At 49.4% G+C, this 57671-nt stretch carries 46 protein-coding genes and 1 pseudogene (1 of these 47 running past the window's edge); 20 read left to right on the top strand and 27 right to left on the bottom strand.

Annotated features, from left to right (window positions below; genetic code table 11):
• The 6 genes from IQ260_RS01385 to IQ260_RS01360 all read right to left on the bottom strand — a co-directional run.
• A protein-coding gene (locus IQ260_RS01385; protein ID WP_193990138.1) for a diguanylate cyclase domain-containing protein crosses the window boundary here: on the bottom strand, positions 1-969 show its 5' portion. Its footprint begins 711 nt before the window's first position; only the first 969 of its 1680 coding nucleotides appear in the window; the start codon lies at positions 967-969; its stop codon lies off the left edge, out of view.
• Between the two features lie 153 nt (positions 970-1122).
• A complete protein-coding gene (locus tag IQ260_RS01380) occupies positions 1123-2385 on the bottom strand; it encodes a cysteine desulfurase (RefSeq protein ID WP_193990128.1) in 1263 nt (420 codons plus the stop codon).
• A gap of 3 nt (positions 2386-2388) precedes the next feature.
• Positions 2389-3690 (bottom strand): Fe-S cluster assembly protein SufD, encoded by a 1302-nt coding sequence (gene sufD, locus IQ260_RS01375; protein WP_228015346.1) that lies wholly within the window; start codon positions 3688-3690, stop codon positions 2389-2391.
• A complete protein-coding gene (gene sufC / locus IQ260_RS01370) occupies positions 3657-4439 on the bottom strand; it encodes a Fe-S cluster assembly ATPase SufC (RefSeq protein ID WP_193990124.1) in 783 nt (260 codons plus the stop codon). The genes sufD and sufC overlap by 34 nt, the downstream gene beginning before the upstream one ends.
• 25 nt (positions 4440-4464) lie before the next feature.
• Positions 4465-5901, bottom strand: a complete 1437-nt coding sequence (gene sufB / locus IQ260_RS01365) for a Fe-S cluster assembly protein SufB (protein ID WP_193990122.1) — start codon at positions 5899-5901, stop codon at positions 4465-4467.
• A 117-nt stretch (positions 5902-6018) separates the two neighbouring features.
• Complete coding sequence (locus IQ260_RS01360; RefSeq protein ID WP_193990120.1) at positions 6019-6378, bottom strand: ferredoxin-thioredoxin reductase catalytic domain-containing protein; 360 nt, start codon at positions 6376-6378, stop codon at positions 6019-6021.
• Between the two features lie 179 nt (positions 6379-6557).
• Here IQ260_RS01360 and sufR point away from each other — a divergent pair, with 179 nt between their 5' ends.
• A complete protein-coding gene (gene sufR / locus IQ260_RS01355) occupies positions 6558-7193 on the top strand; it encodes an iron-sulfur cluster biosynthesis transcriptional regulator SufR (RefSeq protein ID WP_193990118.1) in 636 nt (211 codons plus the stop codon).
• 44 nt (positions 7194-7237) lie between these two features.
• Positions 7238-7516 (top strand): hypothetical protein, encoded by a 279-nt coding sequence (locus tag IQ260_RS01350; RefSeq protein WP_193990116.1) that lies wholly within the window; start codon positions 7238-7240, stop codon positions 7514-7516.
• A gap of 53 nt (positions 7517-7569) precedes the next feature.
• Here the strand turns inward: IQ260_RS01350 and IQ260_RS01345 are convergent, their stop codons facing one another.
• The 9 genes from IQ260_RS01345 to IQ260_RS01310 all read right to left on the bottom strand — a co-directional run bounded on the left by IQ260_RS01345 (position 7570) and on the right by IQ260_RS01310 (position 20343).
• Entirely contained in the window at positions 7570-8739 is a 1170-nt protein-coding gene (locus IQ260_RS01345; protein ID WP_193990114.1) for a pentapeptide repeat-containing protein, read from the bottom strand.
• Positions 8740-9014: 275 nt separating this feature from the next.
• A complete protein-coding gene (locus tag IQ260_RS01340; protein WP_193990112.1) occupies positions 9015-10784 on the bottom strand; it encodes an ABC transporter substrate-binding protein in 1770 nt (589 codons plus the stop codon).
• Positions 10785-10846: 62 nt separating this feature from the next.
• Entirely contained in the window at positions 10847-12334 is a 1488-nt protein-coding gene (locus IQ260_RS01335) for a DUF2330 domain-containing protein (RefSeq protein WP_193990111.1), read from the bottom strand.
• A gap of 192 nt (positions 12335-12526) precedes the next feature.
• Positions 12527-13402: an RnfABCDGE type electron transport complex subunit D gene (locus tag IQ260_RS01330; RefSeq protein WP_193990108.1), complete on the bottom strand. Its 876-nt coding sequence runs from the start codon at positions 13400-13402 to the stop codon at positions 12527-12529.
• A gap of 184 nt (positions 13403-13586) precedes the next feature.
• Positions 13587-14417: a formylglycine-generating enzyme family protein gene (locus IQ260_RS01325; RefSeq protein ID WP_193990106.1), complete on the bottom strand. Its 831-nt coding sequence runs from the start codon at positions 14415-14417 to the stop codon at positions 13587-13589.
• Between the two features lie 60 nt (positions 14418-14477).
• Positions 14478-17174, bottom strand: coding sequence for a formylglycine-generating enzyme family protein (locus IQ260_RS01320; protein WP_193990104.1), 2697 nt, complete (start codon positions 17172-17174; stop codon positions 14478-14480).
• A complete protein-coding gene (locus IQ260_RS30790) occupies positions 17171-17893 on the bottom strand; it encodes a MoxR family ATPase (RefSeq protein WP_228015345.1) in 723 nt (240 codons plus the stop codon). Before IQ260_RS30790 ends, IQ260_RS01320 begins: the two co-directional genes overlap by 4 nt.
• Before the next feature lie 58 nt (positions 17894-17951).
• On the bottom strand, positions 17952-18374 hold the full coding sequence (locus IQ260_RS30785) for an ATP-binding protein (protein ID WP_228015344.1): 423 nt from the start codon (positions 18372-18374) through the stop codon (positions 17952-17954).
• Positions 18375-18378: 4 nt separating this feature from the next.
• Positions 18379-20343 carry a phosphorylase family protein gene (locus IQ260_RS01310; protein WP_193990102.1) on the bottom strand — a complete coding sequence of 655 codons (1965 nt, stop codon included), beginning with the start codon at positions 20341-20343 and terminating at the stop codon, positions 18379-18381.
• Positions 20344-20487: 144 nt separating this feature from the next.
• Here IQ260_RS01310 and IQ260_RS01305 point away from each other — a divergent pair, with 144 nt between their 5' ends.
• Positions 20488-21042 (top strand): hypothetical protein, encoded by a 555-nt coding sequence (locus IQ260_RS01305; protein WP_193990100.1) that lies wholly within the window; start codon positions 20488-20490, stop codon positions 21040-21042.
• A 111-nt stretch (positions 21043-21153) separates the two neighbouring features.
• Here the strand turns inward: IQ260_RS01305 and IQ260_RS01300 are convergent, their stop codons facing one another.
• Together IQ260_RS01300 and IQ260_RS01295 are read right to left on the bottom strand one after the other, a co-directional pair.
• On the bottom strand, positions 21154-21948 hold the full coding sequence (locus tag IQ260_RS01300) for a formylglycine-generating enzyme family protein (RefSeq protein WP_193990098.1): 795 nt from the start codon (positions 21946-21948) through the stop codon (positions 21154-21156).
• A gap of 191 nt (positions 21949-22139) precedes the next feature.
• Positions 22140-23222, bottom strand: coding sequence for a taurine ABC transporter substrate-binding protein (locus IQ260_RS01295; protein WP_193990096.1), 1083 nt, complete (start codon positions 23220-23222; stop codon positions 22140-22142).
• Between the two features lie 402 nt (positions 23223-23624).
• On the opposite strand from IQ260_RS01295, the gene IQ260_RS01290 reads away from it, so the two are divergent.
• The 4 genes from IQ260_RS01290 to IQ260_RS01275 all read left to right on the top strand — a co-directional run bounded on the left by IQ260_RS01290 (position 23625) and on the right by IQ260_RS01275 (position 30141).
• The gene (locus tag IQ260_RS01290; protein WP_193990094.1) at positions 23625-23990 is read left to right on the top strand and encodes a response regulator; all 366 of its coding nucleotides are present in this window, start codon (positions 23625-23627) and stop codon (positions 23988-23990) included.
• A gap of 30 nt (positions 23991-24020) precedes the next feature.
• Entirely contained in the window at positions 24021-24548 is a 528-nt protein-coding gene (locus IQ260_RS01285; RefSeq protein WP_193990092.1) for a chemotaxis protein CheW, read from the top strand.
• Positions 24549-24643: 95 nt separating this feature from the next.
• A complete protein-coding gene (locus tag IQ260_RS01280) occupies positions 24644-27085 on the top strand; it encodes a methyl-accepting chemotaxis protein (protein ID WP_193990090.1) in 2442 nt (813 codons plus the stop codon).
• Between the two features lie 62 nt (positions 27086-27147).
• Entirely contained in the window at positions 27148-30141 is a 2994-nt protein-coding gene (locus tag IQ260_RS01275; RefSeq protein WP_193990088.1) for a hybrid sensor histidine kinase/response regulator, read from the top strand.
• A 213-nt stretch (positions 30142-30354) separates the two neighbouring features.
• On the opposite strand, the gene IQ260_RS01270 is transcribed toward IQ260_RS01275, so the two are convergent.
• From IQ260_RS01270 to atzF, 3 genes and pseudogenes are all read right to left on the bottom strand, one after another.
• The gene (locus IQ260_RS01270; RefSeq protein ID WP_193990086.1) at positions 30355-31044 is read right to left on the bottom strand and encodes a response regulator; all 690 of its coding nucleotides are present in this window, start codon (positions 31042-31044) and stop codon (positions 30355-30357) included.
• A 27-nt stretch (positions 31045-31071) separates the two neighbouring features.
• Positions 31072-31530 (bottom strand): annotated as a pseudogene (locus IQ260_RS31810) (DUF4388 domain-containing protein); the annotation flags it as partial.
• 171 nt (positions 31531-31701) lie between these two features.
• A complete protein-coding gene (atzF, locus tag IQ260_RS01265; RefSeq protein WP_193990084.1) occupies positions 31702-33120 on the bottom strand; it encodes an allophanate hydrolase in 1419 nt (472 codons plus the stop codon).
• A gap of 282 nt (positions 33121-33402) precedes the next feature.
• Between atzF and IQ260_RS01260 the strand changes: the two genes are divergently transcribed.
• From IQ260_RS01260 to IQ260_RS01240, 5 genes are all read left to right on the top strand, one after another.
• On the top strand, positions 33403-34503 hold the full coding sequence (locus tag IQ260_RS01260; RefSeq protein WP_193990082.1) for a taurine ABC transporter substrate-binding protein: 1101 nt from the start codon (positions 33403-33405) through the stop codon (positions 34501-34503).
• Between the two features lie 53 nt (positions 34504-34556).
• Entirely contained in the window at positions 34557-35378 is an 822-nt protein-coding gene (locus IQ260_RS01255; protein WP_193990080.1) for an ABC transporter ATP-binding protein, read from the top strand.
• Between the two features lie 82 nt (positions 35379-35460).
• Positions 35461-36297 carry an ABC transporter permease gene (locus tag IQ260_RS01250; RefSeq protein ID WP_193990078.1) on the top strand — a complete coding sequence of 279 codons (837 nt, stop codon included), beginning with the start codon at positions 35461-35463 and terminating at the stop codon, positions 36295-36297.
• Positions 36298-36370: 73 nt separating this feature from the next.
• A complete protein-coding gene (locus tag IQ260_RS01245; protein ID WP_193990076.1) occupies positions 36371-37675 on the top strand; it encodes a M20 family metallopeptidase in 1305 nt (434 codons plus the stop codon).
• A 90-nt stretch (positions 37676-37765) separates the two neighbouring features.
• Complete coding sequence (locus IQ260_RS01240; RefSeq protein WP_193990075.1) at positions 37766-38449, top strand: cysteine hydrolase family protein; 684 nt, start codon at positions 37766-37768, stop codon at positions 38447-38449.
• A gap of 33 nt (positions 38450-38482) precedes the next feature.
• Here IQ260_RS01240 and IQ260_RS01235 read toward each other — a convergent pair whose 3' ends face one another.
• The 4 genes from IQ260_RS01235 to IQ260_RS01220 all read right to left on the bottom strand — a co-directional run bounded on the left by IQ260_RS01235 (position 38483) and on the right by IQ260_RS01220 (position 43081).
• On the bottom strand, positions 38483-39586 hold the full coding sequence (locus IQ260_RS01235; RefSeq protein ID WP_193990073.1) for a sensor histidine kinase: 1104 nt from the start codon (positions 39584-39586) through the stop codon (positions 38483-38485).
• 130 nt (positions 39587-39716) lie between these two features.
• Positions 39717-40955 carry an ATP-binding response regulator gene (locus IQ260_RS01230; protein WP_193990071.1) on the bottom strand — a complete coding sequence of 413 codons (1239 nt, stop codon included), beginning with the start codon at positions 40953-40955 and terminating at the stop codon, positions 39717-39719.
• A 1-nt stretch (position 40956) separates the two neighbouring features.
• Positions 40957-41379, bottom strand: a complete 423-nt coding sequence (locus IQ260_RS01225; protein WP_193990069.1) for a response regulator — start codon at positions 41377-41379, stop codon at positions 40957-40959.
• A 193-nt stretch (positions 41380-41572) separates the two neighbouring features.
• Positions 41573-43081, bottom strand: a complete 1509-nt coding sequence (locus tag IQ260_RS01220; RefSeq protein WP_193990067.1) for a PAS domain-containing sensor histidine kinase — start codon at positions 43079-43081, stop codon at positions 41573-41575.
• Between the two features lie 323 nt (positions 43082-43404).
• Here IQ260_RS01220 and IQ260_RS01215 point away from each other — a divergent pair, with 323 nt between their 5' ends.
• From IQ260_RS01215 to IQ260_RS01205, 3 genes are read left to right on the top strand one after another with little or no spacing between them, the layout of a single operon-like run.
• Complete coding sequence (locus IQ260_RS01215) at positions 43405-44109, top strand: response regulator (RefSeq protein ID WP_193990065.1); 705 nt, start codon at positions 43405-43407, stop codon at positions 44107-44109.
• Positions 44110-44126: 17 nt separating this feature from the next.
• On the top strand, positions 44127-45020 hold the full coding sequence (locus IQ260_RS01210) for a YihY/virulence factor BrkB family protein (protein WP_193990063.1): 894 nt from the start codon (positions 44127-44129) through the stop codon (positions 45018-45020).
• Positions 44995-47334: an alkaline phosphatase D family protein gene (locus IQ260_RS01205; protein WP_228015343.1), complete on the top strand. Its 2340-nt coding sequence runs from the start codon at positions 44995-44997 to the stop codon at positions 47332-47334. The genes IQ260_RS01210 and IQ260_RS01205 overlap by 26 nt, the downstream gene beginning before the upstream one ends.
• A 42-nt stretch (positions 47335-47376) precedes the next feature.
• On the opposite strand, the gene ilvE is transcribed toward IQ260_RS01205, so the two are convergent.
• Together ilvE and dapD are read right to left on the bottom strand one after the other, a co-directional pair.
• Complete coding sequence (gene ilvE, locus IQ260_RS01200) at positions 47377-48264, bottom strand: branched-chain-amino-acid transaminase (RefSeq protein ID WP_193990061.1); 888 nt, start codon at positions 48262-48264, stop codon at positions 47377-47379.
• A 220-nt stretch (positions 48265-48484) separates the two neighbouring features.
• Positions 48485-49342, bottom strand: coding sequence for a 2,3,4,5-tetrahydropyridine-2,6-dicarboxylate N-succinyltransferase (gene dapD, locus IQ260_RS01195; protein ID WP_193990059.1), 858 nt, complete (start codon positions 49340-49342; stop codon positions 48485-48487).
• Positions 49343-49715: 373 nt separating this feature from the next.
• Between dapD and IQ260_RS01190 the strand changes: the two genes are divergently transcribed.
• Positions 49716-51779: a protein kinase domain-containing protein gene (locus IQ260_RS01190; protein WP_193990058.1), complete on the top strand. Its 2064-nt coding sequence runs from the start codon at positions 49716-49718 to the stop codon at positions 51777-51779.
• 59 nt (positions 51780-51838) lie between these two features.
• On the opposite strand, the gene IQ260_RS01185 is transcribed toward IQ260_RS01190, so the two are convergent.
• Positions 51839-52771, bottom strand: coding sequence for a c-type heme family protein (locus tag IQ260_RS01185; RefSeq protein WP_193990057.1), 933 nt, complete (start codon positions 52769-52771; stop codon positions 51839-51841).
• Between the two features lie 375 nt (positions 52772-53146).
• Here IQ260_RS01185 and IQ260_RS01180 point away from each other — a divergent pair, with 375 nt between their 5' ends.
• The 4 genes from IQ260_RS01180 to IQ260_RS01165 all read left to right on the top strand — a co-directional run.
• Positions 53147-54721 (top strand): ABC transporter substrate-binding protein, encoded by a 1575-nt coding sequence (locus IQ260_RS01180; protein WP_193990056.1) that lies wholly within the window; start codon positions 53147-53149, stop codon positions 54719-54721.
• 40 nt (positions 54722-54761) lie between these two features.
• Positions 54762-55622 carry an ABC transporter permease gene (locus IQ260_RS01175; RefSeq protein WP_193990055.1) on the top strand — a complete coding sequence of 287 codons (861 nt, stop codon included), beginning with the start codon at positions 54762-54764 and terminating at the stop codon, positions 55620-55622.
• A 38-nt stretch (positions 55623-55660) separates the two neighbouring features.
• Complete coding sequence (locus IQ260_RS01170) at positions 55661-56482, top strand: ABC transporter ATP-binding protein (protein ID WP_193990054.1); 822 nt, start codon at positions 55661-55663, stop codon at positions 56480-56482.
• Positions 56483-56569: 87 nt separating this feature from the next.
• Positions 56570-57671: YeiH family protein (locus IQ260_RS01165; protein ID WP_322744869.1), on the top strand; the 1102-nt coding region annotated here is incomplete at its 3' end.

Genomic DNA, 57671 nt, shown 5'->3' with positions numbered 1-57671 from the left:
ATGTCGTAGGCGGTATTCAGTTTCTATGATATCGCTACAGCTGGATTGGGCAAGTTTTTGGCGAGCTTGGTGAATGGCTGTAATGTCGTCGGGATGGGCTAGTTTTTCTAAAAACTGAGCCCCCAGCTGCTGCACCTCGCTGGGGGCATAGCCGAGGATATCTTCCATGTAGCCATTGACATAGTAATTAATCCCAGTGGCAAAATCATTGACATAAAGAATATTGGTGCTGGCATCCAGGATACCTTGGATAAAGCGTTGGCTCTCCTGCCAGGCTTGTTCTGCTTGCTGTCGCTCAATAATGGCCAGGGACAGCTGACGTTTTTGCTGATTTAAAGACTGGGTTTGCTGCTGCTGACGATTATGGCTGATGGCTAGGGCAATGAGACAGGCCGCTGTCACCATAAATGACTGTTCTGCTCCTTGCCATACCCGTGGAGACTGTCGTTGAGCACAGCAGAGGACACCCGCTAGCTGGCCTTGGTGATAAATAGGGATCTCAACTAGGGCGGTGATGGTGTGTTTTTGGTCAGCTAGGTAGGGAGGAAAAATGACCGAGCGCTCATGAGGGGATTCATGCTGGGGTGGCTCGGTCATGGATGCCCCTGCTATGGGGGCTCCTGTATTGATAATCAGCCGATCACGCCGGGTCAGACTGTCAAAATAATCGGGATGATCGGCTACGTTGATGGCCAGGTTTCGGTGATCGGCTGCCAATGCGCCATACTGGGCAACTAGCTTGAATCGGCTACGGTCGTCTGTACATAACCAAACCTGACAGCTGGTGGTACCTAAATTTTTGACAACGGCATAGGCAACAGCTGCTGCTGCATCATCCACATCACCACTGTAGAGGGCCTTGCATTGGCGCAGCTCTAGGATGGCCTGGGTTAAGGCCGCATAGGATGAACGACTATCTAAAAAAACAGAGGTGGTTAATTGACTAGATTGCTCAGATGCAAGCGACATCCCGATTGATTAAGAATGGACCAATCTGATGTGGGTTGGCTTGGGGCCGACAACATCAGGCTTATTCCATAAGGATGCCTCAGACGCGCTCTATCTTAACTAGGACGGTTCTGAAAATAAAAAATTGGTCAATATAAGAAGCTAAGGATAAGCTTAATCAAAAATATTGCCAAAGAACTTGATGGTGTCCTTAAGGGCAGCAATAAAGCTGTCGATTTCGTCGTAGGTGTTGTAGAAATAGAGACTGGCCCGAGCAGTGGAGTCTGTGCCTAGAAATCGATGTAATGGCTGGGTGCAATGGTGTCCCGAGCGAATGGCAATACCGGCCTGGTCTAGAAAGGTGGAGAGGTCTTGGGGGTGGAGATTTTCCACCGTAAATGTAGCGATCGCAGCCCGACCGCTGCCGTCGGCGTTAGGCTTCGGGCCGTATAGCGTCAGGTTAGGCACATCGGCTAGGCGGTCATATAGATATCGAGTCAGCTCATGTTCATACTGGGCGATACGATCCATGCCGATATTGGTCAGGTAGTCCACCGCTGCACCGAGCATGATCACCTCAGCAATGGCGGGGGTGCCAGCTTCAAACTTATGGGGCAGTTCGGCGTAGGTGGAATGGTCCAAAAATACATCCTGGATCATTTCGCCGCCGCCCAGGAAGGGGGGCATGGCCTCAAGGATATCTAGCTTGCCATAGAGAAAACCAGCGCCCGTTGGTCCGCACATCTTGTGGCCGGAGGCGACTAGCCAATCACAGTCAAGGGATTGCACATCTACGGGCATGTGGGGAATGCTTTGGCAGGCGTCGATTAGCACCTTTGCGCCTTGTCCGTGGGCTAGCTTGATTACGTCTGCGACCGGGTTAATGCAGCCCAGGGTATTAGAGACATGGTTGATGGCGACGAGGCGGGTGCGATCGCAAACCAGCTCCTTAAAATTCTCCAGATCAAACTCTTGAGTATCCGTCAGCTGCACATGCTTTAGCACAGCCCCTGTCCGCTGGGCCACCAGCTGCCAGGGCACCAGATTACTATGGTGCTCCATCACCGACAGAATCACCTCATCCCCTGCCTTGAGGTTACTTAAACCCCAAGCATAGGCCACCAGATTGATCGCCTCACTAGCATTGCGGGTAAAAACAATCTCGTTGCGGCTGGCAGCGTTAATAAATGTGGCGACCTTATCACGGGTACCTTCATAGGCCGCTGTGGCTCTGGCACTGAGGGCATGGACACCGCGATGCACATTGGCATTGTCCTGATTGTAATAATCCACCAGGGCATCTAGCACGACTTTTGGCTTTTGGGATGTGGCCGCATTGTCAAAGTACACCAGCGGCTTACCATTCACCGTCTGGTCTAAAATCGGGAAATCTGCCCGCACATCATGGGCCAGGGGTTTAGCCGTTGTCAAAGTCATTGCCTACACTGTCCATTGCTGAATGTACTGGGTCATACGCTCTCGCAGAGGAGCCACAGTCATCGGCTCAATAATTTCCATAGCAAAGGCGTAAATGAGAAGCCGCTGGGCCTGGTCGCGATTGATACCCCGGCTCTGCAGATAAAAAAGTTCGTCCGGTGCTAACTGAGCAATGGTCGCCCCGTGGGCACATTTGACATCGTCTGCCACAATGTCCAACTCCGGCTTGGTATCTATCCGGGATTTGGGGGATAGCAGCAAATTGCGATTGAGCTGGGAGGCATTGGTTAGCTGCGCCTTTTGGGGTACATAGACCTTGCCATTAAACACCCCGTGGGCGCGCTCATCCATAATATTTTTCTGCAGCTGATTGGCGGTGCCGTGGGGATGGCCCAGGGCAATCAGACTGTGGGTATCCGCCAGCTGTTTTGCTCGGATGGCGGTCAGACCGTTGAGGGTGGTCTCTGTTTGGGGGCCGGTCTGGTAAACCTCCAGGTTATGGCGAGAAATGCTGGCTCCCAGGTTAATCGCTGTGGTCCGGTACCGGCTATCCCGCCCTTGGGAAACGGCGGTTTTGCCAATGTGGACGGTCTCAGCAGACTCTTGCTGTAGCCGCAGATGAGTCACCTCAGCATTGTCGTGAACCCAAATCTCAGTGACGCTATTGGTAAAGCTGGAGCCATTGCCATGGAATTCTTCCACTAGCATGACTGCACTGCTGGCTGCGGCCACCACCAGGCAGCGAGGCTGGACAAATAAAGCATCCCCGATGGTTAGATAGATAATCTGAACCGGCTGCTCAAGGACCGTGTTCTTAGCAATGTGAACTACCGCTGCGTCAGCAAAGCCAGCGGTGTTTAGGGCGGTAAAGACTTCGTTGCTACCCGGTACCTGGGCTAATCCTGCAGGAGCAGCGGCTAGCTGGCTGAGAACATTAACACCGTCCCCCAGGTTGGAAAGACTGTCTACAAAAGTGCCATTGACAAAGACGACTTGGCGACCGTCGGTCAGCCTGACGTCTGCCAGCAGCTTTTTGGCCTGTTTCAAAACGGTATCAGTGAGCGTCCCCGGTACCTGAAACGCCGTTGCCAACATGGAGGACAGATCGGTAAAGCGCCAATCCTCATCGCGATTGGACGGAAAGGCTCGCTCTTGCACCTGGGCTCGGGCGGCGGCTCGCAATGTGTCTAGTGCTAAGGGAGCATTCTCGGCAGCTAATGTAGCTTGGGTCAGCAGCAACTCTAAGTAGCGATCGCGAACGGCTACAGCACTCATGAGGCCACCGCCTGCTCTTCCAAGAGCCATTCATACCCTTTAGCTTCAAGGGCCAGGGCTAGTTCTCTAGTACCGGTTTTAATGATTTGCCCGCCACACATGACATGGACATAGTCCGGCACGATGTAGTTAAGCAACCGTTGGTAGTGGGTAATCACCAAGTTGGCACTGTCCGGTGTGGCCAGCTTGTTAACGCCCTCTGCCACAGTCTTGAGAGCATCAATATCCAAACCAGAATCGGTTTCATCCAAAATCGCTAGCTTGGGCTCTAGGAGCGCCATCTGCAGGATCTCGTTGCGCTTTTTCTCACCACCGGAGAAGCCTTCGTTAACGCTACGGTCGAGAAAGCTTGTGTCCATCTTGACGATCTCAGTCTTCTCTTCGATCAAATCGTCAAAGTCAAACACATCGACTTCATCTTCACCCCGAGCTTTGCGATGGGAGTTATAGGCCACGCGCAAAAACTCACGGTTGCTCACCCCAGGAATCTCTAGGGGATACTGAAACGCTAAAAAGATACCGGCTGTGGCCCGCTCATGGGGCTCTAGCTCAGATAAGTCTTTACCATTAAACTCGATTGTACCTGAGGTAATTTGATAGTCAGGATGACCCGCCAGCACCTTAGAAAAGGTACTCTTGCCAGAACCGTTGAGACCCATGATGGCATGGATTTCACCAGCTTTGACCTCAAGGTTAAACCCTTTGAGGATTTCGGTGCCGTCTACGCTGGCCCGCAGGTCTTTAACAGAGAGAATTGTCTTTGCGTCTGGGTTAATCATTGCAAATGTGTCTTAGGATGGAGCGCTAACCAACAGAGTTTTCTAACTTCAGGGCCAGCAGCTTATCGGCTTCAGCGGCAAACTCCATGGGGAGCTTGTTAAATACATCGCGACAGAAGCCGCTGATGAGCATAGAGATGGCATCTTCAGGAGAGATACCACGCTGGGCAAAGTAAAATAGCTGGTCTTCGCCAATTTTTGAGGTGGAGGCTTCATGCTCTACCTGCCCCGTATTGTTCTGGACCTGGATATAGGGAAACGTATTGGCGTTGGAGGTATCACCAATCAGCATGGAATCGCACTGGGAGTAGTTGCGGGCGTTCTCGGCTTTGGGATTGACTTTAACCAAACCACGATAGCTGTTTTTAGAGTTACCTGCAGAAATGCCCTTGGAGATAATCGTGCTGCGGGTGTTTTTGCCCACATGGATCATCTTGGTGCCCGTATCGGCCTGCTGCATGTTGTTGGTCAGGGCTACTGAGTAAAACTCTCCAACCGAGTTGTCACCCACCAGCACACAGCTAGGATATTTCCAGGTAATGGCAGAACCTGTTTCTACCTGGGTCCAAGAAATTTTAGAATTCTTGCCTGAGCACAGACCGCGCTTGGTGACAAAGTTATAGATACCGCCCTTACCATCCTTGTCGCCAGCAAACCAGTTCTGTACCGTGGAGTAATCGATCTTGGCATCGTCTAGGGCCACTAGCTCCACCACGGCAGCATGCAGCTGATTGCTGTCGTACATGGGAGCGGTACAGCCCTCTAAGTAAGTTACCGAGCTACCCTTATCAGCAATCACCAAGGTGCGCTCAAACTGTCCCGAGTCTCCGTTATTGATGCGGAAATAGGTGGACAGATCCATCGGACACTGGGTGTTTTCAGGGATGTAAACAAAAGACCCATCGCTAAAAACGGCTGAGTTTAGAGCCGTAAAGTAGTTATCAGCCGACGGCACAACGCTGCCCAGATACTTCTTAATCAGGTCTGGATGATCTTTAACAGCCTCTGAAATCGAGCAAAAAATGATGCCGTGCTCAGCTAGCTCTTCTTTAAACGTGGTGGCGATGGAAACACTGTCAAAAACAGCATCAACTGCCACATTAGAAAGACGCTTTTGTTCCGATAGCGGCAGTCCCAGCTTTTCAAAGGTGGCTAGGATCTCTGGGTCTACCTCATCCAGGCTCTTAAGCTTTTCGTTTTGCTTGGGAGCGGAGTAGTAGATGATGTCCTGATAGTTGATGGGCTCATAGTTGACATTGGGCCACGTGGGCTCGGTCATCTTGAGCCACTGTCGATAGGCTTTGAGTCGGAACTCTAGCATGAAGTCCGGCTCGTTCTTTTTCTGAGAAATCAGACGAATGATGTCTTCACTCAGCCCACGAGGGATGACATCGGATTCTACGTCTGTGACAAATCCGTACTTGTAGGGCTGACTAACAACAGATTGAACGCTAGTGCTCATGGTTAACCAAGAAGGCTGAGGAGAGGGGGTGAACGGGGAGTTAGATGTATTGAGCTAATCTGCTAGATGTGCCGGACTACAGGGAACGACTAAACCTCAAGCTCATCGCCGAGATATCTAGTATTTATTAGTTTCAGTGCGAATACGCTCAAACGAGATTTCCTGGTCTTTGCCAGCAAACGCATTGTCCTCTGTTAAGAACAACATGCAGTGACATTCCTGTCGTTCCTGCATGGGTACACAAGGGCAATTCCAATAGGTACTTTTGACTTCAGCTTCCTTGTCTTCGTAGTGACGACAGGGGCATAAGGGTGCGCCAAAGTCATCCTTATGTTTTGCTAACCCCTCTAGCACCACTGAGGTCACACCGAGGTCAGCACAAAAATAAGTGCCCGTGCGCTTCGCATAGCTTTGGGCAAAATTCCGCATCAGCTCAAGGCTTTTGTCTGTGGCCTGTGTTGGTTTACTTATGCTCATGGGTGAATGGGATGCTGAGACAACCAGATGATTCTATAATTAAACAACACGCAGGTTGCTTAACTCTTTTTAAAGAGTAATCGAGCTGGCAGACTTTAGCAACATGTATGTTGTTAAAGTAGGGACAGTTAGTTTTACCATTTACAGTCTGTAATATTGCGATCGCAACTTCAGGGCCGATGATGTCATTGCAGCAGCCATCCACAAAGGACGATATCCTCCAGTTCTTACTGAAATCAGGTCAGGCGACAGCACAGACCCTGGCGGAAAGTTTGGGGGTCAGTCCCCAGGCGATTCGTCGGCATCTCAAAGATTTGCAGGCTGAGGAACTGGTGGAGCACCAGGCCATGCAATCGGGCATGGGCCGTCCCAACTATATTTACCAGCTCAGCTCAAAAGGTCGAGCCCAGTTTCCATCCCAGTACGATCAGTTTGCCGTATCACTGCTGGACACCCTGACAGAAACCGTCGGGGCTGAGCAGGTGGGCATTATCCTCCGGCAGCAGTGGCAGCGCAAGGCCCAGCATTACTGTGAAACCTTAGGCAACGGTTCGCTACCCGAGCGGGTCCAGCACTTAGTAGAACTACGCCAGGCTGAAGGCTACATGGCCGAACTCCATGCTGGTGATGATGAAGATACCTACATCATTACTGAGTACAACTGTGCCATTTCCGAGGTGGCCGCATCCTACCCGGCTGTCTGTGGTCACGAGTTAGCCATGTTCGCCGTAGCTCTGCCTGACTGCCAGGTAGAACGGACGCATTGGCTGGTGCGGGGGGAAAATCTTTGTGGCTACCGAATTCAGAAAAAATAATTTTGCCAACGGTATGCCATGGTGCTCAATGTCATTAAATCCTTATGTTTGACCAAACCCTACAGTTTTTATCTCCGGAAGAGTCTGCAGACGTGGATAAAGCTCTGCTAACGACGCCGGAAAAATTTCTGACCCGGTTAACCCTATCGACGGCAAAGCTACTGGCCTTTATTGCCAAGGATCTTGACGTCTCGGTCGATCAGCTAACCACAGCACAGATTATTGGTTGGTTTGAGGCTGACTCTAAACGGAAACAGGAGCAAGGGGTCAATGCCTCAGTCCTTAAGTGGGATGCAACCAACCTAGAGGATATGCCAGGTTAAGCCGGGCGGCAGTCCAGATATCCATTGATTCAGGTCTATCTATTCAGGTTCATTTATTCATGAATATTGCCGTTGGGCATAATCGTTCCCGTTAGCCTGGCCGCCGTGAGTTTGACCATAATCTTGTCGCCATAGCCGACAATAGCTCCGCTGAGATCGGCTCCACTCAGGTCCGAGCCGCTAAGATCAGCACCAATTAGGTTCGCTTCCCGCAGGTTGGCATGGCTTAGATTTGCCTGCAACAGGTTGGCCCGAAACAGCTTAGCCTTGTGGAGATTGGCCTGATTAAGGTTGACCTTATGTAAAAACGCATCGCTGAGGTCTGCCCCCTCTAGATTAGATTTACTCAGGTTTCGCCCTGAAAAGTCCTTTTCCTTAAGGTTGGCCCCCTTAAAATCAGACCCTTCCAAATCAGGATTTCTGCGAGCCGGGGATTTTGGGGGTGGCGTGTAGGGAGTGGGCTGGGGAACCTGGTAGATGTAGTCGGCATAGCCGTCGGTGACAGGGCGAGGCATGGGGCTATGGGCAGCGGCATCACGCTCAATGCTGCGGCGCGTCCTGCTGCCATTTGTACCGGTCGTCGGCCTGTTGCCATTACCCTGACCGCTAGTCGTTGGGCTATGGCCATTAGCGGTGCTGTTACTATTCGTGACACTATGGCGGTTAGTTGAGCTATAGTCAGACCCGTTTTTAGCACCATTGCCGTTAGATGCTGCAGACCCATTGGACGCTGCGGTGCTGTTTTGGGCAGCGGCAGATCCGTTGGATGGAGCTGCGCCGTTGCCGTTGCTATAACCAGATCGTCCGTTATTAGCCCGGCCGTTATCAGCGCGATAGGTGTCGGTCGGTCGGCTGTTGCCATTCTGAGCAGCGGTGGTGGTAGACCCTGACGCGCTGCTGCTGCTGCCGTAGCCATAGGGACGAGTGTAGCGGCTGTAGGAGCGATAGCGGCTACTACCATAGCGCTCAGGATTGTAGTTGCTCGTCTTTTTAGATTTTTCCGCTGTCGATGGGCCGTCACGCAGGTATTGCTTTAGGCGACTGCGGGCGTTATTCAGACGTTTGAGCTTATCTTGGGCCTTATCGCGTAGCCGTGCGTTATCCGCTGGAATCCGATCCGGATGCCAGATAAATACCAGGTCTTTGTAAGCCTGATTGACGTCTGAGAGTGAAGCACCGGGCTCTAACTCCAGTACGGTATAGGCTTTCGCGATATCGTCCATAGGTAGAGTTATAAAAGCGGTGACGGAGCGGTTAGTCGATACAAACAGTCCTGGGATCGATCCAGAAGGTGCTGCCGTACAGTTGCCAGTTTAAGGGTGAATGCTAGGCGTATCAATTGAATGGATATCTCAATAAGGTCAATAAAGTGGAAGTTGGATAAACGTCTATTCTGTACGCAGATTATGACCACTGTAGAAGCTGCTTGCCCTATAACCTCCAATTCCCTTAAGGGTCCATTGCGATTCTGTATCAAAGTGGACCATTTATTTACAAACTAGTCTTGGGATAGATTAATTTCGTAAATGTTCCACAGTGCTCCCAGTGGGGAGTATTTGATGTTCTCGACTTTATTCCGAATAGCGGCCATCGAGTACTGGTTAATCAAATAGATAAATGGCAGGTTCTCCTGGGCAATGCGCTGGGCTTCTACGTAGATCTCACGTCGCTTCGCTTCATCGAGTTCTTGTGCCCCCTGGAGATACAGCTGACCGATTCTGGCTTCCCAGTCGGCAACGACTCGGCCTTCAAGCGGGTCTTGACCCGGTAGCGGTTTTTGGTTGAACGCATGCAGACCTCCGTCCGGGTTCCACACATTGGAGCCACCGTTGGGTTCTAGGCCACCTCCAAAGCTAATCAAATGGCAGTCCCACTCCAGACTGTCACCTAGTTTTTCCACTAGGGAGCCCCAGCTGATGGGGGTAAAGTCTACTGTGATCCCGATTTTGCTCAGATCCTGCTTAATTTGGGCACCCAGGGCTTCACGGACCTTATTGCCTGCGTTGGTAATCAGGGTAAATCGCACTGGGTTGCCGTCCGCATCGACTAGCTGGTTACTGTCGTTGTAGTCAAAACCAGCCGATAGAAGTAGCTCTTTAGCTTTTTCGAGATTGTATTCATAGGCACGAATACCGTCTTCTTCTGGGCTAGCGGAGTAGGGGCTGAGGGGAAAAATCGGAGAATCCTGTAGCACTCCTAGGCCCTGATAGATGTTGTTAAGCATCGTGGGCCGGTCGATGGCATGGGCTACCGCCTGGCGAAACTCCAGGGTGTTAAACCAGCGAGACTTGATCGGGTCAACCAAAGGCTTACCATTGCGGGACCCTTGGTTAAGATTAAAAGAAATAAACAGACTACCGGCAGCGGGTCCACCGTTATAAATGGTGAAGTTGCCTCGCTCTTCCTCGCGTTTAAGCAGGGAGAAGTTGTCGGGCTTAACGGTGGTCAGGTCCAGACCGCCGGAGCGAAACTGTACAAACTCGCCATCTTGAGATTCGACTACCTGCCAGACAATTTCTTCGATGTAGGGCTGAGGATTGCCAGCGGTATCAGTACGCCAATAGTAAGGATTGCGCTCAAAGACGACTCGTTCACCGGGGGTAAACGCCTTGAGACGGTAAGGTCCGTTGACCACAATTTCTTGAGGCGGTGTGCTGGTACCCCAGGTGGATAAAAACAATGGATTACCATTGGAATCGGTTTGAGTGAGGCTATCGGCCAGGACATGCTTCGGCATGATCTTGACCCCGGTATTTCGCAAAAATGGAGCGAAGGGTTCAGGGACCTCAAATTTGATCTGGCGTTCGCTAAGTTTCGTTACCGTAGGAAGCAGACCGGCCTCACCAATACGTAAGATGTCGCGAATTTGGGTGGGGATTTTGTCGTTTAAGAAGATGTCGTTATAGGTAAACAGAACATCTTCAGCCGTCAGGGGTTCGCCGTCAGACCATTTAAGGTTGTCTCTCAGGGTATAGGTGATAGCCAGGCCATCCTCTGAAAACTGCCAAGATTCGGCCAGTTCTGGTTCAATTTCACCCGTTTCGTAGTTTTCCATAATTAGCCCCTTGTAGGTAAGCCCAAAAATATTGGGTCGCTCGCTGCTGAGAGGATAATTAAAGGTTTTGGGATCGCTGAGGATACTGTAAACCAGCCGCGATGATTCGGTATCGCTGGCTTTAAAGTTGTCTAAAGAGCAGCTTGCGATCGCAACCACCATCACCAAGCCCATTAGCCAGTAAGACCACCTGCGAAACATACGAAAGCCCATAGAAAAGTCGCTAGAACAGCCAGACACAATTTCTAGCTATTCTAGCGGTTTGACAGGCGAACCTAGCTTTTGGGATACCGAATTAGCCAGGGAGACGGCGTCGGCTGGGGTACCTCATCACTAATGCGCTGACGAATCGATTGAATATCGCGCCCCGTCAAGCGGGCCAGGTTTTGAGACTCCCGTTCAAAACGGGCCATTAAGCTACGTAAATAGTCCCGTCCTCGATCGTGAGCATTGTTGACAATGTCACGATAGGGTTGGCCGGTCCAATCCTCGAGCTGACTGCGTGCTTCAGGGGTGGGATAGTCCTCCCGCAGGCGTGCCGGACAGTCAAGGCTACCGGTAAAGGCATGGCGCGTGACATAGCGTCCCTGGAAAAACTGACGGTTAGACGTCGTTTGAAATATCAGATCCTCAGGAAACTTGTCGCGGCTGTAGCGCACATGGAGTCGAGAGATAAATATAGACGTTGGCCGAGGCGGGACGGGAGGAGCAATAACGGATCCCGGATTAGGCCGTCGCTGCTGGGGCGGAGAATTCAGCCAGCCAACACCCGCTGCTTCTAACTCAGCCGGACTCAACACTGGAGCGGAGCAAGGGTCACAGCCGCGCATATCCCAGGCATATTCTAAAAATGCCACTTTCTTATTTTCTTGCTCATAGCGCCGCTGGAACATTTCTGGATAGACGCTGCCAAAGTCATCCTGGACAAACAGGGGGAGATCAATGTCTGTGGGAATATTCACCGTGCGGTAGTTGGTCAGCTCAATGCGTCCCTCCGGCGACAGTAAATAGACAATTAAGTCCTGATCGCCATCGGCGTTGAGCATACCCAGCCGAATTGGCAGCATAAACTTGGGTGAGTCATAGGTAATCTGTAGCGGCCGCAGGGCCTGATAGCCGCTGCTGTCAAACTCCTCTAGATTGACCCTGGCCACAAAGAACTTCATGCCCTGACGAATATAGGGGGCTAGTACCTGACTAGCGCCGTCGGGCAGCTGATACTGATTTTGTCGCAGCCAGGTTTCTAACCCGTCTGACTCGCGAGCGCTGAGGATCAGAATGTCGTATTCTCCTGCCGAGAATTGTTCTTCGATGGTCACTCCCAGAGATTCTGATGACTCAGGTGCAGGGGACGCTGAAGCCGGAACGCGATTGCGGGCAACCCCTGCGAGATCGTTTTCTGCGAACCCGTACATAATCTCACAGGGGTCATTATCAAAATATTCCACTAGACGCGGGGCGCTAAAGGCATCCAGACGATCTAGAACCACTGACTCAGCCACGTCAACCTGGTCTTCGCCGATGATGGTGGGTACCGGCACCACCAGGGCAAAGTCGCTGACATCCCCCTGGTAGTCATTACCCATGGTGAGGACGGTGTGGTTACCATCGCGGGCAATGGCGACTTGGGACGCTTTGTTATACAGCTCGGTGTCGGCCTTAGCGACATAGAAGCCGCAAAAGGCATGGGCAGGTTGGGGGTGGATAAACAAAGTGGCAATGGTAATGATTGCGACCACTCCCATTCGCAACAGATTCAACATGAGTAATTCTCCGAAATTAACAGGTATAAGAGCTGGCTGAGCGGAGTCGAAGCCAGCTATATTCAGACGTGAGGGCTGAGCGAAGTTGTATAGCCCTATGGGCATGGGCAGGCCGCGAAGCGTTTCCTACGGAAATAGTCCGGTCTACATCGGCCAGCTGCTGAATCCAAAACTCAACAGACAGAAACTCTTTTAGGCACCCAAAACGGGTAATTCTTTTTTCCCAAACTGTCTCCATTCAAACCTGGGAGACTCCCATAGCTTATCTAATACAACAGTCAACGGAGCTAGGACAAACAGCGCCCAAAAAACAGCCGTCGATAGATAAAACTGATTGCGCAAAACAAACGTCAGTACCGCAATCGCCAACGCCCAAATCAGCCTTGCCGGTCGTGCATTGGGAATCGACCTTGGATCGGTCACCATAAATAGGGCAAACAACAACAATGAACCGCTCATCATCCGGTGTGCCCATACATCCCAGGTCCAGCCAAGATAGACGTTACGGATGGCCTCCAGCAGTGCGTAGCTGGCTAAAAACATACCGGTGGTGTCCCAGCGACCTACCCGCTTGAGCACCATGCCGCCAGCACCTAAAAAGATTAAACCGTACCAAATCTCGTCGCCCCACTGTCCCGGTGATACCCAGGCATCGTTGGTGAGGGTAAGGGCGGCGATAATGCCCAGATTGGCTGGGTTAAAGAAGTGCTTGTCGTTGGTTTTGAAGAGGAATTTGCTTGCGATCGCAACCCCAGCCGCCAGCATCATCGTAGCCATATGGTCGGTGCGCAGCAGCAAACTTAGTCCCAGTGCCGTAATCAATGGACTACGCCAGTTAAAGTCAGTTATTTGTAGCGGTTCTGTTGATAATGACGTTTGCGACATCAGCCACGTCAGCACGCCCTGGCTCATCAAAGCTGTGAAGACTGCCGTAGCCACAATGGCTGGCTGTAGCGACCAGTCGCGCATCGCGACACCCATCGCCAAAAATAAGCTCAAACACACAATCTGATAGTCTCGTGCGTCTTTCAAAAAGTAAAAACGGTGTCGAATCCTAGCGATATTCATAGGCTGCTTTCCATACGGGTATGGCTGCTAGTATGGCTGAAGCAGACCCTCAATGACTCCTGAGTTACAGAAAATGCAACGATGCTATTTAGCATTTTCGTGAAACCCTAAAAGGTCTCAAATGGGCTCTATAAATCAAGGTGTTACTCACCAAAGAGGATAAAAGAGTAAAAGAAAAAGAGTGTTACTGAAGAGCCCTCGGGGCATGACATACTACGCGAAATCCGATATCGTTGAAGCGGAGGTCGGGCGCATCAAGGTTGCGAGAAGCGGAGCGACAATTCCTCGGAGTGTCGTTCCAGGAGCCGCCGCGTACTACACGACTAGAACTAATCTCACTAGTTAACCAAACACTGCCATCAGTCGGGGCTCTTTTGTAATTGTCATGCCAATGGTCTTGGCACCACTCCCACACATTCCCATGCATATCACACAGACCAAAGGCATTCGCTATACCAAAGTGATCAACAGGGGTAGTTTTTTCCCTGAATTCACCTTCTGGTCCACCTGCGTAGGAAGCGCCAGCGTAGTTAACCACTTGGGTCGTGATCATTTGCCCAAAATGAAATGGGGTGGTGGTGCCTGCTCGACAAGCGTACTCCCACTCTGCTTCTGTGGGTAGCCCATACTCACGTCCCATATGGGCTGACAGCCGCCTACAGAACTCTACAGCGTCATACCAGGACACCTGCTCCACTGGCAGGTTATCCCCCTTGAAGTTAGAAGGATCGATCTCCAGAGTTTGCTCAATCTGGGGCAACCCGGCCACGAACCGCCATTGAGCTTTGGTGACAGGATATTGTCCCATAAAGAATTCCTTAACCGTCACATTATGCTGTGGCCCTTCGCTGTTGAATCGCTCTAGTTCATCCTCTGGAGAACCCATCGTAAATGTGCCTGCTGGAATCTGCACCATCTCTATGTTCAGGTTTTCATCTAGGACTTCGGCAAAGAACTGGATCGTTTCTCGGCGTCGGTCATAAGAAATTTTGGGTTGTTCTGACAATGTGGCCATAACTCAAAAAACGAGGCGCTCCGCACCGTAGAAAGTAAGAGGGTAAAAAGAGAAAAAGGATTACAAAAGAGTCCTCGGAGCATGACATACTACTCGAAAACCAACAGGGTTATACCGGTCGTCGGTCGTTCTGGCGTTGCGAGATGCAGAGCGACAAAACCGCGGATCGTTAAACCAGGAGCCGCCGCGTACTATACACTTAGATTTTTTGTTGTTGGTTAACCAAGCACTGCCATCAGTCGGGGCTCCTTCGTAATTGGTATGCCAATGGTCCTGGCACCACTCCCATACATTCCCATGCATATCGTACAGGCCAAAGGCATTAGCCACCTTAAACTGCTGGACATGGGTGGTTTGTGCTCGATATCGCCCCTGAAGGCCATCGTTATAGACACGATTCCCATTGTAGTTAGCAATATCGGTGGTAATCATGTCTCCAAAATGAAATGGTGTGATAGTCCCTGCCCGACAAGCATATTCCCACTCTGCTTCTGTGGGTAGCTCATATGCACGCCTCGTATGGGCTGACAGCCGCTGGCAAAATTCCACGGATTCATACCAAGAAACGCGCTCGACCGGGCGATTACTTCCCTTAAAATTTGCAGGCTCAGCCTCTAAAGTCCATTCAATCTGGGGTAACCTGGCCACAAAGCGCCATTGAGCCTGGGTAACGGGATATTGCGCCATAAAGAACTCCTTGACCCTCACATCGTGCTGTGGCCCTTCTTGCTTAGAGCTTTCTGGCTCATCACCAGGTGAACCCATCACAAAGCTACCTGCCGGAATCGCCACCATCTTGATGAACACATCATTGTCTAATCGTTCGCGATATCGCTCAGCCTGCCGTTTCTCAGTACGAACCTCCCATTGCCACCGGATTAGCCCCTTACGTTCAACGGTGGCAACATCGAAGCTAAAGGCTTTAATCTCTGTATCGGGAATGGCCCCCGTCGGTTTTTCTAGAACAATGGTGACCACGTCCACTTCCTTAGCCTGTAGCGGTGGAAAGCCTGGTTCCTCCTCTAGTTGAAGTTGTACTGTTTCATACTCCAGGGTTTGCAGTGCTGGAAAATCTAGGAACTCAGCAACCTCGTATTCAACGTTTTGCAGCTCAAAGTCAGGCCACTCTTTCTCAATACCAGGTTCTTGAAGGGGCTTAGGATCCAGACGCCTAGCTAATTCTGCATACTCACTGCCTAAGGTGCGCAGAATCTGGGCCGTAACCTTAGCAAACGTTTTGAGACCATACTGATCAGCCTCAGCCCTTAGCTCCGGCGATAACAACAGGGCTCGAAAATCGGCCAGGGTATAGTTCAATCGCTCCGCCACATGCTCAGATACCGCATCAATAACCTGGATGGCTTCTACTGGTGGCAGGATATCCAATAGACTGTCTCGGGTTTCGCTGGAAAAGTCGTATTGTACTAACTCTGCATTATCTATATCAGACTGGTCAGTAGATCGCTGTAGTAATCCCCCTAAAAACACCTCCGCTACTGGCAATGGCGATGATGACTCTTTTAACATAGCCGCTTTAATCAGACGCATCACCGGCAGGGTGATCACCGGGGCTGCCGATAACAAGGCTGCCAGACGTCGAGCCTCCGGTGTAGCTCGCAGTCGAAATTGCTTTAAGCGCTCATCTGAGTCATTGGCTAAGCGCTCACTCACCTGCTCCCACCCCGAGGCAGGTAAGACAAACCCTGGTGTTGATTGACGTCGATCGCCTGATAGCATGCGACTCCAGGCCCCAATCGATGACGGCTCTGTCGTAATCACTGGTAGACAGATAGCAGCCTCAGAAGCTGGCGTACTATCTATACTCTGTTTCGCTAAGCGTGGCGATCGCAGCGATAAATACGTCGGCTTTAAGTCGTGATTTGTAGCCCCTGGAATACGATTACGTATAGCCACATATTCACCAACTCCCAGGGCAGTTCGTTTCCACATCCAGTCAGGTAGTACCTGCCAAATGGCAGTTGGCATTGACTGCCCCCATAGGGCCAATACGGGTTGCAAAGAGCCATTCCACCAGTAGTCTGCTGTACAGTCACTAAACACTAGGGTTAACCGGCAACCGTTAGGGGAAAGTAAGGCCCTGGGACTTCGCACAGAGCCGTCAGGCAAGGCACATATTCCCACCTGTCCATCTTTGAACACCAGTTCCCACACACGAAAGTCACGAAATGACCCATAACACCGCAACAGTCGCTGAATATCTTGAATTAACCGTTGCCATAGGGCCATGCCAGCACTGCCATCAATCACCAGGGCTACCTCAAACCAGGGTTCGCGATCGCATTCAAGAATCGGTGACCAAATATCAGTTTCCGCGATGTGATCGACGGTAGCGGCTTCATCCACATGGCTAACGGTCTCAGACTCAATTTGCTTGAGTAGCGGTCTTAGAGCCCGTACCAATGGTAGTGTTTCTTCTAAAAGTCCAGCATCAGGTACAGAAATGGGCAAAGCCTCGCGTGGTAGCGTACCTGGAGGAACTGATGCAATATCGGCAGATTTATCATTGGCTTGTTCATCATCATCCCCATTGTCATCCTCCTCGGGAGGATCAGCTGGTGGCGTACTAGTGTCTAATGTCTCCGTATCCGCGTCATCAGCTGTAGGCAAGTCCTTTTCTTCAGGGACCGGTTCAACATCTATACGTGGTTGTTGCAGAGCCAGCCAGAGAATATCCGCAATCTCAGTCGGATTCAGCGCATACTCACCCAGGGCTTCGACAAACCGTTCCGTATTCATTTGCCACCCATATCACCGGTCAAACGGCGCAGCAAAATACCTTTGATCATCTCTAATTCGGTATCTTTGGCATCTTCATTATTATCCTGTTCGAGCACTTCTGCTGCTGTGAGCTGGCACTGACGTACCATATAGACCAGATTCAGCAGCTGATCCGTTGCCATAGAAGCCTTTTTTCGCTTCAAATCATTAGCAAATTCAACAATAAGGGGATTTATCTGCTCTTTAAGCTGGTTCCAGTTGGTTTTTGCTTTATCTCCACGCTGAAAGTGGGCTCCCACAATTTTTTCTAGAACATCGCTGTTGTCAGGATCCGGCATATTGATACGCAAACAGCGTCTTAGAAATGCAGGCGGAAAGTCTCGCTCTCCATTACTGGTCATAATTACTAGGGGAAATTCGTAACAGGTGACCCTGCCCTTTACAATGCCTGCAGGTAACTGATCGTCTGCCGTTCTGACCGATACCCGCTCATCACTCTTTTGGCGGACGAGTTCAGGAATTTCATAGCTGCCTTCCTCGAACAAATTGAGCAGATCGTTGGGCAAATTCAGTTCGCTTTTGTCTACTTCATCAATCAACAGCACCCGAGGCAAATGGGAGGGTAAAAATGCTGTTCCTACAGGGCCGAGCTGAATGTAGTCTCCCAGACTACGCCCCTGTTTGAGTTCGTCTATTTTTTGGCGATCTGGTGTCTTGTTATCAGCCTGAGCTAACAAAATTTGGAGTTCTAGTTCCGATTTATCAAATTGGGTGTCTTGCAGACGGGCAATGGCATCATACTGGTACAGTGCATCTGAATAATTTTGCCCGAGTGGTAATGGGCCACAGTAGCACTGGCCCTAGTTGAAGTTCGTAGGCAATGGCGTAGGCCAGCGACGTTTTGCCCGATCCTGGATTGCCTGTAATCAAAAGCGGGCGTCGTAAGGCTAACGCTGAGTTAACGGCTGTCAGAATTTCCGATTGGCCTGCCTGCCGAATGCGAAAGCTTTGTCCTCGTTCCCGAGACCGAGTATCTAACCGTTGCTCACTCCGTAGCTCAGTCCAACGTGTCTGGCTCGCCTCACGCCAATCGGTATTGAAATCTGCTGTCGACATAAACTGCCGCCAAGCAGGCCGCTCAGTGATGGGCTCCAGTGGACTTTGTTGGGGATGATCATCTGTATTGAGACCCCCCGTAAAAAATTTCCAGTCAGACATAGCACTAAGCAGACATAGGGGACTCGACAGTAGGCTGACGCAGACGACCGTTTTTCCAGTCCACCAAAACTGGTAACCGAGCCGGACAATCGCATAGTAAGCCTAAATCAGGCAAATTATTGCCACGTTCCTCACGCATAGCATTAGCTAGGGTGGCAGGTTCTTGAAGATTCTCTAAGGCTAAGAGCTTATCAATAGCTTCTGACAGTTCTTTAGTATCTGCATAATCATTGTATAACCAGCACCAGATAGGTATTCCGGACTCAAGTAGTATGCCAAGGAGTTGCCGTAAATCGTCACGATCTTCGGGTAGTACGGATAAGAACTTGAGCATTAGATATCGAGATTGCTGTAATAAGTTTGTGCCCAATGCTTGGCAGTCTAATCCCTCAACCTCATGGCAATAATCACCTAATTTTACAGCACCCGAATCTTGCAAACGTTTCCAACGATCTTGCAGGTTATCGAGCCATTCATCTACTAATTCGTCATCGTCTTGGGTCAGACGATCCAGAGAGCGAACTAACGTACTTCTAATCCATTTTAGTGGCTGAGACTGTCCCATACCTCTTGGAATTTGCCACTCATGTACCGGCCTATCAAAATGCTGCCAAGACAAAAAGAATTCAACTGTTTTGACATCTCTGCCAGCCTTGTTAATAGCCTTAGACAAGTGCTTTGACGGCTGATCTATAGAACATTTTGCCCCTGGAGGTACAAGGCTGGTGTCAATGGTGCCATCAGAGTTATGAAGTTCAGCCGTAAACGCTACATTATCTTCGTCATCTTGAGGATCGAGGGCAATGAGAAGATAGCCTGGAGACTTTTTTTCGGGTTCAGCCTCCGGTTGAGAGGGTTTACGAATATTGTACCAACCTTGAAGGGCATGTAACCCAGATAGTGCCTCTACTTCCTCAGACGAATTTTCAAACTCATGAATCACACGTCTCACCCAAGTGACCCCAAGCGATAGATCATCTCTACGCTCAAAGACAGTGCGTAGTTTTTGCAGGGTATCCAATTGACTCAATTCTGGATACGGGTCCCGTTGCTCTGGTGTCAACACATCCTCAAACGCCTCCTGACACAATGGGGCAATGATCGGTAATTCTGACTCTTGAAAATACGAAAATAATTCATCCCACACCTCAGACTCGACCTTACGTAAGACAGGTTGAGGTCCCACGAAACTGACATGGGGTTCAAAGTTTGCCAGAAGTTGAAAAGCAAAAGCACTGGCATGACGCGATGCCATCGCTTGCCTTATTTTTTCTGATGGTTGATTCGGATCATCATTTTTATTTTCGAGCAGATCAGAAATGCCTCGTACCACAATAGCTGAGACCGGTCGCTGGCGTTTTTGCACTGCCAGTAAAAAGCCAAAGCCTTCCATTTCTACAGCAAGGGCATCACTGTAATGAGCAGATAGCAGTTGATATACGCTGGACTCTTTAGATGCAATTACTTTTTCTCCGGCAGCAATCGGGCCAACGTATGCGTTGGGCAAGGGATTAGAAGCAGGTTTCAATTGTTCTAGCCAAGCTGGTTGCTCGCTATTGACCTCTGCGTTAGCTAATTCCTCCAATGCAAAAGCACTCAGCCCTATTTCGGAGCGGGTTTTAAAGGCTTTTTCAGCTTTGCCAAATTCATAGCCATATATTTTGGTAGATACGACGACATCGCCGATATCCACGTCCTTCAGACCTCCTGCAACCCCAACGAAAAAAATCACGTGAGGGTCAAAGTATGAAATAGCTCTCTCGGTCTGCAATGAGGCAACAGCATCGCCTTTGCCAATCTGTGCGATACCAACTGTCCAAGTTCGATTGTTAGCTTTGAAGATGCCCTTTTGATAAACGTTACCTTCTGGGTGCTTAACCTGCTGGCTATCGGACAGAAATGTCCTGACGGCCTTAAATTCAGTGGATATTGCCGTAAGAATGACTGCACGCAGGTTGTCTTGAGCCATTGCTTGCTAACGAATAATCTGAGTCACATCTATTTTGGTCGATACAACGCAACTTACCCAGATTCTGGAAATTTTCAGTGAAATCGCTTAGCTTTCACAATGAATCGACACAATTAATCTGACACATCCTACGTTTCTAAGCCCATGGACCGCAACGAGCAGACCCTACAAATTTTAATGGACGAGTACAGAGTCCTAAAAGCCGAACAAAGCATGCGGATTGGCTTCCGAGATAATCTGCTGTACGTTACGCTGGGGCTTTTTGGTGCGATCGCATCCTTTGCCTTCACAAATACCCAAGGCTACAATGCCTTTCTAGTCATTCCCTGGGTATGCCTCGTCATGGGCTGGACCTACCTGATCAACGACGAAAAAATATCAGCCATCGGTCGCTACGTCCGACACACCCTTGAAAAACGCATATCCGACCTCATCGGCGGCTCAGCTGACGAGCAGTATCTATTTGGCTGGGAAACAGCCCACCGCGATGACCCACGTCGCAAACGCCGGAAGTATACTCAACTCGTCATCGACCAAATTACCTTTGTAGTTTCAGGACTCATGGCTCTGATTGTTTTCTGGATCCTAGCTTCAACAGTATCGGCTTTTACCATCATCCTCTCGGCAATTGAGGCGATTTTTCTGATCATTTTAGGACTCAGGATCGCAGATTATGCTGACTTAGCTAAAGGGCATTAACGTTAGAACAATCTCCTAGCCAAAAAATCGAGGCGCCACGAACCAAAGAGAGTAAAAGAGTAAAAGAGAAAGAGTGTTACTAAAGAGTCCACTCTTCGAGAAGGCTAACGCCTACGGGGCATGACATACTACTCGAAAACCGATACTGAAGTGACGGTTAACAGGCGCATAGTAGCTACGAGAGGCGGAGCGACAATACCCCGGAGAGTGGTACCAGGAACCACCGCGTAGCACACTTGAAGCGCTCTCATCACTGCTCAACCAAGCACTTCCATCGGTCGGTGCTTGCTCATAGTTATCATGCCACTGATCCTGGCACCATTCCAATACATTGCCATGCATATCACACAAGCCAAAAGCGTTGGCTATACCAAAATAATCTATAGGTGTAGTCTCTCCTTTATATTCTCTCTTTGAATCACTACTGAAAAAGTTAGCGACTTCAACTGTAATGATCTTCCCAAAATGAAACGGTGTCTCAGTTTCTGCCCGACAGGCATATTCCCACTCTGCTTCGCTCGGCAATCCATATTCCCGACCTGTCCTGGACGAAAGTCGCTTACAGAACTCTACCGCCTCGTACCAAGACACCTGCTCCACCGGACGGTTATCCCCTTTAAATCTAGAAGGATCAGGATCTAACTTACGCTCAACTTGTTCATATTCGGCCACCGCCTTCCATTGGGCCTGGGTGACCGGATATCGTCCCATCAGGAACTGTGGCACCTTTACCAAATGCAGAGGACGTTCGTCATCGCGACTATCAGTCTCATCCTCTGCCGCCCCCATCATAAATTCCCCAGCAGGAATCAGCATCAGGGCAAGCTCCACCCCATTACCCAGAGCTTCGTTGTACCCTTTGCCCGTCCGCTTATAGCGATGGAGAGTCAGGTTACTGGTAGACATTGCCACACTATCACCATGGATTAGAAAATAACTAGATGCAAATACTACTTAGCAGGGGACAGGCAAGTAGTCGTAGGACGAATCAACCTTTTCGCATCCAGCACCTGAGCCTTGCAAATAGAGGCGCTGAACTTCGCAGATTATACAAAACCTTCGTCACTGTGTCACTAAGCCTCATATACTGGTCTTTCTTATTTTGATGCCACTGAATCGCTGGCAGCATTAACAGCTGTGCTGTAAATCGCATCGTTGTAAGTATCTAGATCCGGAGCCTGTGGAATCGCGCCTTGACTCACCATAAATTCAGCTGATTCTTTGAGGACCTTGGCTAAGGCTCCTGGCAAGTCAGAATTACCTAAATACTTGGCACTCGCTTGCTCATCTGCACTTAACCAAATTAGTTCATCCATAGCGATTCGGCTTTGTTCCGGGGTTAACCCTAGTTCATTAGACAAAGATGTCGCTGCAGCTTCTGGGTTACTACGGTACAGTGCCACAGCTGCATCTAGGGCTGATACATAGTTCACAAGCGCGTCAGGATACTGGCTGACAAAATCTCTATGCACAACGGCCAAATCAGCTGTGATAATTCCTTCTGCTGCTAGCTGCTTAGCCGATGTAAGGACAATTCCCTTATTCTCTAAAAGATTACCTAAGGTAGGGTGCCAAATAAAACTACCGTCAATTTCATTCTTGTTCCAAGCCGATGCAATCGCCTCAGGCGTCATATTAATAATGTCTAGTTCGCTAGGCTGAATACCATTTTCTTTGAGAGTAGATAACAGACTGAAGTGAGTGGTTGAACCAAAAGGAACAGCTATTTTCTTCCCTTTGATGTCTTCTAGTCGGACAATGCCAGAGTCAGTACGCACAGCTAAAGCTTCATTGGCACCGATAATATCGTGAATAAAATACACCTGATAAGGTAGCTCTGTAGCAATTCCAGTAGATACAGGGACAGATCCAACTAACCCCATATCGATATCTCCAGCTACCATAGCTTGGTTGACATCGCCACCAGAGCTATACTGAATCCAACTGACCTTAGTGTTGGGTAAACTCTCTTCAACTAAGCCCTCAGCTTTCGCTAGCAGCTCGGCATTGGGAATGACTTGATAGCCAATACGAATCTCATCTGGCATGGCACCCGTTGCCGAAGTGTTTTTTGCTTTGGGGGTGCAAGCACTAAATGTTAGAGCCAATCCTAATCCAGCCAGCAGTAGATTGAATTGTCTGCGGTGTAGCTGCTTAGATGGAAGTCGTTCAAAAAACATAGGGCGTGTCCTCATTGGTGTATTCACTGAGGTGTGAGATTAATCACCCCCAAAAATTAGAATCATGAAATGCGACTCTAACGTTCCCTCAAGCATGTCAAATCTAGCGTTCTATCTAGCAACCTTAGACCTTTATTTTGTTTGTCGATCTCTGTAAGGATGAGTCATTATCAGCTATTGTTGCCGCAATAGAATAACCGGGTACTCTAGCACTATTCATTCTGATATAAATGCTACTTGGCGAGACTTCTGAGATGAGACCTGCCAGAGATTAGCAACGCCTGCCAGGTGGCTGATCTAGAAGATAGGCCTGGCTCGCATGTGTATAGCCTGCCAGCGTCTCACAGATTGATGCGTCCCAGGATCAGACATCGTTTCGACCGTTATAACTAGGATCTAACCATGGCCAAAACAATACTTGTTATTGATGATATGCAATCTCAGCTTGATCTGATGTCTAACTATTTATCGCGTGCTGGATATCAGGTAGCAACGGCAGAAAGCGGTGCGATCGCACTAGAACAGATCAAGGCAAACAAGCCAGACATTATTGTTACCGACTTAGTGATGCCAGAAGTAACTGGTTTAGAGCTGTGCCGCACTCTAAAGAGAGCACCTGAAACCGCTGACATTCCTGTAATTGCTTGTACAACGAAAGGACGCAAAATAGATCAAACCTGGGCAAAAAAGCAAGGTATAGCCGCTTATGTAGTTAAACCCTGTACCGAAGAACAGTTGGTTGACGTTGTTCGTTCTGTCGAAGTCTAAATTAGATTTCTGTGGCCTCTTTTTCGACCCATGCAAACTGAAACCACCTTTGAAAGACTGCAGAGCCTACTACCTGAAGTCTTTAGCTCAAAACGCCAGACGGGAGAACTTTATCTACGATTTTGTTTGTCGTCGTCTCTATACGCGGCCGTTCCTCTGACCAGAATAGTAGAAACCCTACGTCTTTCCACCATCAGTATTACTCCCATTCCCAACATGCCAGCCTACACTTTAGGGCTGATGGGAAACCGTAGTCAGGTCTTCTGGGTGTTAGACCTAGCCCAGCGGCTCAACCTAACCCAGGGAAACAAACGCATACGACATCATAATGTTGTTGTTGTAGGACTGCCAGACATCACTCATCAAAACCCTAATTCTTTATTGTTAGGGTTGAGCGTTCAGCAGATCCAAACGACTCTACGGTTACACCCAGAAGAGGTGAATTTTGAAGCAGACGATATTGTGCCTGAACTTCAACCCTATTGCCAAGGCTGGTTTAAACATCAAGGAGAGCAAACGTTTCTACTCAATGTTGATGCTCTTGTGAGTACAGATTGATCAGATATTTGACTGGTCTTATTTGGTCAACTGTTAATTGTTGCGTAGATTAGCGGATTTGTCTTTTTTGTCCACTCGTTCTTGTCCAAATTACTATGATTTCTCCCGAGTCCACTTTTTCTGATCACTCAGCCCAATCTCAGTCACTCACTGCCAATACTAAGGCCGTACAAGCAAACAAAGAACGTGGTCAGAAACAGTTAAAAAAAGGCACTACGCTAACCAACCGACTTTTAACCTTTATCTTGCCGACAACGCTAATCCCTCTCGTTGTGGCTGGAGCACTAGGCTTTCGGACAGTAAAACAAAAAGCACAGACAGAACTCCTGGCAACCTTGCGCCTAGAGTCTACCCTGGCGGCTGAAACGGCCACCAACTACATTGAGGATACGCTAAAGCTACCTGAGGTTGTTGGGCTCAGCCCAGCGGTACTCCAAGCACTCAAAACTGGCGGGGAAAAATCTGCGGCAGAAGAATTACATACACAGCCCATCGATCAATTAGAAAAGAAATTTTCCGCTTTTAAGCTATTACAACCCAACGCTACACTCAACCAATATCTTAGAGAAGTGGTTGAAGCAGAAGGATTTGGTGAACTCTTTTTTACTGAACGTCACGGATTTAATATTGCTTACAGTCAGCCTACATCTGACTTTGTACAGCGCGATGAAATCTGGTGGCAACAGGCTGACCAAAAAGGTCAATATGTCGGTTCACCGGAACTTGATGAGTCCTCAGGTGTGTTTGGAGTACCCTTATCCCAAGCAATTAAAGACCCAGCTACTGGCGAATTTTTGGGAGTGATTAAGGCATTGACCCCCACTGATTCCTTAAATACTAAGTTAGCTGATATTTTGACAACCAATTTGAAAGGAACTCAAACTATTCAGCTGCTCGACACGCCTACAGGCTCAGTATTTAGTTCTATCACTGTACAAGATGGAGAGCCGATTGACCAAACCAATATTGTTGATTCATCCAAGTCGGTGACGGGTGGAGAGATTATTTTTGGTGTAGCTCAACAGCTAGATCGGGCACTTAAGAATCCTGATCAACCGTTGGCAGAAATCATTTCTAATCTTAGAGCAGAAGTGGATTCACCCAATCTTGCTGTGGACCTAGAATGGCTCAGTACGACCGAGAAGAACACTATTTTGAACGCTTCGGTAGCGTTAAATAATCAGCACTATAGCCTGACTACTATTCCTGGAACAGAGTGGGTTGCGATCGCAGCGGTAGATACAACTGACGTGCAATCAGCTGGGAATGATCTACTCCGGTTATTTGGCAGCACCACACTGATCTTAGCCATCTTAGCGACTGGCGTATTGGTTGTGTTGTCGCGTCAGTTAGCCATGCCTCTACAGGCTTTAACAACGACAGCAGAATCTGCCGCTGCTGGCAGATTAGGTGTTAGAGCGCGCCTAGCAGGTACCATTGAGACTCGTACATTAGGGCAGGGTTTTAATCAACTCTTAAGTCAAATCCAAAGCCTGTTAAAACAACAGCAAGATGCAGCTGCTGAACAGGAACGGCAGCGCGAGCTGCTAGAAAATGAGATCTCTCAGCTGATGGAGGATGTCGGCGATGCCGCCGATGGCGACCTCCGGGTACGAGCCCAGCTGTCAGAGGGGGACGTTGGCATTGTGGCTGACCTATTTAACTCGATTATCGAAAATTTACGTTTCACAGCCCGACAGGTAAAATCGTCAACTGGTCAAGTGACCAGTGCTCTGAGCGGCAATGAGAGCATTGTTCGTGAGTTAGCCGTTCAGGCCGTAGCCGAAGCAGAATCTCTGCAAAATACCATGGAGGCTGTTGAAGATATTTCAGCATCAATTCAGGAAGTAGCTACCAACGCTGGAGAAGCCTCTCGGCTGACTCAAGCTACCTACACCACCGTTAAAGCCGGGTCAACGTCCATGGATCAAACGGTCGATAGTATTCTAGAGCTGCGTTTGACGGTGGGAGAAACGGCTAAAAAAATCAAGCGATTAGGGGAGTCTGCGCAAAAAATTTCACAGACTGTAAATTTGATTGATGAAATCGCCCTCAAAACCAACCTCTTAGCGGTTAACGCCAGTGTTGAGGCCGCTCGGGCTGGAGAAATGGGTGAAGGATTTACAGCAGTTGCTGAGCAGGTTGGTTCACTAGCAGAACAATCATCCTCGGCCACTAAAGAAATTGCTCAGGTTGTCGCCAGTATTCAAACAGAAACCCAGATGCTAGTAAAGTCTATTGAAACTGGAACAGCCCAGGTAGTCGATAGTACCAATCTTGTAGAGGCTACTAAAGAACAGCTAACCGAAGTTCTAACAAAATCTGAGCAAATTAATCAGCTGATGCGGCAGATTTCTGCCTCTACCCAATATCAGACTGAGTCATCGGCAGCAGTTACAGAACTTGTTAAGGAGGTTGCTCAAGGCTCTGAACAACGTTCTCAATCATCTAACCAAATGGCTCAATCTATTCAAGCAACTGTTCAAATTGCCCAGTCTCTCAAAGCATCGGTAGAACAGTTCAAGCTAGAAGATTAGGCCAAAAGCTCAGTCACCACTCTTGTCAACATCCCTCAGGCTTTTAGCCTCATTCCCCTGCCATGGATACAGATCAACAGGTCCGACAAAGATTCTTAGAAGAATCTGGCAAGTATTTTGAGCAGATGGAGCAGGTACTCTTGGGGCTGCCGATAGCTGATAGTCCTGCCCAACAGCTAGATATTGCCATGCGGGCAGCTCATTCCTTAAAAGGGGGAGCTGGCATGATGGGATTTACTCCCATGGCCCAGGTAGCTCATGATCTCGAAGATTTTCTCAAAATCCTCAGGGCTCGTAAGCTATCAGTAGATACTGAATTAGAAACGTTGTTACTGCAGGGAGTGGACTGTCTCAAGCTAGTACAGCAACAGTTATCTGCTGGGTTTAGGATTGACGAAAGCTGGATGGCTGTTCACGTTAACCCTGTAATTGCACAACTGCGCGTACAGCTAGGCGACTTGAGTGAAGCTGACGAAGATCGACTGCTCTCGGAGGAAGAAGATATCGATGTTGCAATCCTTATCTTTAATGGAGGAGTGGAAGAGTCCTTAAGTACCTTCGAAGCCAAGCAATATCAAGGTGAGGCTTTGCGACAGGCACTATGTGACCAAGCAGCCCACCTCAGCGACTTAGGCCTGATGGGGGGAGTAGAAGCATTTGTCAGTCTTTGTCAGTCGATTCACAGTCAGGCCGACGTCGCTGACCCTGCTCAGCTATTAACGTTGAGAGAGCAGGCTTTGGCAGCCTGGCGACGCTCCCAATCGCTGGTGCAGCTGGGCCGGATGGATAGGCTACCGATTAAATTAGACTTGGTGCCTGCCAATGCTTTACCTGAGACAACAGCTAGCGATTTAGTCAATCTGGAACATCTACAGACGGCCTTCGATCAGATGGATATCCCAGTGCTAAATAATCACGGGGAGTCGGCTGATTTAGATCGCCTACAGACAGCCTTCGACCAGATTGAGGTTCCGAGTCTGGATAACATAGCGCCCATAGATGATGAACCGGTCGACTCAGCAACGAAGGTGTTAGAGCCGACTGACGCTATCGTTTCATTTGCTAATCCAGCTCGCCCTCAGCACAGTTTTCCGCAGCCGCCTCGTAGTCCTCGTCTCAGCAGTACATTACGCATAGCTGCAGATGATCTACAACAAATCAACGATCTCTTCGGGGCGTTGATTTTGGAGCGTAATTCGGTCAATCTGCGTCAGCAGCGGCTGGATGACTTTGTGGTACTGCTTCAGCAACGCATAGACGTATTAGACGCCTTTAATGACCGACTGCGTCAGTGGTATGATCGCGCTTCTATGGAAAATCTCCTGCTGACAGACAAGCTAAAACAGGAGACATTGATGGCCGCTAACAATGTCGATCTTGCCCGCCATCCGTTAACTCGAAGAGGGCTCGATCAGACTACAGGACAGCTCCAGAGATTTGACGCTCTGGAAATGGACCAGTATTCTGAGCTGCATTTAATGGCTCAAGAGCAGATGGAAACCATCGTTAAGTTGCAAGAGGTGTCGGCAGATATTCGTCTGGGTTTGCAGGAAATGGGACAGTCTACTCAGGCACTCAATGTCACTACACGCCGACTACAAAAACGCATGACAAGAACGCAGATGCGACCTTTTGCAGATGCGATTAGTCATTTTCCCAGAGTGCTTCGCGATCTGTCTATCAAGTATGGCAAAAAGGTCAAACTTAAACTGGAGGGTGAAACCACATTGTTTGAACGAGTAGCGCTAGACTTGCTGGCAGACCCACTCAACCACATTCTACGAAACTCGTTTGACCATGGCATTGAAACGGAAGCTGAACGCCTAACGGCAGGTAAACCGGCAGAGGGGCTAATTACTATCCAGGCATCTCAGTTGGGAAGTCAAGCTCGCATTGTTATTCATGATGATGGTCGTGGCATTGATATGGCTAAGATTTGCGATCGCATCCGCAAACACGGTATCACCGAGGACCAAATTGCTCGTATGAGCGAGCAGCAACTATTGTCTACGATCTTTGATGCAGGCTTTAGCACAGCAGAACAAGTGACTGAGCTATCAGGCCGTGGTGTTGGGATGAATGTAGCACGCACTAACCTAGAGCAGCTAGGGGGCAACATTCGAGTTAACACGCAGTCTGGTCAGGGCACTACTTTTACCATTGATATTCCCCTCAGCCTTTCTGTGTTGCGCATTATGCTATTTGAGCAGCAAGAGATAGTTTTTGCTATTCCCGTCGATGTTGTAGAAGAACTGATCGCATTATCATCGGACACTCTGATCGATTCAGACCATGGGCCCCAGCTCAGCTGGCAAGGTAAACTCTTACCCTTGGCTTCACTTGACCAGTATTTAAAGGTCAAGAGCAGGGTTATGTTCAACCCATTTGAAGGTGCTCCTGTGATTAACCGTCCGATGGCCTTGGTGGTTCGCGATGGTGAAAAATATCACGCAGTAACGGTTCAGCGTTTTTGGGGTGAACAAGAAGTAGCTACTCGTCCAATTTTAAGTCCCTTTAACCTTCCTTCAGGGTTTGTTGGAGCAACTGTTTTAGGTGATGGGCGCGTTGTTCCCCTGATCGATCTACCCCAGCTGATCAACGGTACGCCAACAGTTCTAGAAACATCTACCGACCAAACAGTCATACCTGTTGACGATGCCCCAACAGAGTCTGATCAATTACCCGCTCAGAAAACCATCCTGGTCGTTGATGACTCCGTACACTCGCGCCGTCTTCTAACAATCACCCTAGAAAAAGCTGGTTACTTTGTAGAACAGGCTCGTGACGGGCAAGAAGCGGTTGATAAACTGCTAGGAGGATTACAGATACATGCTGTTCTTTGTGATGTAGAGATGCCTCGACTAGACGGATACGGAGTCTTAGACGAACTCAAGCAGCGTCCAAAGTATAAAAACTTGCCTATCTCGATGCTAACATCCCGCAGCAGCGATAAACATCGCCAGCTAGCAATGAACCTGGGAGCATCTGCTTATTTTGCTAAACCTTACAACGAACAGGAATTACTACGGTCTTTAGAAGCTCTGATCAAGGCGTAATCTCATTGGGTTGTATGTGATTTCTGTCGTATGTTATTTCTTCTACAGGCTAATCTCCGTTCGTTTGTTCAGACTATACGCATCGCCTTAGAGGATCTGTGGCTAAATAATGTACCCGATCAATCCGGTCTCAACTTCGCTCAACCTTCCATCTGCGAGAGTTGAGCGGAGTCGAAACTCGCTCTCTGGGTATTTCATTTTCGAGCCAATCCCCTAAACAGAGGCTGCCACCTTTAGATGGGCCTTAATCATCGCTAAAAGGTCAACCTTGGAGAAAGGTTTCTGCAAGTAATCTGTAGCTCCAGATGATTCTGCTTTTACTTTGTCCAACACGTTAGTATTACTACTGACGATAATAATGGGCAAATCTTTAAACGCGCTGCTACGTCTGAGAATTTCGCATAAACGCCGACCATTGATTCCAGGCATTGACACATCCATTAAAATCATATCTGGCTTCATTGCAAACAGCGTTGACATTGATTCCATCGGATTTTCCACTGTAGCAACATCAAAACCATCTGCCTCTAAATATTTTCGGAGAGTATCCAGCATAGCTGGACTGTCATCAATACAAACAATTTTAGATGTTTTCTTAGCTTCTTGTACAGAGAGCGCTTGAGGTGTAGCCTGAGGGGAAACATCTGCGGGAACAGATGGCAGCTTATCTAAAGGAAAGATTGGGGAAGTCAATACAAAAATCTGTTGCTGAATATAGGGGTATAGCAGTTGAGCTACCTTCAGACTGTCCTGTTTGAGTAAAAAAGCAACTTGGTAAATACTATTTTTCTGCATTAGCTGAGCCAGCATTGACAGTAGGGCTTGATTAAGCTGGCCGTTAGTGACTGGTTGATTAAGACGGGTACTATCAGGGCATGAAATCTGCTGATAGGGAGATGTCACTACGGGCCGCAGGCGTTGCCAGCTCTGGAGCCGTAACTCTAGCTCATCCAAAACAGTGGTTAATGATAGCAAGTCTGTATCGGCTAACTGATGAGGGCTGCTACTGTGTTTAGCCTCTGGCAACCAAAGCAATGGCTCTAAAGCATCCTTAGATAGGGCAAGTTTAACTGATTTAGCACTCTCAGCTGATAAAACACCTTGTTGCTCAAGCTGTTTAATGGCATTCCATAGCGTCCGCTCCCATGGATTTGATCTCGTTAAAGAGTCAAAACCTTCACGCACAGATTGCGAGAGCGTATATCCCAGTCGATTCAAATGGTGTGCCAGGGTATCTAAGGTTTGAAGAGAGTGTATAGCATATTGAAGTTGGCCATTACAAACAAAGACTTTCCAGATCACATCGTTTGCTTCAATCTGGAGGCAGCTGCTTCCCTGGGAGTGAATGATTGATCGACACAGCTGAGTAATGTTGAAACTTGTCCCCATGCCAACCTCCTGATAAAACCAAGTGATCTCAGAATGCCCGGAAGTTAAGGGGACTAAACAGTCCTATACAACTGGCTCTGTTACCACAAATAGGGTAAACAACAACAATGAACCGCTCATCTAATCGACGATGGTGGAAGTCAAAGACTCCTCAAGCTGCTTAGTATTAGTTTACGAACCCACTTTAAATGCCGTTGCTCCTAATTGGTGATTGCTACCATGGTGAAAGACTGACCCCAGACCTACTAGATAGTTTTCACTGTAGGGGGGGGCTATAAATGTAATGCCGGTGGGAATGCCATTGGATTGGAATCCGTTGGGGATTGCGATCGCACTTAAGTCCAGCAAATTGACAAAGTTTGTATAGTATCCCAAGTTAGCGTTTAGTGCCAAAGGCTCCTTTTCAACCTCTTCTATACGATAAACGGTGCCTGTTGTTGGCACCATCAAACAGTCAATCTCTTGCCATAGAGGCTTAATTTTTTGCTTCAGCGTTTCCATGGCATATATTCCTTCAAATGCTTGAGATGCGCTCAGATTTTTGGCGTTGAGAATAATCTTACGAGTGGTGGGAAACACCCTATCCGGATTTGCCTCAACAAACGTTCCTACCGAGGCATAGCGTTCTGCCACCCATGGCCCATTAAACAATAGGTTATTGGCCTGTAAGAACGGTTCGAAATCAATTTCAATACAGACTCCGCCTAAGTCGGTGAGGATTTTGATAGCGTTGCTGTAGCAGGTTTCTATATCCCCATTGCCAAAAAACTCTCGCTGGTTAGGTCGAGGCACCCCAAATCGAAATGGTTGCCGGGTCTGATAAGAGCTTAACGATGCTGGAGAAGCACCGGCTGGCCGAGAAAAAGGATTGTCTGGATCATACCCTTGGGCAACTGCCAGCACAGTCTGGGCATCTGTTGCCGTCAGCGAAAAAATTGAAAGACAGTCCAATGTTCTACACGCTTCAACCGTATGCCGAGTACTTAGTAAACCTCGCGTGGGTTTAAGTCCGACAATGTTGTTAAATCCAGCCGGCACCCGTCCAGAGCCCCCTGTGTCTGTCCCAATAGCAAAGGATACTAACCCATGGGCAACTGATAAGGCGGCCCCCGAACTGGACCCACCCGGAATATAATCTTTTGAGAACGCGTTGTGGGGAGCTATATATCCAGTGCGAATCCCCACGAGTCCTGTGGCAAACTGGTCTAGATTGGTTTTGCCAATGAGGATGGCCCCAGCATCCAGTAGTTTTTGAACGACTGGGTTAGTATGGGTGGCGTTGTAGGCAAAAGCCGGGCAGGCCGCCGATGTGGGGATACCTGCTACATCAATACAGTCTTTAACGCTGAAGGGAATGCCCCATAGAGGGAGTTGAGATCGCTGGCTCGCGGACATATTTGTCAGAGCTACAGCTCTTTCACTTAGCGTTTCTTCAGATAGCGTGCACGTCCAAATACCATCATCTCCGCGCTGTTTTAGTTTGGCAATAATGGTTTTAATCACCTGAACAGGGGTGAGACTTCCTTTAGAATAATTTTTTTGAAGAGAAGAGACAGTGAGAAGAATATCTGTGTCGGTCTGCTGAGTCATAATTGCTTTCTTTACGGCATACCCATGACCTAGATTTTGGCATGAACGGGGCGAGCCATGGGAAAAGCGCCGTTTTCTGACAAGGGGCTATATTCTGGAGGCTTTAGCGGCTTTACAGAATAAATTTTATCGATCCATAAATTTTATTGATTAATAGAAATGTCCGCACTAGAAGATTGGTAGTAAACGATACGGCTCAAATTTCTACACCTGTCAAAGTGTTTCCTAACGTGCGAGGTATTGATATCAAGCTCTCAGCGTCTATAAGCATTGGAGGCGACCATGCAGCGATCAGTTACACGCTTTTTTAACCGGCGTAAGTTTTTTGCCCTCAGCAGTTTAACGGTTTGTTCTTTAACCCTGGCCATAGCCTGTGGGCCAGCAGCAGACGTTAATCAGCCTGCTGAAGAGACAGCAGAAACAGCGGCTGTTGCTGCATCACCGACGTCAGATTTACCCAAGGTGCGTGTGGGGTTTCAGACCGGTGATATCAATAACATCACCATGGTTGCTTATAACGAAGGGTACTTCGAGCAAGTGGGTCTGGATGTGGAAATGAGTCCATACTCGTCTGGTGGGGCGATGGTACCGGCCCTAGCAGCGGGTGAAGTGGATATTACCTGGTTCTTTCCGTTCCCCTCGCTGACAGCGTTTGCCACCGGTATTGATATTGAGGTGGTGCTTTTAGACCATGCTCCCCTGACGGCAGAACGTTTGCTTGCGGGTGAATCAGCCGCAGATGTGCCCAGTCTCAAGGGTAAAAATGTTGGGGTAACCATTGGCACCTCAGGCCACCATTCTCTCCTGGCGGCCCTAGATCAAGCGGGCTTGAGCCAGGACGACATTAACATGGTGAATCTAAAACCATCTGAAATGGCGGCCGCCTTCTCGGCCAAGAAGATTGATGCCGCTTGGACCTGGGAACCGGCTGCTGGCAAGCTCAACGAGCTGGGAGGTAAGGACATTGCCACGGCAAAATCGGTGGGTGCCTATGCAGTGGCGCTATGGGCTGCCCGGAAAGAGTTTGCAGAAGAGAATCCTGAGGTGATGATCAAATTTATGGAAGCCTGGGACATGGCTCAGCAGGATTATCTGGCCGATCTAAAATCTGGGCAAAAATGGGAAGCCGAACGTCTAAATCTCACCCCTGAAGAGTTTGGAGCCATGGTTGACCGGCAAGGATCAACAGTAGTGATGATGGAAGATCAGCTGACTGACGAGTGGCTGGGTACCCCTGGAGAGCCTGAGTCCACTAATCTGTATAAGGCCTATGAGGAATATGCTGTGTTCCTGGTGGATCAGGGACGATTGGATAGTGCGCCAGAAGATTTGGCTCCGTTGATCAATTCTTCCTACGTGGCGGAATACCTGGAATCGAAATAATCTCATAGCTTGTCATCCACCCTCAGTTAAAGGCCTGTCTCATTTTTGTCAGCATGTCCCAATCGCCTGTCCAAGCAACGGTTAGCTCTCTGGAGCAGCATAGTCACCTTGAGGGAACTCAAGCTGAGATTGTTTCGCTAGATGCCGTCTCTTTTGGTTATAGTCGCAAGCGCCTGGTGCTGCAGGACTTAAATTTGAGTATTCAGCAAGGAGAGTTTTTAACGTTGTTGGGGCCATCAGGCTGTGGTAAATCAACAATCTTAAATCTGATTGCGGGATTTTATAAACCATTGGCGGGTAATGTCTCCCACGATGGGGAGGAAATCAAGGAGCCATCCGCCAGGCGAGGGGTGGTGTTTCAAAGCAATGCCCTGTTTGATTGGATGACGGTTGAGCAAAATATTGGGTTTGGCTTTCGGTTTCAATCGCTTTCAAAGTATGAAAAGCGACACCGAATAGACACCATTATTAAGCTGGTGGGCTTACAGGGCAATGAGCGTAAATATCCCTATCAGCTTTCGGGGGGAATGCGGCAACGGGTGGCGGTAGCTCGGTCGATGGTAGTGCAGCCGGAGATTTTGCTGATGGATGAACCCTTTGCGGCAGTGGATGTTCAAACCCGTGAAGGGCTACAGGAGGAGTTATTGAAGCTGCATGAGCAGGTGGCTGGGGCGATTTTGTTTGTTACCCATAGTATTGAGGAGGCTGTATTTTTGAGCGATCGCATTGTGATTTTAGATCGCAATTTAGGCGGTATCGCCCACGATATTGAGATTCACCTGCCTGAACCCCGTTATACGGCAATGAATCGGGTGTCGGAGGCGTTTAATCAGCATCGAACGGATCTTTATTTGAAGATGAAGGCGATTGGTTAAAGGCGAAGAGACGTTGCATGCAACGTCTGTACAGCGAAGAGATGTTCCATGCAACGTCTGTACGTTAGAGGGGAATTAGTGTATGCAGTTGAAGGTATCTAAACAAGGAGGAGTGCCCGCTTTTAAGGGGCAAGACCTGCAAACCCAGGCGTTGCGTGAGAAGGCGGTATTGTTTTGTGTTGCGATCGCAATCCCCACCCTGATCCTCATCCTCTGGGAAACCACCACCCGCATGGGTTGGATCGATGAACTCTTTCTCCCCAGTTTATCCGGCATTGTCACCGAGTTTCTAGCCATGACCCGCAAAGGCTATGCGGGCACCCCTGTCCTGAGTCATGTTCTCGGCAGTTTGCGACGGGTATTCACGGCCTTTGGCATTGGCACCGTCGTCGGGCTACTGCTAGGCCTGCTCATGGGTTACTACAAGTACGTTCGAGCCGCCTTTTATGTCGTCACCGAGATCCTGCGACCGATTCCGCCTTTGGCATTTATCACCCTGTTTATCCTCTGGTTTGGCATTGGTGAAGTCTCTAAAATTTTGATTATTCTCTATGCCGGAGCCCTGATTGTTATGCTCAATACGATGGCTGGTGTACAGTCTTGCCCAAAGGATAAGATTTTAGCCGCCCGCACCCTGGGGGCTAATGACCTGGCCATTTTTCTATATGTGATTTTGCCTGCGGCACTCCCCAGTATCTTTACCGGTATGCGGGTAGCCCTCTCTGTGGACTTTGGTATTTTAGTCGCCGCTGAGCTGTTGGCAGGGGATATCGGCATTGGCTATATCATTCAGGATGCCAGCGTTTTCTTTAACGTAGAAGCGCTGTTTGTTGGCATTTTGATGATTGGGTTTTTTGGGGTGATATCGGACTTTCTTCTCAGGGTGATTGCCTCAAAGGTTGTTCATTGGCAAGGCTAGATTTTGTGATTGATTCTTTAGAAATATTGGCTATGAGGCATATGTTATCTGACAACTTACTGGAGTGCATTCAATGTTAGAAACCCTCTCTACCCCAACAAAACTGACCGATCTACAGAAACAGATCCTTGCAGGCATCACCCAAGAAAAATGCGTGCAGCTAATCAAAGACCTGGTACCTACGGGGCAACCCGGCTGTGGGAACTCCATCGATCCAGAAGCTCCCATGGCCCATGAGGAAGATATTTCGAGACAGGTGGGACAGCACCTACAGTCCCTAGGGCTAGACGTGGAATGGGTATCAGCCATCGAAGGTAGACCCAATGTGGTCGGTCGCTGGAATGATGGGTTGCCCGGACCGTCTCTTATCTTCAATGATCATCTGGACACTTATCCCTCCTGTGATCCAAAAGAATGGCACATGTCAGGCCACAACCCCTACAACGCCACCCTGCGCGGCAAGTATCTCTACGGTCGCGGCACGTCGGATACCCGTGGCAACATGACCTGTCAGCTAATTGCCATTGAGATGCTGCGTCAGGCCGGGGTGAAAATTAACGGTGAGCTGATTTGTGCCTATACCGTGGATGAAGAACGCCATGGTAAAGCGGGGGCACTGCATCTGCTAAATAACTATGGTCTCACCGCCGATTATGAGATTACAGCGGAGCCCACCTCCTGGACCGAGGGAGATGACTGGGGCATTGGCATTGCCCTGGCTCACTCAGGTCTATGTTTGGTGGATATTGAGACTACTGGGGTAAGGTCGCACATCTGGCGACCCGATGAAGGGGTCAATCCTGTATTGCACATGGCTCAGCTGATCGAGACATTGCGCAACACCACCTTTACCCATGACGCACCACAAATTTATGGCCCCACCCAGCCCAGCATTTGCCCAGTCAAAATAGAAGCCGGACAGATTGGGGAAGGACAGTTTACCCCACCCTCTTGTAAAGCCAGGGTGTGGGTCATTGGTCTAGTGCCGGGTATGACCTATGAGTCCATTGTGAAGGACATGGAAACGGTGATTGCTGAACTACAGGCCAAGGATCCCACCTTCCAGGCGACCATTACCCAAGTGGAAGGAGAGACCTTTGTGCCTGCCTCCATAGAGGTATCCGAAAATGCAGAGCATGTGCAGGCATTATCGAAAGCATACCAACAGATCTTAGGTAAAGATCCCGTACTCTATCGCAAGAATGCTTACTGCGATACGCTGCGCTTTTCCCACAGCGGGATTCCGTCCATTACCTTTGGTCCGGGGGAAGATGGTTGGCCGCCAGTGAATGAGTTTATCGATATGGACAAGGTCGTAGCCGCGACAAAAATCTATGCATTGTTTCTGTTGGACTTTTTTAAGGTGGAGCTGGGTTAGCTAGAGCAACCGCACCAGTACAAAGGCCAAGTTCTCAACAGACAGTCCGTCTCACACACGCCCTAGCTTTGCTGGGGTTTTCTTTTGATTATGAACACCCATCAAATTACGGTTCCGGCTCAACCCTATCCTTTAACACTTGACCTAGCACACACGGCGCTGTTGGTGATCGATATGCAAAATGACTTTTGTACGCCGGGTGGATGGGCTGACTGTAAAGGGTTTGATGTAAGTCAGACTCAGAAGCCGATTAAGCCTCTGCAAACATTACTCCAGTTATTGCGGCAAACATCCGTGACGATTGTTCATACCCGCGAGGGCCATCGTCCGGATTTAAGTGACTGTCCACCCCATAAGCTGGCACGCTCAAAACGACAGAATGCGGAGATTGGTAGCGAGGGAGCCCTGGGGCAATTGCTAACCCGAGGTTCCAAAAGTCACGATTTTGTAGATGAGCTGCAGCCAGTGTCAGGAGAAATTGTTCTAGATAAGCCCGGAAAAGGAGCCTTTGTGGCGACGGATTTGGATTTAATTTTACGACAGCGAGAGATCCGAAAACTGTTACTCACGGGGGTAACAACAGAGTGCTGTGTGCATACCACACTGCGAACGGCCAATGATTTAGGCTATGAGTGTTTGCTATTAGAGGATTGCTGTGCGTCGTTGGTGCCAGAGTTTCATCGGACATCAGTGGAAATGGTCCAGATGATTTTTGGATGGGTAACAACGTCTAAACAACTATTGATAACGATAGAGCTAGGAATCAATTTATAAATGAAACTGAAACTATCGAATCAAAGTCAACGCCTAAAAATCGCTGTTGTCTAGCTGAGGCAGTACCAGACTGAATGTACTGCCCTTACCTAGGGTTGACTCAAGGATAATCTTGCCATTGTGGAGTTGGGCAATACGCTGGGCAAGATGTAGCCCCAATCCGCTACCGGAGCGCATGTGATTGCCCTGGCGAAACCATTCAAAAATCTGTTGCTGGTCCTCCTCTGAGATACCGGCCCCTGTGTCTTTCACATCCAGACTGACATTACCATCATTTAGAGACCGCAGCCGTAGCGCGACCAGACCTTGGTCTGTAAACTTGATGGCATTTCCTACCAAGTTTGTCACTAAGCGCCTTAGCTCCAGGTGATCCCCTTGTACACAGTAGCCATTACTGCGGTCCACAGTCTCCAACACTAGCTCAATACCCTTATCACCCGCTAGGGGAGACAATTCTTGGACAACAGCCTCACAGATAGAGACAAGGGAAACCTTAGAAAATGACAGGGATTTCTGACCAGCATCATGGCGATAAACTTCCAATAGCGTGTTAGCCATTTTTAACAGGTTGCTATTGTTCGTAACGATGTTAGCCAGGGCCGTTTGGGCATCTTCGTCAATTTTACCAAAGGTACCTTGCAAACATAGGTCCAGCACCCGATTAGCCGCCACTAGGGGAGTTCTTAGATCGTGGGTGAGGCGAGCTACAAAATCATCGCGCTGCTGCACCATGTAGCGATGGGCATCAATGCTGCGTTTTAGCCGCACCATAGAACGCACTCGGGCCAGTAGCTCGTCCACATCAAACGGTTTACGCAAAAAATCATCAGCCCCTGCGTCTAATCCTTTCACCAGACTAGACTGCTCATGGGCTGTCAGTAACAGTATGGGAATATAAGGCAGTTGCGAGTTTTCACGAACGCGTTTGGCCACATCATAGCCGCTCAGTCCGGGCATCATAATGTCCAGCAGAATTATGTCCGGTGGCGACTGCTCAATGGTCTGCAGGGCCTCCTCCCCATTTTCAGCGAGATGGACCTGGTAGCCATCAATATCATCTAAAAGAGTCTCTAATAAAAATAAATTATCAACCGCATCATCAACGGCCAGAATATTAACCACGGCAGAATGATTCATTAGTTTCGACGCACATTAGCAGTGCGCCTACCAATGTATCAGGCCCTATTGCCGTTGGTATCCAACTATAGGTAGATCAGTAAATTTCTGATTACTTTTCTAAAGATTCAAGCTATGAAAATTCGGGGAGCTATGGCGTAACAGAAGCTTTCTGAGCAACCTTTGCATGGCGAGGAATCTGGACATGAAAGTGACTGCCCTGGCCGACTGTACTCTCCACCGAAATACTGCCTTGCATCATTTCTAACAGCAAATGGGTAATGGATAGCCCCAGCCCTGTGCCCTGATGCTTACGGGAGATAGACTGATCGGCTTGGTGAAAGGCACTAAAAATATGGGGCAAACTTTCAGCAGCAATGCCAATACCGCTGTCGGACACGCTAATTTCAATGGTGTCAGGCGATATTTCCCGAGCGGTTACATAAACAAACCCCTGATCTGTAAATTTGATCGCATTGGAGAGCAAGTTTGTAATGATCTGACGTAGCCGGTGGGAGTCGTTAGAAATCTTGGGATCGGATAGATCTAAGTCTATTTTTAAGTCCAGCTGTTTTTGGTCTGCCAGGGACTGCAGCCCCTCGACGGTGGTGGAAATCAGCTCTACAAGATTGACGGGCTCAATGCGCAGATCTAGCCGCCCTGCTTCAATCTTAGAAAAATCAAGAATGTCGCTGATCAGTTCTAATAAATGCTGCCCGTTGGTTAAAACACGCCGCACCATATCCAGCTGTCGATCGCTGGCATTGCCCTTAAGCTGCCGCATGAGGATTTGCGAAAATCCAATGATGGCGTTGAGGGGGGTGCGCAACTCGTGGGACATGGTTGCTAAAAATTCAGACTTTAGCTGTGAAACCTCAATCAGCTGCAGGTTTTTTAACTGAATCTGTTCCCGCTGCTCAAGCAGCTCTTGGTTACGTTGTTTGAGTAGTTCGTTGGTGTCTCGCAGCTGCTGGTTAACTAGAGCCGTTTCACATTCAGCTTTGTAAATGCGCAGATTGCTCTGAATCATGCGAGCCAGGGGTTCGCTGGATAGCTTTGACTTTGACAAATAATCAGAAGCTCCAGCCTTCATTAGGCTAACAGCTGTTTCTTCATTGCCCTGGCCAGTGAGCGCAATCAGGGGAATCTTGATCCCGGCTTCTCGCAGGTTGTGAACTAAGGTAAGACCGTCGCAGTCAGGCAGCTGATAGTCTAAAAAAGCACAGTCAAAAGACTCAGTTTTAAGCCGTTCAATTCCCGACTTGGCCCGGTCGGATTCTTGCAGTTCAAAGGTTACGTCTGACCCTTGCAGCGCCCGGCGCAGCGCCATACGATCTACATCGTCATCGTCAATGACCAGTAGCTTTAGTGTTGCGTCAGTGGCGTTCATTTTAAGGAAACTCGCAGAGGGTCCAGTAGTGATTGAGGACAGTAATCACCTCAACAAACTTAGAAAAGGTCACTGGCTTGAGAATGTAACCTGCCACGTGGAGGTTGTAGGCTTCCACCCGATCCCGTTCTTGGTCAGATGTGGTGAGGACGATCACGGGGGTCTTGTGGAAATCAGGGTCCTGACGGAGCTGGGTTAGAAACTCAATGCCGTTCATCTTAGGCATATTGAGGTCCAGCAGGATTACACAGCGAGAGCCTTTCAGTGGACTACCAGGGGCACGCAATAGATCCAATGCTTCTAGACCATTACCAGCGACGTGCAATGGATTAGCTACTTTGCCTTTCTTAAACGCTCGCTGGACGGTCATTACATCCACAGCGTCGTCTTCTACTAGCAAAATATTGATTGACTTATCATCCATCACTTCGATTCACTGGTATGCAGCTTTTACTCTCAACTGTTAACAGAATAACGTTCCAATGCGGGCTATTCGTACTCCGATAGGGTGGATAACCCTGGGCGGATATCTATCTTTGGGTAGAAATTGCCCGCTGCTCTCTATACTTCCTTGATGTCCATTAAATTTACGGATAGTTTTGTTAGACAATTAGCAATCAGCTTTTTTGTGGCCAGGTAAATCGAAACGTACAGCCTTGACCCACCTGGGAATCAAGGGTGATGTTGCCCCCCTCGGCTTCCACCGTTTTTTTAACGATGGATAGGCCAATGCCTGTATTTTCTGTTTTATCTCGGGCTTCTAGTATCTGAAAGATGTTGAATATCTTTTGGTGAAAGGCGGGGTCAATGCCGGGGCCGTCGTCGGTAACGGAAAATTCATAGAGGCCATTTTCAAGCAGCTGACAGCGGATATCAATGTGGCCATCGGTACGGTCATGATGCTTAATGGCATTGCTCAGCAAATTGGCAAATACCTGGTTTAGGGCTGGACGGGCTGTGTTTAGCGTGGGTAGGTTGGGTGCGATCGCAATCGTAAACCCAGGCGGCGGATCCAATAAATCAACTAGGTTGCGCAGCAGCACATTTAAATCTACCGGCTCGGTAATCTGATCGCCCCGGCCCACACGCGAGTAGGCCAACAGACCATCGATCAGGTTTTCCATACGATGGACCCGGCCCTGGAGCAGCTCTAACTGCTGCTTATTCTCAGCGGGGAGCTGCCCGTCGAGATCTTCTTCTAGCCAGGTGGCCAGGTTAGCAATGGCCCGCAGCGGTGCTTTAAGGTCGTGGGAGGCCACATAGGCAAACTCATCCAATTCTTGATTTCGCTGTCCCAAACTAGCTGTCATCTGGGCCAAAATCAGATTGTTCCTAGCCAATTCATCTTTTTGGTGCTCCAGGATGTGCTCATTGGCTTTACGCTCGGTAATGTCTTCAATAAAGGCAATGAAATAGCCCTCACCATCATGAATAATAGACGCCGTTACACGGCACCATATGGGCTCCCCGCCTTTGCGCAGATAGCGCTTCTCCAACACAACAGTTTCTGACGTTCCTTTTAGCAGCGCCTGATAGTGCTCCATATCTTGAGCCGCATCATCGGGGTGAGTAATGGACTGAAAGTCGGTTTGGAGCAGTTCTGTCTTGGAATAGTTGAGGATCTCACAGAGCTTGTCATTGGCTTGAATCCATTGTCCATCTAAGGCTAATCGGGCAATCCCGACACCCGCTCGATCAAAAATCGTCTGTAGCTGCTGCTTTTGTGCAGCTAGCTGGCTTAGATATGGGCGAGGCTTCGTTTGGCCAGTACAATCGCGAGCCATACAGTACATCACATCCGCAGCTTGTGCTGCGCCAATGGTCCACTCTAGCTGCATCCAACTGCCATCAAAGCAGTGATATCGATTACGAAACACCACAGTCTGTCCAGTGCTGATGGCCTGGTCCATGGCTCCGGTACTCGCAGCTTGGTCATCCGGATGAATAAAGGCTATAAAAGGCTTTGATAACAGAACGGTTCTCTCCCATCCCAGGCACTGGTCAAACACAGGATTGACCCGTTTGATGTAACCATCTGTCCCAACAACAGCTAGTAGACTCGGGGACAACGAGAAAAAATGAGCCCAATCCCCCGATGAAATCTGTGATGACACGTCACTGTTCATAAATCAGGCGGAGGCGGAACGTCAAAGTCTCAATAAAATCGTAAACAGTCCAACCCAGTCAACTGATTGAGGGCAGCACTTTATTCATTGCTACTAAACTTAACAATAGGATAGGCCAGCCCCCTATGGCGGGTCGCCGCCGGGATCTATACCTTTAGATAGAGTCAGGCTTTACTGAGGTCATTCATCCGATAGATGTTTCACATCAGCTGGGCTGCCATGCTAAGGCAGACTGTAAGAGATAATCTTGACTGAGTTACAGGATTGGCCAAGAAAAGAAAGAGAGTTTAATTATCCTCGGGAGTTTCCCTAGCTAAGAGTTCATGAGCGACATCCGCATTGCACTGGTAGAAGACCACGACCTGACCCGTATGGGGCTGCGAGCTGCCCTAAAGCAGGCCGGTTTTGACTTTGTTGGTGAAGCTGCCAACGGTACAGATGGGTTAGCGCTATTGGAAACCCGGATGCCGGATGTTGCCCTGGTAGACATTGGCCTGCCCGATATGGACGGGATTGAGCTGATCAAGCGCTTTCGGGAAAATCAGCCCCAAGCGGCCACACGCATTCTCATGTTAACGATGCATGACAGTGAGAAAGCAGTGCTCGCGGCCTTTGCTGCCGGAGCCGATTCCTACTCCACTAAAGAGATTGAAACCGATGATCTAGTACATGCCGTCCGTGAAACCCACGAGGGCAATGCCTGGATTGATCCGGCCATCGCTAGCATTGTACTGCAGCAGATGAGGCAGCCTCTGGGGGCAGGGGTAGGGATAGAAGACCGCACCGTCGAAATTCGTGCCGTTGAGCCTGAGTATGAGCAAATTATTGAGACCTATCCCCTCACCGACCGCGAGTTGGAGATTTTAGAGCTGATTGTGTCCGGATGCAGCAACGCGCAGATTGCGGAAAAGCTGTTTATTACGGTGGGCACGGTTAAAACCCATGTGCGTAATATTTTGAATAAGCTGGGGGCCAATGACCGCACTCAGGCCGCCGTGCGGGCGCTGCGCTCCGGATTGATTAGTTAGGCCCACGCCAGAGGACTATGAAACTACGATCTGTGATTGCTCTGCTGCGGTCTACAATCCGTTCCTGGCAGCAGGATGATGCATCTCGGCTGGCGGCGGCACTGGCTTACTATACGACGTTTTCCTTGGCTCCGGTGCTGGTGATTGTGGTTGCGATCGCAGGAGCCGTCTTTGGTCAAGAAGCCGTCCAGGGTGAACTGGTCAATCAGCTCGCAGGGTTAATGGGACAGCAGAGCGCTGATATCATTCAGGCACTACTCGTCAATACCCAAACATCTTCTACAGGCGGGTTTTGGCCTACGGTTATTAGCATCGTGCTACTTGTGTTTGGGGCCACGGGTGTCTTTAGTCAGCTGCAGACATCCCTGAACCTGATTTGGAATGCCAAGCCAGCCAAGCAGGGACCCATGCAATTTATTCGCACCCGACTGCTATCCTTCGCCATGGTGGCCGTTATCGGGTTTTTGCTGTTGGTCTCGCTCATCTTGAGTGCCGGTCTGGCAGCCCTGGGCAATATTTTTGCGGCAGCCCAAATCTGGGCACCCCTATGGCAAGGAATCAACGCCATTCTCTCCTTTGGCGTGGTCACCTTGCTGTTTGGGCTCATTTACAAAGTTCTCCCCGACGTCAAAATAACCTGGCGTGATGTTAGCGTCGGTGCGGTCATAACGGCGCTGCTGTTTACCATTGGCAAGGTGCTCATTGGTCTATATCTTGGCAACAGTAGCGTTGGCTCCGCCTATGGTGCAGCTGGTTCCTTAGCCGTGGTGCTGATCTGGGTTTACTACTCAGCTCAAATTCTCTTCTTTGGGGCCGAATTTACCCAGGTATATGCTAATCGCTACGGGTCTAAAATTGTCGCGAGCAGAGCCCCCAGCACCGACTATGATGGCATACCTGGCCGGAGATGAATTTTTAACGGATTTACCACCGCTATTGGCAGGTCCAGCGTTACGTCGTACAGACCCCACAGGTGTGACCGTGTGGGTCGCCCTAAAGTTTGCCTGTACGGTGAAGTTACAGGTGCTGACCACTGAGCACAACGGCCAGCTGCTGGGCGCTCCGGTGTTGCAAGGTCAGCGAGAGACCGTGGCCATTGGTCAACATCTACACATTGCGGCTGTCACCGCCTGTCCTATGGCACAGCGAGAGCAGCTGGAAAAGCAACAACTGCACCATGGTGTCATCTATGCCTACGATCTGCAGTTTGTCACCGACAAGACCTATAGCTTGACCGAGGCTCTGCGTAGCAGCCGGGTCCCCACAGCCACCGTCAGTTACTTTGACCATCAGAAACCAACATTTTCCTTACCGCCTGCCCACATCGCCGATCTTAAAATTGTCCACGGGTCCTGTCGTAAACCCCACGGGGCTGGTTTTGACACCCTGCCGCTGTTGGACTGCCTGCTAGAAACAGCGGCCAGCCAGCCTAAAGAGCGCCCCCATCAGCTGTTTTTAACTGGCGATCAGGTCTACGGAGATGACGTGGCCGATCCGCTCCAGTGGGTGGCCACGGCTCTAGGGGATACCCTGCTGGGATGGGAAGAGTCTTTGCCCATTGACGGCCATACAACCCTAACGCCCAAGCAGCTGCCGGTGGGTAAACGGGCTCCCCTGGTCACCCATCAGGCTGGGCTGACCGCCGGACTCGACAATAAAGAAGAAAAAGTCACCAGCCATTTTCTCAGCTTTGGCGAATACTGCGCCCTGTATCTTTTAGAACGCTCCCCCGTGTGCTGGCCAGTGGATTTACCCCCAGGCAAAGAGATGACGACGGGGCACAAAGCCATGCGACGCTGGGACCAAGACCGACGCCACATGCAACAGTTTATGCATACCCTATGGAAGGTGCGCCGGGCGCTGGCTAATATTGCCACTTACACCATTTTTGATGACCATGACGTCAGTGATGATTGGAATCTCAATCAAGCCTGGTGTCTGCGAGTGTTGGGACGTCCCCTGGGCTATCGTGCGGTGCAAAACGCTCTCCTGAGCTATGCCATATGCCAAGCTTGGGGCAATACGCCCCGACAGTTTGAGGCCGATCGGTCCGGTGGCAAACTGTTGATGGCGGTCCAGCGCTGGTCTCGATCTGGGGGCAATGACCAAGAAGCGGAGAGTGCGATCGCAACTTACCTGGGTCTTCCCCCCATTAATACCCAAACCGGGCTGCCCGAATTTACCCAAGACGGAGATTGCTGGGTGCTAAAGCGGTCTCCAGCATCTCTCAGGTGGCACTACACCCTTCACAGCCCCTGCCACGAAGTCGTTGTGTTAGATACCCGTACCCGTCGCGGCTACCCGATCGAGGCCAAACCCATTGCACCGCCGATGCTGCTCTGTCCTAGCGCGTTTGACCAACAGCTTTCCCAGCCCCTCAAACAGCTGGCTAGGGCACGCCATCGCCAGCCGACTACTCTCAATCCAACCCCTTTACCCGTCACCTTTGTCGTCGCGTCCACCAACATTATCAGCATGAAAGTATTAGACTGGATTCAAGTCTGGCAGCTCAAAAATGGCAAAGTCTTCTCAGCCGATGTGGGTGACTCCTGGAACCTCAACAATCCAGCGTTAGCTACCTTGCTAACTAAGCTGTTCCAGCAGCGTCAGACTGTTCTAGTGTTATCAGGAGACATTCACTACAGCTCGGGGGTGCGTCTTTCCCATCAGGACATGGGTACGGGGCAGGAGTCGGTGCTAGTCCAGCTAGTTTCCAGCGCCATCAAAAATCAGGAGCTGCTAACGCAGATTCTCCACACCCGGCTAAAACAGTGGCTGCTGCCGGAGAAACCTCGTCAGTGGGTGGGCTGGTCTCAGCCGCCCCATATGCAAGAGATAAAACAGTCTTCCCGCAGGGATCTATCCAAATCTCTAGCCAAACCTCCCCAATGGCAGTGCCACACCCAGTGGCTACAGCGTCAGCGGACCCAGTCTGCTAACATCTCTCCCGATTTGTTTTGGCTAGTCCCCCCCCATCGCAGCTCACACCAGACTCTCATCCCCCAATGGTTAAAGTTCTGGCAGGCCCGCTGGTTTCAGTCAGGCCAAGAAGTGGTCGGGATGAACAATATCGCCCTAGTCCACTTTGATATGGAGCCTGGAGAGGAGCCTGGAGAGGTATCTGGACAATCAGCAAAGCCGCTTACTGTTCTACAGGATCACTACTGGTTCTCATCCCAGCTGCCTAGAGAAATTGTCCATAGCTGTTTTCAAACCACGTTATAGAAAAGGGAGCCTGCTATCGACATACTCTTTTCAAGCAAGCACCTATGCTGTCTGCTCTGTTACAAAGTCCCTGTACGCATCAATCAACTGCATGGTTACCGGTCCAAATGGCTCGAATGTCTGGCCATCAATTTGACTAATTGACTCGATTTCACAGGTGGTCCCAGTCAAAAAGACCTCCTGGGTCTGAGCTAGCTCTTCTGGCTGAATATGACGCTCTACTACGGATAGCCCCAACTGCTTTGCCAGTTTGATGATGGTTTGTCGGGTAATGCCATTAAGAAAACAATCAGGTATGGGCGTATGTACCGCCCCATCCATAATCAAAAACACATTTGATGCGGTGGACTCGGCGATGAGCCCGCGATAGTCCAGCATCAGGGCATCGTCAAAGCCTTGCTGCACGGCTTCATGCTTACTCATGGTGCAGATGGGATAGAGACAGGCCGCTTTACTGACGGTCGGTGCCGTTGTGGGATCGGGTTTACGCCAGGTAATCTGGCTGGTGAGCTTTAAGGGTTTCTTTGTTTCAATGCTAAACAGGGTGGTGGGAAAAGCCCAGGCAGCAATGCCTAGACGAGTGGAGGTGTCCGGGGCGTAGATGCGCAGCCGCTCGCTGCCGCGCCAGGCAAAATGACGAATGTAGCCGACATTGATGGTGTCTTTGGCGAGTAGGTCGTGGGTGGCGGCGATGATGTCATCTATAGGGTAGGAAATTTCAAAGCCCAAAATTTTGGCGGACTGGTACAGACGTTCGATATGTTCGGTTAGCAAAAAGGGTTTGCCGTTGTAGATGCGCACACCTTCAAAGACGCTGCTGGCATAGTGGAGGCCATGGGTGAGGGGATGGATGGTGGCGTCTTTCCAGATGACGGTTTTGCCGTCTAACCACAAATATCCTTCTTTTTGATCGAAGGGCAATAGGGACATGAGGGTGTTCTGTTAAGAGAGAAGCAGATGAAGGGGAGGGTTAAGTGAGTTTTTCTTGGTGAGGCTCTGCGTGTGCTTGAGTTGGAGAGTAGCTTAAGCGGTCGAGCCCTCATCCTAAATCCTTCTCCCCAGGGAGAAGGACTTTGAGACTAGCTCCCCTTCTCCCTGAGGGAGAAGGGGCTGGGGGATGAGGGCCAATCCGCACACAGAGCAATCCCATTTAATCCCGCAACAGTTCATTAATCGATGTCTTCGACCGAGTCTTATCATCCACGGTTTTGACAATTACATTGCAATACAGGCTAGGTCCAGGGGTGCCATCCGCCATGGGTTTACCGGGCAGTGCTCCCGGTACAACAACGGAGTAGGGAGGAATCTCGCCATAGGTAATTTTGCCCGTAGCCCGGTCGACAATCTTAGTGGACTGACTCAAGTACACGCCAATGGCCAGCACTGCCCCTTCTCTGACAATTACCCCTTCGGAGACTTCGCTTTGTCCGCCGACAAAGACATTGTCCTCAATGATGACGGGGTTAGCCTGGAGAGGTTCTAGAACACCACCAATGACTACACCAGCGGATAGGTGACAGTTTTTGCCGATTTGGGCACAGGAGCCGACGGTGACATAGCTGTCTACCATGGTGCCGCTATCAACATAGGCACCGATATTGACAAAGCTGGGCATGAGCACGACGTTGCTGGCGACATAGGAGCCGCGCCGGACGACGCAGTTGGGGACGGCTCGGAAGCTGGCCTGGGTGTAGTCAGCCTGGGTCCAGCCGGAAAATTTGGAGGGTACTTTGTCAAACCAGGGGGCATCTCCCATGTCGCCATACTTTAGACCGCTGGAAATAACGGTGGAGTCGTTGAGGCGGAAGGACATGAGGACGGCTTTTTTGAGCCACTGATTGACGACCCAGTCGCTGCCTGATTTTTCAGTGACGCGATACTCACCGCTGTCTAGACGGCTGATGACCTGTTCAATGGCATCACGGGTTTCGCCCGCTGTGCTGGAATTGATCGCACTGCGGTTTTCCCAGGCGGTGTCGATAATTTGGTTCAGGTTCTGTGTGTCCATGGAGGATGGGGCTGCTGTTTGCACTGGGAGGGTCAATTGAAAAACGTCAGTCTTAGAATGCTATCGCTAATGGGCGCGCGAGGGAATGGGATTAAGCTTTGTGATTAAAGGGGCAGGCTTTGCGGTCGGGGTGATGATTGGCCTGAAAGCATAGATATGCGATGAGCTTGCTAGGCGATGCGCGGCCAAACGGTTTTGCCATCGACCTCAGGCATTTCATCAGAAAACGATCGGCTTTGTGGTGAAGCATAGAATTGGTTGTGATGTTTTCTGAATGATATTTTGTGCCGCCCTCAGTGATGTCATCTGTTTAGAATCCTGAGACGATGCACAAATACTTTTAATGCGACGTTTTTGCAATTCCCTTTAGTCCATGTCCAGTGACCTTCCCACCCCCAGCCGAGGACAGCGTGCTCTTGCCGCTATTGTTGTTACCGATGCAGTGGGCTTTAGTGCCCGCATGTCGGTTGATGAGGAGAAAACCCTACAGCTGATTCACCGCGATCTGCAGCTGATGACCCAGCAGTGCCAGGAGTTTGAAGGACAGGTACTCAAGTCCACTGGCGATGGGCTGCTGATGTATTTTGTCAGTGCAGTCCAGGCGGTGAGCTGTGCGATCGCAATCCAAACCGCCCTCATCGCCAGTGCCAAAGAGACTGAAGATCCTGCATCCGATAGCCTATCCCATCGCATCGGCATCCACATGGGAGACGTCTTTTTTAACAATTCAGACGTCATGGGCAATAGCGTCAATATTGCCGCCCGGCTGCAGACTAAGGCCCAACCCGGCGGCATCTGCCTATCGCAAATCGTCTACGACCTGGTCAAGGTCCGGCTGACGCTAAATGCCGACTTTGCCGGTCCGCTAAAGCTAAAAAATATTCAAGAGCCTGTCTCGGTTTATCACATCAATATGGCGGCTGACGCCGAACCGATCTCTGAACCGGCCTCTCAATCGGCCTCTCAAACGACCTCAGCGACCGACCCCGAGCAGACCAAGCATTGGAATAGCAGCACCGCGTCTGGGCCGACCAAAGCCACGGCTGTATTGACCGCCGGGGTTAAAGTCGGTGGCCGCTACACCATCAAGCGCATGCTGGGCCAGGGGGGCTTTGGCTACTCTTACCTGGCAGAAGACACCCAGCGCTTTGGCGAACTCTGCGTGCTCAAAGAACTGCGTCCGGTACAAAAACAGGGCAAATTCCTTGAAAAAGCCATCGAGCTATTTAAGCGAGAAGCTAAAACTCTACACAGCATTGACCATCCGCAAATTCCCAAATTTATGGCCTGCTTTACCCAGGCCAAACGGCTGTTTATTGTCCAAGAATATATCGACGGGGTCACCTATCTAAAGCTGCTTCAGCATCGTAAAAAGCAGTCCAAGCTGTTTACCGAAGCCGAGGTTATCTTTTGGCTGGCCCACATGCTGCGGGTGCTGAACTACTTGCACAGCCTCAATATTATGCATCGGGATATTTCGCCTGAGAATGTCATGTATTCTCGCGATCGCAACCTGCCCATGCTGATCGATTTTGGTCTGGTCAATAACACCATGTCCGATGCCCTATCCAACACCGTCACCCAGGCCGAAAACCTAAAAAACTCGGTCACCGCCGTGGGCAAATTTGGCTATTCTCCGCCGGAGCAAATGTATGGCAAGTGCACCCCGTCTAGCGACCTGTATGCTTTGGGGGTGACGGCTCTGGTCCTGTTGACCGGTCAGCATCCTCGCCAGCTGATGGATGCCCACAGCCTAGAGCTAACCTGGCAGCAGTATGTGCGTCTGAGTCCGGCCCTGGGGGACATTTTGACCACCATGACCCGACAGCAGCCCCAGGAACGATTTCAGTCGGCGCAGGCAGTATTTGAACAGCTAAAACCGCTACTGCCCGCCGACAGTCGCCAGCTGCTGGACCAGGTGCCGCCAATGGCGGAGGCTGTAGCGCTGCCCACCCAGAGTCTGTCTAAACCGGACCCATCCTTTATTGCCCAGTGCCGTGACGAACTGGTGCGCTGTATTGGCCCCATGGCCGACATGGTGATCGAGGAAACCCTCGAAGACAACCCCAGTGCCACACCGCAGGAAATCGCTGAAATCCTGGCAGGACAAATAACCGATGCCGACCAGGCCACCGCCTTTTTGAGCCACATCTGTATCCCCAGTGAGACACTGGCCAATAGCACAACGATGCCAGAGCTTAGCACCGAGGTGCAAAAGCGGCAGCTCAGCCCTGAGTTTATTACCCAATGCCGCCAAATCCTGGCCCAGTGTATCGGCCCCATGGCCAGTATGATTGTGGAAGATACCCTGGCGGATTATCCCCACCTAAATCCGCCCGCTTTTGTAGAGCGACTGGCAAAAGAGATTCCCAATGGCCCAAAGGCTCAGGAGTTTCGGCAGAAACTGCGCAGTGCGATTCGGATCAAGTCAAAGTAATCGAGCCTATCTCCTAAAGTCAGAAAATACCGCAGTAGTCAGGGGCCAGGGAGCAGACATTATGAGCCAGCACCAGAACTGCCCTTGCGTTTGCGGCGATGGCGCTCTAGCCGCTGCATGGCCATTTGCAAGCTGAGCCGCATGCGGTTAAAGGAATCGGTGAGTTTGCCGACCTCATCATCGGACCATTTGACAAATTCGGCTTGGGTATCGCCCGTGCTGACGGCTTCTGCAGTGGCCGCCATGCGGTTGATGGGGCGGACGACGTAGCGCTTGAGCCAGAGGTTAACCAGGAGGATTGCGATCGCAAACACCCCCGAAAACACCCCTAAAGTAATCCACAACGACCGATTCGCCTTCTGAAACACCCTCGCTGCCGGCACCGAAATAATCTGTGTACCGACAATTTCATTCAGCTCCCAACCAAAGCCACCCTGGTCACCGTAGAGAGCAACCATACTTTTAGGTGCCCGTTCTACGGTGCTGTGACACGTCAGACAAGCCTCCTGCTTGATTTGAATCGGTCGGGCAATGTAGTAGAGTTTGCCATCCGGTGAATCTCTAAACCCTTCCAAGTCTGGCCGACTGTTAGGCTGCTTAAACTGACTCACCAGTGACGCTTCAAACTGATCGGCTTTATCCTTAGGCACGGTCGGATTTAGAACAGCTTCTTTATAAAAGAAATCCTTGTAGTCTGAGTTGGACTGTAGCGTACTAAAGACAGTATGGGCCGAGTAACTAGGCACCGTCTCCGGCAAAAAATTAGCTTCACTTCGTTCTGATAACTCTGGTCTGACCTCATCCACCGTGTACTGACGCACAGAGTTCATCGTCTCCATTAGCATCAGGGCTTTACTGGTCAGCTCTGCCTGGGCTGTGTAGTTGAGCAATTTTGACAAAGCTATGCCGCTCATGAGGATACCCGCCAGAAAAACCCCCAGCAGCATCAGGGTAAACTTTTGTCCGAGATTGAGTTTTGACAGCTTCAACATAGCTCCGGGTGATTGGGCAAAGATACGTCTACCTAAGGTATCCATTCAGCCCAAGTTCATGCAGTCAGTAACTCAATCGGCAATATTTCCATACAAATAGTTGAAAATTGCTGCTGCTAAAATAATTAAGACCTAAAGCATAATTCAGGTCTTTGCTTAATCTAGTTAGGGAAAGACTTATAAATTTCTCGTCGATGCAGACATCGAATAAAAACAAACGTGTTGGTTCTGCATTTGTAAATAAAAGATATCTATAGATCCAATCAAAATCCTTATCCACCAAGAGAGGGTCCAGAAAGTATCTGTATCTCTATTTACAGATGATCAAATCTCTCCCGGATTAAATGGAGCAAATTGATCGGAGTAGCGCTCGCCATGAAGCCTCATAATCCTTGGCTCAGAAGATTTCCTCTCTCTTGTGCCCTAACGTTTTCTGCAGTCTTTATCGCATCCTGTTCAGGCACTCCTAGTGGTGAAAGTGCTGATGGTTCAACCAATACCGCCAGTACTGGCAATGGAGAGGTGATCCGTATTTCTATTGGTACCCAAGACCAGGTGATCAATACAGCTGTTGGCGGTGCTACCGTGCGAGAACTGGGGCTATTAGAAAAACATCTGCCAACAACAGGTAAGTATGAAAATGTAGAATACGATATTCAATGGTCCAGCTACACGTCAGGACCACCCATCACCAACAAAATGCTTGCCGACCAGATTGACATTGGCCTCATGGGTGATTTTCCAGCTGTTATCAATCTGATTAAATTCCAAGAAGAGGTCGAGGGTGTCACCTCCACATTCATTGGCACCCTGGCCTACAGCCCCAACGGAGCAGGTAATGCGGTCGTTGTTCCCAAAGATAGCGATGTCACTTCCCTAGCGGATCTAAAAGGCGGCTCTGTGTCCGTCCCCTTTGGCTCTGCAGCTCACGGCATGGTCTTAAAAGCATTGAGCGATGCCGGCATTGACCCAGAGTCAGACGTCAAACTGATTAGCCAAGCACCAGAGGTGGGCGGCACCAGCCTACGTACGGGCCAAATTGACGCCCACGCTGACTTTGTCCCCTTTGGAGAACTGTTTCCCTTCCGAGGATTCGCCAAGAAGATTTTTGATGGTGCACAAACAGGCGTTCCCACCCTGCACGGCATTGTTGTTCGGTCTGACTTCGCTGAAGAGCATCCCGAAATCGTTCAAGCCTATCTCCAGGCAATGTTGGAAGCCAACCAAACATTCCAAGAGAAACCTGAAGAGATCTCTGCCCAAATCGAAGAATGGTCAGGGATTGAAAAAGAAGTCGTTTATATGTTCCTGGGGCCGTCTGGTCTACAGCCTATAAACCCCAGCATTGGTGAAGTCCAGTTAGAAGCGCTCAAGAACAGTATCGCCACATTAATCAGCCTGGGCAAAATTGAATCCCCGGTTAACCCAGATGATGTTACCCAGTGGGTCGATGAAAGCTTTTTGAAAACAGCCATGGACAACATGGGTTTAAACTATGATGAAGTGATCGAAACAGGCGAAAGCTACGTCATTACTGGAAATGACGCCCTCACCAACGAACCCATTGAAGAGCCCAAAATGGCGGCCCAGCTATGGATTCAAGAAGAGCCCACAGTGACTAACTTTGCCACTATTCCCAACATGATCAAAAAGCTCAACGAGCTACAGGCTGACGGCAAAGCCTCTGATGTGATCTTTGTCCACGATCGCAACAAAGGCTGGAAGCTGTTTGCGGAAAACTCTCACTATGTCAAAAATGGAGATGAAGTATCGGCCTTTCTGCTAGAAGCCGACGCCCAAGCGTTTGCCTCTGAGTCCGGTGGCCAGGTAACCACATTTAAGAGCCTGCTGCAAACCTACGCTAGTGGACCTCAGCCATCTCGCATTAGCCGGTTAACTATGGAGGATTTGAAGAAGACACTGCTAGATGCTGTACCGGTGGCAGGTTAGGAATACGCGCTCTCAACAATTCCTTTAATAGTTCTCTCCTATGGCCAGCACCCTACCTCAATCTCGCGTTCGGGCTAGCAGTTCTAGCCCGATGGCAAGTCTGTATCAAACCCTGCAGGTTATCTTGTCAGGCCGCTCTATTAGGCGGTTTATTGCCCTAGGCCTCTTTTTCGGCATCTGGCAAATCCTGTGCATGATTGGCTTTAAGTTCTTTATTAACTTTCAGCTGATCCCCTCTCCATGGGAAGTGGCCAAGGCCACTGTTGATTTCTTTACCAGTGACCCCTGGGTGCATATCCGCTCTAGCATGGTACGGGTATTAGTAGGGTTTGCTGTAGCCTCTGTTTTGGCGGTCGTCTTAGGGATTATTATTGGCTGGTTTCAAATTGCTGAAGATCTTTTAATGCCATCATTAGAACTCCTTAGACCCATACCGGCTGTCGCCTGGATTCCGCTCGCCATCTTAATGTTTCCCAACGCCGAGACAGGGATGATTTATATCACCTTTATCGGCGCATTCTTTCCTGTTTTAATCAGTACGATTCGAGCCGTTGAAAATATTCTTCACGATATTGTCCTGATCCGAGTAGGACAATGCCTGGGGGCAAATCAATGGCATGTTTTCAAGGATATTGTCATCCCAGGTGCCCTACCTGGGATTGCCAGCGGGTTGACCATTGGCATGGGTAACGCCTGGTTTTGCTTGGTGACTGCTGAGATTTTGGCTGGTCGGTACGGGGTAGGCTACATTACCTGGGAGTCCTATGTCACATCTAACTATCCCCCCATTGTGATGGGGATGTTGCTGATTGGGTTGATGGGTGCCCTGAGTTCTTGGGCTGTTGGGCGTAGCACAGCGGCTTTGATGCCCTGGCGTGTAATCAAAAAACAGGATGCATAAACCAGAACAGAATGCATAAACCAGCAGGATTGTCCACCATGACACAAGAGGCTCTAGCAGCAGCGACAACATCTGAGGCCAAAGGCTCGGTCAATGTGGAAGGCATTTCGATGATCTTTAGTCGAAAAGGTCATTCCACCCAGGTATTAGAATCGGTCAATTTACAAATTAAACCGGGGGAACTTGTATGTCTTTTAGGTCCTTCAGGCTGTGGTAAATCCACACTTCTGAATATCATTGCTGGTTTTATCAAACCCACGGCAGGCTACGTCATGGTCGATCAGCATCAGGTTAAAAAGCCAGGGGCCGATCGAGGATTTGTCTTTCAGCAGTATTCGTTACTCCCCTGGAAAACAACTTATCAAAATGTTGAGTTTGGTCTAAAGATTAAAGGCATTCCCAAATCAGAACGAGAGGATATGGTGGGGGAATACCTGAATCTGGTGGGGCTGGGCAAATATCGCAATGCTTACCCCAGTCAGCTCTCGGGCGGAATGCAGCAGCGGGCCAGCATTGTTCGGGCCTTGGTTAATTCACCCTCAGTATTGCTGATGGATGAGCCCTTTGCAGCCTTAGATGCCCAAACCCGGCACATGATGCAGGAGTTATTGCTCAATATCTGGGAGACATTAAAAACTACGGTTATTTTTGTGACCCACGACATTGAAGAGGCGGTTTTTTTGGGCGATCGCATTTTTGTGATGGGGGTGCAGCCAGGTCGAATAAAAGCAGAGATAGATATTCCTTTGGATAGACCGCGCCATGTTGACGATATGTTGAGTCCAGAATTTACACAGCTTAATCGCCAAGTATTTGAACTCATTAGAGAAGAAACCCTTAAGGGTATGGAGAATCTCTAGGAATATAGTCTGTAGGGATGACGTCTGACTTTCAGATAAAAAAAGGTTCCGCAGAGGGTGCATTGCCATATTCCAAGAATCTGTTTTATGCGTAGCCCCAGCCATGGGGCCTACTGTCGCAATAGGATAATTCAAAACAAAAATAAGTCTATTTTTTATGTAATGGATCCACAAAGCTTAAACGGAGATATTCCCAGTGGAAACCTACTGAAATTTTTATTTGGTTCAGCACGTTGGCTCAATAGGCTGCATGGCATATTTTTTGTTAGCCTATTTAGCTTAGCGTCGTATCATATATCTTCCTTTGAGATTATGAAGAGCCTTAGAATAAGTCCAGTTATGGTTGGACTCATTCTAGGCGCTCTTTATGCTAACAGTTTTGGGAAAGATTTACCCTCGGAATGGATACCTGGGATTGTATGCTGCAAAAATGAAATTCTGAATATAGCAATTATATTTTATGGCTTTAAATTGACTGTTCAAGACTTATTTCAGGTAGGTTTAGGTGGATTTTTAGCATCTTTATTTATTGTCACTAGTACATTTTTTATCGCTTTTTTCTTCGGTAGATACTGTTTTAAGTTAGATTATGAACTATCGCTTTTAATCGCAGCTGGAAGCTCTATTTGCGGCTCAGCCGCAATATTAGCGACAAGTTCAATTTTGAAGAGTAAATCCTATAAAAATACTATTGCTGTGGCGATTACATTTGTATTTGGCACTGCAGGAATGTTTCTTTTTCCTTTGTTTTATAGGCTGGGGTGGTTGCCAATAAATGAGCACATATTCGGAATTTTTCTGGGTGCCGCACTTCCCTCCGTCGGAAATGTGGCAGCAGCAGGGTCTGCTATTTCTGAGGTCGTAACACAAAATGCCATCATCATAAAAATGATCCGGGTGATGCTGCTGGTTCCTTTTTTGCTGCTTCTGGGACTATTGACCTCGAAGAAGTCTATGGGTGGAGACTATGACACTCCACTAAATGTTCAACGAAAAAGTAAAGTTGTTATTCCTTGGTTTGCCATCCTTTTTATAGTCATGATTGGGATGAATTCATGGTTTCGCCCCCCCCTTGGAGTTGTTAACTTTATCAACCATGCCGATAAATTTTGTTTAACCATGGCTATGACAGCCTTAGGGATTGAAACAAGCGCCAACAAAATTCAGGGGATAGGCCTGAATCTAATAT

Origin of the sequence: Leptolyngbya cf. ectocarpi LEGE 11479, assembly GCF_015207065.1 — a bacterium.
Lineage (GTDB): Bacteria > Cyanobacteriota > Cyanobacteriia > Phormidesmidales > Phormidesmidaceae > Leptothoe > Leptothoe ectocarpi.
Note: the sequence above shows the minus strand (reverse complement) of the source record. Positions and strands in the feature narration are given on the sequence as shown.

What these genes read in the sequence shown, in the direction of transcription:
- IQ260_RS01290 (WP_193990094.1), top strand. Translation starts at nt 23,625, where the DNA reads ATGGCCAAAACAATACTTGTTATTGATGATATGCAATCTCAGCTTGAT.
- IQ260_RS01335 (WP_193990111.1), bottom strand. Translation starts at nt 12,334, where the DNA reads ATGTTGAATCTGTTGCGAATGGGAGTGGTCGCAATCATTACCATTGCC.
- IQ260_RS01300 (WP_193990098.1), bottom strand. Translation starts at nt 21,948, where the DNA reads ATGTCTACCAGTAACCTGACTCTCCATCGCTATAAGCGGACGGGCAAA.
- sufD (WP_228015346.1), bottom strand. Translation starts at nt 3,690, where the DNA reads ATGGCTCTTGGAAGAGCAGGCGGTGGCCTCATGAGTGCTGTAGCCGTT.
- ilvE (WP_193990061.1), bottom strand. Translation starts at nt 48,264, where the DNA reads ATGTCCCTATTGCCCTTCGATCAAAAAGAAGGATATTTGTGGTTAGAC.
- IQ260_RS01190 (WP_193990058.1), top strand. Translation starts at nt 49,716, where the DNA reads ATGTCCAGTGACCTTCCCACCCCCAGCCGAGGACAGCGTGCTCTTGCC.
- IQ260_RS01240 (WP_193990075.1), top strand. Translation starts at nt 37,766, where the DNA reads ATGAACACCCATCAAATTACGGTTCCGGCTCAACCCTATCCTTTAACA.
- IQ260_RS01210 (WP_193990063.1), top strand. Translation starts at nt 44,127, where the DNA reads ATGAAACTACGATCTGTGATTGCTCTGCTGCGGTCTACAATCCGTTCC.
- IQ260_RS01230 (WP_193990071.1), bottom strand. Translation starts at nt 40,955, where the DNA reads ATGAACGCCACTGACGCAACACTAAAGCTACTGGTCATTGACGATGAC.
- IQ260_RS01330 (WP_193990108.1), bottom strand. Translation starts at nt 13,402, where the DNA reads ATGAATATCGCTAGGATTCGACACCGTTTTTACTTTTTGAAAGACGCA.
- IQ260_RS01310 (WP_193990102.1), bottom strand. Translation starts at nt 20,343, where the DNA reads ATGGCTCAAGACAACCTGCGTGCAGTCATTCTTACGGCAATATCCACT.
- IQ260_RS01205 (WP_228015343.1), top strand. Translation starts at nt 44,995, where the DNA reads ATGATGGCATACCTGGCCGGAGATGAATTTTTAACGGATTTACCACCG.
- sufC (WP_193990124.1), bottom strand. Translation starts at nt 4,439, where the DNA reads ATGATTAACCCAGACGCAAAGACAATTCTCTCTGTTAAAGACCTGCGG.
- IQ260_RS01325 (WP_193990106.1), bottom strand. Translation starts at nt 14,417, where the DNA reads ATGGCCACATTGTCAGAACAACCCAAAATTTCTTATGACCGACGCCGA.
- IQ260_RS01175 (WP_193990055.1), top strand. Translation starts at nt 54,762, where the DNA reads ATGGCCAGCACCCTACCTCAATCTCGCGTTCGGGCTAGCAGTTCTAGC.
- IQ260_RS01350 (WP_193990116.1), top strand. Translation starts at nt 7,238, where the DNA reads ATGTTTGACCAAACCCTACAGTTTTTATCTCCGGAAGAGTCTGCAGAC.
- sufB (WP_193990122.1), bottom strand. Translation starts at nt 5,901, where the DNA reads ATGAGCACTAGCGTTCAATCTGTTGTTAGTCAGCCCTACAAGTACGGA.
- IQ260_RS01380 (WP_193990128.1), bottom strand. Translation starts at nt 2,385, where the DNA reads ATGACTTTGACAACGGCTAAACCCCTGGCCCATGATGTGCGGGCAGAT.
- IQ260_RS01235 (WP_193990073.1), bottom strand. Translation starts at nt 39,586, where the DNA reads ATGAATCATTCTGCCGTGGTTAATATTCTGGCCGTTGATGATGCGGTT.
- atzF (WP_193990084.1), bottom strand. Translation starts at nt 33,120, where the DNA reads ATGACTCAGCAGACCGACACAGATATTCTTCTCACTGTCTCTTCTCTT.
- IQ260_RS01225 (WP_193990069.1), bottom strand. Translation starts at nt 41,379, where the DNA reads ATGGATGATAAGTCAATCAATATTTTGCTAGTAGAAGACGACGCTGTG.
- IQ260_RS01295 (WP_193990096.1), bottom strand. Translation starts at nt 23,222, where the DNA reads ATGTTTTTTGAACGACTTCCATCTAAGCAGCTACACCGCAGACAATTC.
- IQ260_RS30785 (WP_228015344.1), bottom strand. Translation starts at nt 18,374, where the DNA reads ATGTCTGACTGGAAATTTTTTACGGGGGGTCTCAATACAGATGATCAT.
- IQ260_RS01360 (WP_193990120.1), bottom strand. Translation starts at nt 6,378, where the DNA reads ATGAGCATAAGTAAACCAACACAGGCCACAGACAAAAGCCTTGAGCTG.
- dapD (WP_193990059.1), bottom strand. Translation starts at nt 49,342, where the DNA reads ATGGACACACAGAACCTGAACCAAATTATCGACACCGCCTGGGAAAAC.
- IQ260_RS01280 (WP_193990090.1), top strand. Translation starts at nt 24,644, where the DNA reads ATGATTTCTCCCGAGTCCACTTTTTCTGATCACTCAGCCCAATCTCAG.
- IQ260_RS01180 (WP_193990056.1), top strand. Translation starts at nt 53,147, where the DNA reads ATGAAGCCTCATAATCCTTGGCTCAGAAGATTTCCTCTCTCTTGTGCC.
- IQ260_RS01185 (WP_193990057.1), bottom strand. Translation starts at nt 52,771, where the DNA reads ATGTTGAAGCTGTCAAAACTCAATCTCGGACAAAAGTTTACCCTGATG.
- IQ260_RS01215 (WP_193990065.1), top strand. Translation starts at nt 43,405, where the DNA reads ATGAGCGACATCCGCATTGCACTGGTAGAAGACCACGACCTGACCCGT.
- sufR (WP_193990118.1), top strand. Translation starts at nt 6,558, where the DNA reads ATGATGTCATTGCAGCAGCCATCCACAAAGGACGATATCCTCCAGTTC.
- IQ260_RS01285 (WP_193990092.1), top strand. Translation starts at nt 24,021, where the DNA reads ATGCAAACTGAAACCACCTTTGAAAGACTGCAGAGCCTACTACCTGAA.
- IQ260_RS01260 (WP_193990082.1), top strand. Translation starts at nt 33,403, where the DNA reads ATGCAGCGATCAGTTACACGCTTTTTTAACCGGCGTAAGTTTTTTGCC.
- IQ260_RS01275 (WP_193990088.1), top strand. Translation starts at nt 27,148, where the DNA reads ATGGATACAGATCAACAGGTCCGACAAAGATTCTTAGAAGAATCTGGC.
- IQ260_RS01345 (WP_193990114.1), bottom strand. Translation starts at nt 8,739, where the DNA reads ATGGACGATATCGCGAAAGCCTATACCGTACTGGAGTTAGAGCCCGGT.
- IQ260_RS01320 (WP_193990104.1), bottom strand. Translation starts at nt 17,174, where the DNA reads ATGAATACGGAACGGTTTGTCGAAGCCCTGGGTGAGTATGCGCTGAAT.
- IQ260_RS01340 (WP_193990112.1), bottom strand. Translation starts at nt 10,784, where the DNA reads ATGGGCTTTCGTATGTTTCGCAGGTGGTCTTACTGGCTAATGGGCTTG.
- IQ260_RS01305 (WP_193990100.1), top strand. Translation starts at nt 20,488, where the DNA reads ATGGACCGCAACGAGCAGACCCTACAAATTTTAATGGACGAGTACAGA.
- IQ260_RS01255 (WP_193990080.1), top strand. Translation starts at nt 34,557, where the DNA reads ATGTCCCAATCGCCTGTCCAAGCAACGGTTAGCTCTCTGGAGCAGCAT.
- IQ260_RS01245 (WP_193990076.1), top strand. Translation starts at nt 36,371, where the DNA reads ATGTTAGAAACCCTCTCTACCCCAACAAAACTGACCGATCTACAGAAA.
- IQ260_RS01170 (WP_193990054.1), top strand. Translation starts at nt 55,661, where the DNA reads ATGACACAAGAGGCTCTAGCAGCAGCGACAACATCTGAGGCCAAAGGC.
- IQ260_RS01250 (WP_193990078.1), top strand. Translation starts at nt 35,461, where the DNA reads ATGCAGTTGAAGGTATCTAAACAAGGAGGAGTGCCCGCTTTTAAGGGG.
- IQ260_RS01220 (WP_193990067.1), bottom strand. Translation starts at nt 43,081, where the DNA reads ATGAACAGTGACGTGTCATCACAGATTTCATCGGGGGATTGGGCTCAT.